The 56,344-nt window shown below is 74.2% G+C and carries 52 protein-coding genes and 1 riboswitch (2 of these 53 only partly in view); of the genes, 23 read left to right on the top strand and 29 right to left on the bottom strand.

The window, feature by feature from the left end:
* On the bottom strand, positions 1-255 hold the 5' portion of the coding sequence (locus tag IEY99_RS18480; RefSeq protein ID WP_189204746.1) for a response regulator. 111 nt of this gene lie to the left of the window's left edge; 255 of the gene's 366 nt are visible here — the first part of the coding sequence; the start codon lies at positions 253-255; its stop codon lies beyond the left edge, outside the window.
* Between the two features lie 137 nt (positions 256-392).
* Between IEY99_RS18480 and hrpA the strand changes: the two genes are divergently transcribed.
* The 3 genes from hrpA to IEY99_RS18465 all read left to right on the top strand — a co-directional run bounded on the left by hrpA (position 393) and on the right by IEY99_RS18465 (position 5,592).
* A complete protein-coding gene (gene hrpA / locus IEY99_RS18475; protein WP_189204744.1) occupies positions 393-4,307 on the top strand; it encodes an ATP-dependent RNA helicase HrpA in 3,915 nt (1,304 codons plus the stop codon).
* 93 nt (positions 4,308-4,400) lie between these two features.
* Positions 4,401-4,781: a DUF6401 family natural product biosynthesis protein gene (locus IEY99_RS18470; RefSeq protein WP_189204742.1), complete on the top strand. Its 381-nt coding sequence runs from the start codon at positions 4,401-4,403 to the stop codon at positions 4,779-4,781.
* A gap of 64 nt (positions 4,782-4,845) precedes the next feature.
* Complete coding sequence (locus IEY99_RS18465; RefSeq protein ID WP_189204740.1) at positions 4,846-5,592, top strand: LamG-like jellyroll fold domain-containing protein; 747 nt, start codon at positions 4,846-4,848, stop codon at positions 5,590-5,592.
* 127 nt (positions 5,593-5,719) lie between these two features.
* On the opposite strand, the gene IEY99_RS18460 is transcribed toward IEY99_RS18465, so the two are convergent.
* The 7 genes from IEY99_RS18460 to IEY99_RS18430 form a co-directional block, all read right to left on the bottom strand.
* Entirely contained in the window at positions 5,720-5,950 is a 231-nt protein-coding gene (locus IEY99_RS18460) for a hypothetical protein (RefSeq protein ID WP_189204738.1), read from the bottom strand.
* 194 nt (positions 5,951-6,144) lie between these two features.
* On the bottom strand, positions 6,145-7,188 hold the full coding sequence (locus tag IEY99_RS18455) for a cobalamin B12-binding domain-containing protein (RefSeq protein WP_189204736.1): 1,044 nt from the start codon (positions 7,186-7,188) through the stop codon (positions 6,145-6,147).
* Positions 7,188-8,921: a SpoIIE family protein phosphatase gene (locus IEY99_RS18450; protein ID WP_229798896.1), complete on the bottom strand. Its 1,734-nt coding sequence runs from the start codon at positions 8,919-8,921 to the stop codon at positions 7,188-7,190. Before IEY99_RS18450 ends, IEY99_RS18455 begins: the two co-directional genes overlap by 1 nt.
* Before the next feature lie 76 nt (positions 8,922-8,997).
* Positions 8,998-9,777 (bottom strand): exodeoxyribonuclease III, encoded by a 780-nt coding sequence (locus IEY99_RS18445; RefSeq protein ID WP_189204734.1) that lies wholly within the window; start codon positions 9,775-9,777, stop codon positions 8,998-9,000.
* A 37-nt stretch (positions 9,778-9,814) separates the two neighbouring features.
* Entirely contained in the window at positions 9,815-9,964 is a 150-nt protein-coding gene (locus tag IEY99_RS18440; protein ID WP_189204732.1) for a hypothetical protein, read from the bottom strand.
* Between the two features lie 132 nt (positions 9,965-10,096).
* Positions 10,097-12,385 (bottom strand): putative bifunctional diguanylate cyclase/phosphodiesterase, encoded by a 2,289-nt coding sequence (locus IEY99_RS18435; protein ID WP_229798894.1) that lies wholly within the window; start codon positions 12,383-12,385, stop codon positions 10,097-10,099.
* A gap of 23 nt (positions 12,386-12,408) precedes the next feature.
* A complete protein-coding gene (locus IEY99_RS18430; RefSeq protein ID WP_189204730.1) occupies positions 12,409-13,266 on the bottom strand; it encodes a universal stress protein in 858 nt (285 codons plus the stop codon).
* A 180-nt stretch (positions 13,267-13,446) separates the two neighbouring features.
* On the opposite strand from IEY99_RS18430, the gene IEY99_RS18425 reads away from it, so the two are divergent.
* The 6 genes from IEY99_RS18425 to IEY99_RS18400 all read left to right on the top strand — a co-directional run bounded on the left by IEY99_RS18425 (position 13,447) and on the right by IEY99_RS18400 (position 21,112).
* Positions 13,447-14,730 carry a citrate synthase gene (locus IEY99_RS18425; RefSeq protein ID WP_189204728.1) on the top strand — a complete coding sequence of 428 codons (1,284 nt, stop codon included), beginning with the start codon at positions 13,447-13,449 and terminating at the stop codon, positions 14,728-14,730.
* Between the two features lie 157 nt (positions 14,731-14,887).
* Positions 14,888-16,474, top strand: a complete 1,587-nt coding sequence (locus IEY99_RS18420) for a gluconokinase (protein WP_189204726.1) — start codon at positions 14,888-14,890, stop codon at positions 16,472-16,474.
* 76 nt (positions 16,475-16,550) lie between these two features.
* Positions 16,551-16,628, top strand: a riboswitch (cobalamin riboswitch).
* Positions 16,629-16,684: 56 nt separating this feature from the next.
* Entirely contained in the window at positions 16,685-18,778 is a 2,094-nt protein-coding gene (locus tag IEY99_RS18415; protein ID WP_189204724.1) for a VWA domain-containing protein, read from the top strand.
* Positions 18,778-19,380, top strand: coding sequence for a cob(I)yrinic acid a,c-diamide adenosyltransferase (gene cobO / locus IEY99_RS18410; RefSeq protein ID WP_189204722.1), 603 nt, complete (start codon positions 18,778-18,780; stop codon positions 19,378-19,380). Before IEY99_RS18415 ends, cobO begins: the two co-directional genes overlap by 1 nt.
* The gene (locus tag IEY99_RS18405) at positions 19,374-20,744 is read left to right on the top strand and encodes a cobyrinic acid a,c-diamide synthase CobB (protein ID WP_189204720.1); all 1,371 of its coding nucleotides are present in this window, start codon (positions 19,374-19,376) and stop codon (positions 20,742-20,744) included. The genes cobO and IEY99_RS18405 overlap by 7 nt, the downstream gene beginning before the upstream one ends.
* A 17-nt stretch (positions 20,745-20,761) precedes the next feature.
* Positions 20,762-21,112, top strand: a complete 351-nt coding sequence (locus IEY99_RS18400) for a cobalamin biosynthesis protein (protein ID WP_229798893.1) — start codon at positions 20,762-20,764, stop codon at positions 21,110-21,112.
* On the opposite strand, the gene IEY99_RS18395 is transcribed toward IEY99_RS18400, so the two are convergent.
* The gene (locus IEY99_RS18395; RefSeq protein WP_189204718.1) at positions 21,109-22,584 is read right to left on the bottom strand and encodes a glutamate-cysteine ligase family protein; all 1,476 of its coding nucleotides are present in this window, start codon (positions 22,582-22,584) and stop codon (positions 21,109-21,111) included. The genes IEY99_RS18400 and IEY99_RS18395 overlap by 4 nt on opposite strands.
* 96 nt (positions 22,585-22,680) lie before the next feature.
* Here IEY99_RS18395 and IEY99_RS18390 point away from each other — a divergent pair, with 96 nt between their 5' ends.
* Positions 22,681-23,034 (top strand): DUF3817 domain-containing protein, encoded by a 354-nt coding sequence (locus tag IEY99_RS18390; protein WP_229798891.1) that lies wholly within the window; start codon positions 22,681-22,683, stop codon positions 23,032-23,034.
* 48 nt (positions 23,035-23,082) lie between these two features.
* Here the strand turns inward: IEY99_RS18390 and IEY99_RS18385 are convergent, their stop codons facing one another.
* Positions 23,083-23,625 carry a hypothetical protein gene (locus IEY99_RS18385; protein WP_189204714.1) on the bottom strand — a complete coding sequence of 181 codons (543 nt, stop codon included), beginning with the start codon at positions 23,623-23,625 and terminating at the stop codon, positions 23,083-23,085.
* Positions 23,626-23,788: 163 nt separating this feature from the next.
* On the opposite strand from IEY99_RS18385, the gene IEY99_RS18380 reads away from it, so the two are divergent.
* The gene (locus tag IEY99_RS18380; RefSeq protein ID WP_189204712.1) at positions 23,789-24,742 is read left to right on the top strand and encodes an iron-containing redox enzyme family protein; all 954 of its coding nucleotides are present in this window, start codon (positions 23,789-23,791) and stop codon (positions 24,740-24,742) included.
* Between the two features lie 71 nt (positions 24,743-24,813).
* On the opposite strand, the gene IEY99_RS18375 is transcribed toward IEY99_RS18380, so the two are convergent.
* Positions 24,814-25,065, bottom strand: coding sequence for a CDGSH iron-sulfur domain-containing protein (locus tag IEY99_RS18375; protein WP_189204710.1), 252 nt, complete (start codon positions 25,063-25,065; stop codon positions 24,814-24,816).
* 1,059 nt (positions 25,066-26,124) lie between these two features.
* A complete protein-coding gene (locus IEY99_RS34940) occupies positions 26,125-26,427 on the bottom strand; it encodes a hypothetical protein (protein ID WP_189204708.1) in 303 nt (100 codons plus the stop codon).
* A 2,594-nt stretch (positions 26,428-29,021) separates the two neighbouring features.
* Between IEY99_RS34940 and IEY99_RS18365 the strand changes: the two genes are divergently transcribed.
* The gene (locus IEY99_RS18365) at positions 29,022-30,158 is read left to right on the top strand and encodes a SigB/SigF/SigG family RNA polymerase sigma factor (RefSeq protein ID WP_189204706.1); all 1,137 of its coding nucleotides are present in this window, start codon (positions 29,022-29,024) and stop codon (positions 30,156-30,158) included.
* On the opposite strand, the gene IEY99_RS18360 is transcribed toward IEY99_RS18365, so the two are convergent.
* The 4 genes from IEY99_RS18360 to IEY99_RS18345 are packed head-to-tail and all read right to left on the bottom strand — an operon-like array spanning position 30,159 to position 34,527.
* Positions 30,159-30,884, bottom strand: coding sequence for an ATP-binding protein (locus IEY99_RS18360; RefSeq protein ID WP_189204704.1), 726 nt, complete (start codon positions 30,882-30,884; stop codon positions 30,159-30,161).
* Positions 30,885-30,943: 59 nt separating this feature from the next.
* Positions 30,944-32,785 carry a CheR family methyltransferase gene (locus IEY99_RS18355; RefSeq protein WP_189204702.1) on the bottom strand — a complete coding sequence of 614 codons (1,842 nt, stop codon included), beginning with the start codon at positions 32,783-32,785 and terminating at the stop codon, positions 30,944-30,946.
* Positions 32,786-32,815: 30 nt separating this feature from the next.
* Positions 32,816-33,835: a chemotaxis protein CheB gene (locus tag IEY99_RS18350; protein ID WP_189204700.1), complete on the bottom strand. Its 1,020-nt coding sequence runs from the start codon at positions 33,833-33,835 to the stop codon at positions 32,816-32,818.
* On the bottom strand, positions 33,832-34,527 hold the full coding sequence (locus tag IEY99_RS18345) for an ATP-binding protein (protein WP_229798890.1): 696 nt from the start codon (positions 34,525-34,527) through the stop codon (positions 33,832-33,834). The genes IEY99_RS18350 and IEY99_RS18345 overlap by 4 nt, the downstream gene beginning before the upstream one ends.
* A 185-nt stretch (positions 34,528-34,712) precedes the next feature.
* On the opposite strand from IEY99_RS18345, the gene secA2 reads away from it, so the two are divergent.
* Positions 34,713-37,004: an accessory Sec system translocase SecA2 gene (gene secA2 / locus IEY99_RS18340; RefSeq protein ID WP_189204696.1), complete on the top strand. Its 2,292-nt coding sequence runs from the start codon at positions 34,713-34,715 to the stop codon at positions 37,002-37,004.
* Here secA2 and IEY99_RS18335 read toward each other — a convergent pair whose 3' ends face one another.
* Together IEY99_RS18335 and IEY99_RS18330 are read right to left on the bottom strand one after the other, a co-directional pair.
* Entirely contained in the window at positions 37,005-37,925 is a 921-nt protein-coding gene (locus tag IEY99_RS18335) for a DUF3500 domain-containing protein (protein ID WP_189204694.1), read from the bottom strand.
* Positions 37,926-37,969: 44 nt separating this feature from the next.
* Entirely contained in the window at positions 37,970-38,362 is a 393-nt protein-coding gene (locus IEY99_RS18330) for an ankyrin repeat domain-containing protein (RefSeq protein WP_189204692.1), read from the bottom strand.
* A 50-nt stretch (positions 38,363-38,412) separates the two neighbouring features.
* On the opposite strand from IEY99_RS18330, the gene IEY99_RS18325 reads away from it, so the two are divergent.
* The 5 genes from IEY99_RS18325 to IEY99_RS18305 all read left to right on the top strand — a co-directional run bounded on the left by IEY99_RS18325 (position 38,413) and on the right by IEY99_RS18305 (position 42,171).
* Positions 38,413-38,811 carry a signal peptidase I gene (locus tag IEY99_RS18325; protein ID WP_189204690.1) on the top strand — a complete coding sequence of 133 codons (399 nt, stop codon included), beginning with the start codon at positions 38,413-38,415 and terminating at the stop codon, positions 38,809-38,811.
* Between the two features lie 339 nt (positions 38,812-39,150).
* A complete protein-coding gene (locus IEY99_RS18320) occupies positions 39,151-39,624 on the top strand; it encodes a winged helix-turn-helix domain-containing protein (RefSeq protein WP_373293384.1) in 474 nt (157 codons plus the stop codon).
* Between the two features lie 337 nt (positions 39,625-39,961).
* Positions 39,962-40,594: a nucleoside/nucleotide kinase family protein gene (locus tag IEY99_RS18315; RefSeq protein ID WP_189204686.1), complete on the top strand. Its 633-nt coding sequence runs from the start codon at positions 39,962-39,964 to the stop codon at positions 40,592-40,594.
* Between the two features lie 215 nt (positions 40,595-40,809).
* Positions 40,810-41,232 (top strand): TraR/DksA family transcriptional regulator, encoded by a 423-nt coding sequence (locus tag IEY99_RS18310; RefSeq protein ID WP_189204684.1) that lies wholly within the window; start codon positions 40,810-40,812, stop codon positions 41,230-41,232.
* A gap of 72 nt (positions 41,233-41,304) precedes the next feature.
* Positions 41,305-42,171, top strand: a complete 867-nt coding sequence (locus IEY99_RS18305) for a DUF72 domain-containing protein (protein WP_189204682.1) — start codon at positions 41,305-41,307, stop codon at positions 42,169-42,171.
* 47 nt (positions 42,172-42,218) lie between these two features.
* Here IEY99_RS18305 and IEY99_RS18300 read toward each other — a convergent pair whose 3' ends face one another.
* Positions 42,219-42,671 carry a DUF6326 family protein gene (locus IEY99_RS18300; RefSeq protein ID WP_229798888.1) on the bottom strand — a complete coding sequence of 151 codons (453 nt, stop codon included), beginning with the start codon at positions 42,669-42,671 and terminating at the stop codon, positions 42,219-42,221.
* 94 nt (positions 42,672-42,765) lie between these two features.
* Here IEY99_RS18300 and IEY99_RS18295 point away from each other — a divergent pair, with 94 nt between their 5' ends.
* Entirely contained in the window at positions 42,766-43,497 is a 732-nt protein-coding gene (locus tag IEY99_RS18295; protein WP_189204895.1) for a TetR/AcrR family transcriptional regulator, read from the top strand.
* Positions 43,498-43,583: 86 nt separating this feature from the next.
* Here the strand turns inward: IEY99_RS18295 and IEY99_RS18290 are convergent, their stop codons facing one another.
* On the bottom strand, positions 43,584-44,339 hold the full coding sequence (locus IEY99_RS18290; RefSeq protein WP_189204681.1) for a DUF72 domain-containing protein: 756 nt from the start codon (positions 44,337-44,339) through the stop codon (positions 43,584-43,586).
* 82 nt (positions 44,340-44,421) lie between these two features.
* Between IEY99_RS18290 and IEY99_RS18285 the strand changes: the two genes are divergently transcribed.
* Positions 44,422-44,742 carry a BatC protein gene (locus IEY99_RS18285; RefSeq protein WP_189204679.1) on the top strand — a complete coding sequence of 107 codons (321 nt, stop codon included), beginning with the start codon at positions 44,422-44,424 and terminating at the stop codon, positions 44,740-44,742.
* Positions 44,743-44,753: 11 nt separating this feature from the next.
* On the top strand, positions 44,754-46,001 hold the full coding sequence (locus IEY99_RS18280) for a cupin domain-containing protein (RefSeq protein WP_189204677.1): 1,248 nt from the start codon (positions 44,754-44,756) through the stop codon (positions 45,999-46,001).
* Between the two features lie 13 nt (positions 46,002-46,014).
* On the opposite strand, the gene IEY99_RS18275 is transcribed toward IEY99_RS18280, so the two are convergent.
* From IEY99_RS18275 to IEY99_RS18245, 7 genes are all read right to left on the bottom strand, one after another.
* Positions 46,015-46,722, bottom strand: a complete 708-nt coding sequence (locus IEY99_RS18275; protein ID WP_189204675.1) for a hypothetical protein — start codon at positions 46,720-46,722, stop codon at positions 46,015-46,017.
* A complete protein-coding gene (locus IEY99_RS18270; RefSeq protein ID WP_189204673.1) occupies positions 46,719-49,361 on the bottom strand; it encodes an FtsK/SpoIIIE domain-containing protein in 2,643 nt (880 codons plus the stop codon). The genes IEY99_RS18275 and IEY99_RS18270 overlap by 4 nt, the downstream gene beginning before the upstream one ends.
* Positions 49,354-50,352: a hypothetical protein gene (locus IEY99_RS18265; RefSeq protein ID WP_189204671.1), complete on the bottom strand. Its 999-nt coding sequence runs from the start codon at positions 50,350-50,352 to the stop codon at positions 49,354-49,356. The genes IEY99_RS18270 and IEY99_RS18265 overlap by 8 nt, the downstream gene beginning before the upstream one ends.
* A gap of 4 nt (positions 50,353-50,356) precedes the next feature.
* Entirely contained in the window at positions 50,357-50,617 is a 261-nt protein-coding gene (locus tag IEY99_RS18260; RefSeq protein ID WP_189204669.1) for a hypothetical protein, read from the bottom strand.
* Between the two features lie 46 nt (positions 50,618-50,663).
* Positions 50,664-51,080: a PIN domain-containing protein gene (locus tag IEY99_RS18255; RefSeq protein ID WP_189204667.1), complete on the bottom strand. Its 417-nt coding sequence runs from the start codon at positions 51,078-51,080 to the stop codon at positions 50,664-50,666.
* Positions 51,081-51,284: 204 nt separating this feature from the next.
* A complete protein-coding gene (locus IEY99_RS18250) occupies positions 51,285-52,262 on the bottom strand; it encodes a LysR family transcriptional regulator (protein WP_189204665.1) in 978 nt (325 codons plus the stop codon).
* Between the two features lie 156 nt (positions 52,263-52,418).
* Entirely contained in the window at positions 52,419-53,024 is a 606-nt protein-coding gene (locus IEY99_RS18245; protein WP_189204663.1) for a hemerythrin domain-containing protein, read from the bottom strand.
* Positions 53,025-53,092: 68 nt separating this feature from the next.
* Between IEY99_RS18245 and IEY99_RS18240 the strand changes: the two genes are divergently transcribed.
* Together IEY99_RS18240 and IEY99_RS18235 are read left to right on the top strand one after the other, a co-directional pair.
* Entirely contained in the window at positions 53,093-54,403 is a 1,311-nt protein-coding gene (locus IEY99_RS18240) for a M20/M25/M40 family metallo-hydrolase (protein ID WP_189204662.1), read from the top strand.
* A gap of 46 nt (positions 54,404-54,449) precedes the next feature.
* On the top strand, positions 54,450-55,118 hold the full coding sequence (locus IEY99_RS18235; RefSeq protein WP_189204660.1) for a hypothetical protein: 669 nt from the start codon (positions 54,450-54,452) through the stop codon (positions 55,116-55,118).
* 210 nt (positions 55,119-55,328) lie between these two features.
* On the opposite strand, the gene IEY99_RS18230 is transcribed toward IEY99_RS18235, so the two are convergent.
* A complete protein-coding gene (locus IEY99_RS18230; protein WP_189204658.1) occupies positions 55,329-55,520 on the bottom strand; it encodes a DUF5703 family protein in 192 nt (63 codons plus the stop codon).
* A gap of 5 nt (positions 55,521-55,525) precedes the next feature.
* On the bottom strand, positions 55,526-56,344 hold the 3' portion of the coding sequence (locus tag IEY99_RS18225; RefSeq protein WP_189204656.1) for an aldo/keto reductase. 198 nt of this gene lie beyond the right edge of the window; 819 of the gene's 1,017 nt are visible here — the last part of the coding sequence; its start codon lies beyond the right edge, outside the window; its stop codon occupies positions 55,526-55,528.

Raw genomic sequence — 56,344 nt, 5'->3', positions numbered from 1 at the left:
GGGCAGCAGCGAGCCGCTGGCCAGCACCACCGGGATGTGCTCGAGGCCCGGGTCGGCGCGGATCGCCCGGCAGAGCTCGAGCCCGCTCATCCGGGGCATGTCCACGTCGGTGATCACGACGTCCGGTTTATGGCGGCGGACGGCCTCGAGGGCCTCCGCGCCGTCGGTGGCCGCGACGACCTCGTGGCCGGCCCGCTCCAGTGCCCGGCGGAGCACGAGCAGGATGTCCTCCTCGTCCTCTGCGACGACGATCATGACTCCCTGCCTCTCCCGTGCTCCGCCTGTCGCAGGCACAAAGAGCGACGCGGCGGGGCGGACACGGGCGGCGGCCGAATCGTTGCCGGATTAATCACCGGGCATTCCGCGCACGGAATGCCTATTGTTGACCCGCCATGTCTGTCACACCCCTGAGCGAGGACCTCGCCGAGCTCCGCCGCAGAGTCTCCGATCTCCTTCCCCGCGACGAGCGCCGGCTCCGGCGCCGGCTCGACGGCATCCGCAAGGTGCGTGACGAGGAAGCCCGCGCGGCCGTGCTCGCCGACATCTCCGGCGAGGTGTCCCGGGCGGAGTCGCGGCGCGAGGCCCGCCTGGCGAACGTCCCCGCCGTGTCGTACCCGGACGAGCTGCCGGTCAGCCAGCGCAAGGACGACATCCTCACCGCGATCCGCGACCACCAGGTCGTGGTGGTGGCCGGCGAGACCGGCTCGGGCAAGACCACCCAGATCCCCAAGATCTGCGTCGAGCTCGGCCGGGGCGTGCGGGGGCAGATCGGGCACACCCAGCCGCGGCGCATCGCCGCCCGCACGGTGGCCGAGCGCATCGCCGAGGAGCTGGGCACGCCGCTGGGCGCGACGGTCGGCTACAAGGTCCGCTTCACCGACCAGGTGTCCGACGAGACCATGATCAAGGTGATGACGGACGGCATCCTGCTGGCCGAGATCCAGAACGACCGCCTGCTGCGCCGCTACGACACCCTGATCATCGACGAGGCGCACGAGCGCAGTCTCAACATCGACTTCATCCTCGGTTACCTCAAGCAACTGCTGCCCCAGCGGCCTGACCTCAAGCTGATCATCACCTCGGCGACGATCGAGACCGGCCGCTTCGCCGAGCACTTCGCCGGTCCTCAGGGCCCGGCGCCGGTGATCGAGGTGTCGGGGCGCACCTATCCGGTCGAGGTGCGGTACCGGCCGCTGGTCGAGGAGACCGAGGAGAGCCGGGAGGAGCCGCTCGACCAGGTCGACGGGATCGCCGCCGCGGTCGACGAGCTGGGGCGCGAGGGCAACGGCGACATCCTGGTCTTCCTCAGCGGCGAGCGGGAGATCCGCGACACCGCCGACGCCCTGAACCGGCGGAACCTGCGCGACACCGAGATCGTCCCGCTGTACGGCCGGCTGTCCGCCGCCGAGCAGCACCGCGTCTTCGAACGCCACACCGGCCGGCGCGTCGTACTGGCGACCAACGTCGCGGAGACCTCGCTGACCGTGCCGGGCATCCGCTACGTCGTCGACCCGGGCACCGCGCGCATCTCCCGGTACAGCAACCGGCTCAAGGTCCAGCGGCTGCCGATCGAGCCGGTGTCGCAGGCCAGCGCCAACCAGCGCAAGGGCCGCTGCGGCCGGACCAGCGACGGCATCTGCATCCGGCTCTACTCCGAGGAGGACTTCGCGGCGCGGCCGGAGTTCACCGAGCCGGAGATCCTGCGCACCAACCTGGCCTCGGTCATCCTCCAGATGACCAACCTCGGCCTCGGCGACCTGGCCGCCTTCCCGTTCATCGACCCGCCGGACCGGCGTAACGTCACCGACGGCGTGAAGCTCCTGGAGGAGCTCGGCGCGCTCGACGCCCGCAAGCTCACCCCGCTCGGCCGCAAGCTGGCCCAGCTGCCGGTCGACCCGCGGCTGGCCCGCATGGTCGTCGAGGCCGGCGAGCAGGACTGTGTCGCCGAGGTGATGGTGGTCGCGGCGGCGCTGTCCATCCAGGACCCGCGCGAGCGGCCCGCCGACCGCCAGCAGCAGGCGGACGAGAAGCACGCCCGGTTCACCGACAAGGAATCGGACTTCTTCACCTACCTCAACCTCTGGCGTTACCTGCGGGAGAGGCAGCGCGAGCTGTCCGGCAACCAGTTCCGGCGCCTGTGCCGCACCGAGTTCCTCAACTACCTGCGCGTGCGGGAGTGGCAGGACATCTACTCGCAGCTCAAGCAGGTGGCCCGGAGCCTCGGCCTGACGATCGTCGAGGACGACGAGCGGGTTCCCGACGGCCGTCGCTTCCACACCGCGCTGCTCGCCGGCCTGCTGAGCCACATCGGGCTCAAGGACGTCGACAAGCGCGAGTACCTCGGTGCCCGCGGCGCCAAGTTCGCCGTCTTCCCCGGCTCGGCGCTGTTCAAGAAGCAGCCCCGGTGGGTCATGGCGGCCGAGCTGGTCGAGACGTCGCGGCTGTGGGGCCGGGTCAACGCCCGCATCGAGCCGGAGTGGGCCGAGGCCCTCGCGCCGCACCTGGTGAAACGCAGCTACAGCGAGCCGCACTGGGAGAAGAAGCAGGGCGCCGTCATGGCGTACGAGAAGGTGACGCTCTACGGTCTGCCGATCGTGCCCCGGCGCAAGGTCGGTTACGCCCGGGTGGACCCGGCGCTGTGCCGGGAGCTGTTCATCCGCCACGCGCTCGTCGAGGGCGACTGGGACACCCACCACGCGTTCTTCGCGGAGAACGCGGCCCTGCTCGCGCGGATCGAGGAGATCGAGAACCGCGCCCGGCGCCGCGACATCAAGGTGGACGACGAGACCGTCTTCGCCCTCTACGACGCGCGGATTCCCGCCGACGTGGTCTCCGCCCGGCACTTCGACGCCTGGTGGAAGAAGGCCCGGCGGGAGAACCCCCAGCTGCTCACCTTCACCCGCGAGCTGCTCGTCAACGCCGGGCGGGACGCGGTGGACCCGGCCGCCTACCCGGACGCCTGGCTCGCCGGCGAGGTACGCCTGCCGCTGAGCTACCAGTTCGAGCCCGGCGCCGCCGCCGACGGGGTGACCGTCCGCGTGCCGCTGCCGCTGCTCAACAAGCTCGACGCCGACGACTTCGGCTGGAACGTGCCGGGCCTGCGCCGGGACATCGTCGTGGCGCTGATCCGCGCCCTGCCGAAGCACCTGCGGACCAGCTTCGTCCCGGTGCCGGACTGGGCCGACGCGGTGCTCGCGCGCATCCCGGCCCGCCGTGGCGCGCTCAGCGACGCCGTCGGCGACGAGCTGCGCCGGCTCACCGGCACCGTCGTGCCGCGCGACGCCTGGCGGCCCGATGCGGTCCCGGACCATCTGCGGATGAACTTCCAGGTGGTCGCCGAGGACGGCGCCGTGGTGGGGGAGGGCCGGGACCTCGACGTGCTGCGCGCCGGCCTGGCCCCGAAGGTGCAGGCCACGATCTCCGCGGCCGCCGGCGACATCGAGCGGCGCGGCATCACCACCAACGACTTCGGTACGCTGCCCCGCTCGGTCCAGCAGGTCCGCGGCGGCTACCAGGTCACGGTGTACCCGGCCCTCGCCGACGAGCGGGACAGCGTGGCCGTCCGGGTGTTCGAGACCGAGGCCGAGCAGCGGGAGGCGATGCGGGCCGGCACCCGCCGCCTGCTCCTGCTGACCCTGCCGCCGGCCGCCCGCTACCTGCAGGGCCGCCTGGACAACCGCGCGAAGCTGGAGCTGTCCCGCGGCAACCCGTACCGCTCGATCGCCGACCTGCTCGACGACTGCGCGGGCGCGGCGGTCGACCGGCTCGTGCAGGACGCCGGGGGCCCGGCCTGGTCGTCGGAGGAGTTCACCGGGCTGCGCGACGAGGTCCGGGCCGAGCTCGTGGAGGCCACCGCCACGGTCGTCACCCAGGTCCGCGCGGTGCTGGCCACCTCGTACGAGATCGGCCAGCGCCTGGGCGCCACCCGCGACCCGGCGCTGGTGCCCGCCCTCACCGACATCCGCTCGCAGCTCGAGGGGCTGGTCCATCCGGGTTTCGTGACCGACACGGGCTGGCGGCAGCTGCACCATCTGCCCCGCTACCTCAAGGGCGTCGCGTACCGGCTGGACCGGCTGGGCGGCAACCTGGCCCGCGACCGGCAGTTGATGGCCCAGCTCCACCAGGTGGAGGGGGAGTACCGCGAGCTGCGCCAGGAGCTCGGCGGCGGGCCGGCCGACGAGGGCCTGCGGGAGATCCGGTGGATGATCGAGGAGCTGCGGATCAACCTGTTCGCCCAGTCCCTGGGGACGGCGTACCCGGTCTCCGACAAGCGGATCTACCGCGCGATGGACCAGCTTCCGGCCTGATCGCGGGCCCGGCGGGTGCGCTGTGGGGAGCGGTCGGGTGCCGTTCGGTTACCCGCCTGTCGCGGGGCGCCGCGAGGCCCTAGCGTCCTTGCCATGACGAACGAATTCCTCGCCTTCGCCCCGGTTTCCGCCGCTCCCGCCGCCGACCCGGCCCGCGCGCTGCTGGACGAGATGATGGCGCGGGTGGGCGTGGACGGCCTCGCCGCCGCGCTCGGTGACGCCGGCCTGCTCGCCCAGGTCGACCAGCACGCCGCCGCCGTCCGCGACGCGCTGCACCAGGCCGGCCGGGAGGTCGACGCCGAGGGGCTGGCCGCGTACGCGAAGTCGATCGCCGCGGCCGCCGAGCGGATGGGCCGGCCCGTGCCGCAGCCCGGCCAGGCGTACGTCTCCGGCACCGCCTGGCTCCGCGCCGAGTGGCACCTGATGCGCCTGGTGGCCGTCTGCATGATCGCCGAGTCGGCCGATCTGCTGTAGTTTATGCCCGAATCGCCGAGCCTATGAGCTTCGCGAGCTTTGGCGGTGAACGTACCGTTTCCGGATGCACCGCTCCGGCAGAATCCTCAGCGCAGTCCTGACCGTTCTCGTTCTTCCCGCACTTGTTCTTCCGGCCGCGAGCTCCGCGGCCCCCGCCGCCGCCGTCACGGTCGCGCGGTACACCTTCGACTCGGGCGCCGTCGCCGCCGGCCGGGTCGCCGACCGCTCCGGCCGGGGCGCCCCCCTCGTGGTGCGCAGCGCCGATCGGGGACGCGTCCACTTCAACGGCACGACCACCGACAAGTACGCCGCCTTCCCCGCGCCCTGCGCCGTGAAGGCCGCCGTCTGCCCCCGCGCCCTGCTGGAGGGCACCGACGATCCCGACCTCGACCCCGGCGCCCGGCTGTTCCGCTGGGGTGCCAGCGTCCGCGTGACGGCCGCCCAGGTCACCGACTCCTCGAACGTCATGCAGAAGGGTGTCGCCGACACCGACAGCCAGTGGAAGCTGCAGATCGGCGCCCGTCAGGCGAAGGCACACTGCGTCGTGGTCGGCCAGGGGGCCCAGCCGAGGATCCACCTCGTCCGCTCCAGCGTCGGCGTCGCCGACAACCGCTGGCACGACATCATGTGCCAGCGCTCCGGCAGCCGGCTGACCGTCTACGTCGACGGGCGCGACCGCGGCCACGTCACCATCCCGGCGTCGCTGTCCATCCGCAACGACCTGCCGCTGCGCATCGGCGGCCCGAACTTCCACACCCGCACCGACATGTACCACGGCCTGCTCGACGACGTGTGGGCGCGCCTCGGCTGACGCCGGCGCACCGGCACCAGGACCCGGACCCGCCGCCTGCACCACCGGCCCGGCACGGCGGGTCCGGACCGAAGGAAGGCCGGGACCCCGGCAAGGGTCCCGGCCTTCCGCCGTGCGCGGACGTTGCTCAGCTGCGGCGGAACGCGTACGACCGGGTGCCGCCGGCCGTGGCCGCGCGGCCGGAGCGAGCCCGGCCGGAGCGTTCCCGCGCGGCCTGGCGCTCGTCTTTGGCGCCGTGGTGAGCCGGGCTCTGCGTCCGGTGCTCGCCCGGGTTCACGCTCGGCACGTCCAGTGCCGCCGCGAGATCCTGGCGCGCGAGATCGTCCGGATCGACGGGTACGGAGAAATCTGCAGGCATGGGGGCCTCCTCGGAGTCGAGGGGGAAGCCGTGGCGAAGAAACGATCGTGATGAGCCCCGGGCACCGGATGCGGCGGACCCACGGCGGACGCGCCGCCGGCACTACCCGCTGGGCGAGGATGCGGCAGAAAGGCAGCGTCTCAGGAGATCATGCCCTTCACCGTAGTCCCGGCCGCGCGGGTGCGCCAAACGGTTTACCGGGCGAGCAGGGAGCGGCCCGTGCCCAGCATCGCCGTAGCGGCCGGGAAGTCGCGCAGCTGCTCGCCGACCAGGCGCAGGCCCACGTCCAGCGCCGCCGGCGGCACCTGCCGGGCCGCGAGGACCACGGCCGTCCACTCCACGAAGTCGGTGAAGACCTGCGCGTCGTCGACGTAGAGCGCCGCGGCCAGGAAGTCCACGATGTGGCCCAGATCCTCCACCGTGGCGTCGTGCTGGCGCTGGTCGTACGCGGCCATCGGCGGATAGGTGGCGGCCAGCCGGTCCAGGGCCGTACGCACGAGATCGCCGCGGCGGCGCACCACGTAGGTGTACTCCTCGTCGCCCAGGAACGCGGTCTCGTACGGGTCGCCCACCACCGGCGGCCAGTTCCGGGCGAGCCGCGTCACGGCCTCCGGGGCACCCGCCGCCCACGCGTCGGCGCCGAGCCGCTGGGCCCAGCGCCCGTCCGGGCCGAAGCCACGGCCGCCGGCGATCACCGGCACGCCGGCCGAGCGGCACGCCGTGATCGCGGCGTGCGCCCGGGGCAGCCGGGTCGCGATCATGCAGCTCAGCGCGACGGCGTCCGGACCGGTCTGGTGCAGATGGGTGACCAGGTGCGGCCCGGGCACGTTCGCGCCGAGGAAGTCGACCCGCCAGCCGTCGAGGCGCAGCATCTCGCCGAGGATGCGTACGGGCAGCGCATGCCACTCGCCGTCGACGCAGGCCATGGTGATCCGGCCGCGGGAGGGCCGGGCCGGGGAGCGGGCCGCGACCGCGGCGAGGGCACGCTCGCTGATCGCCGTCGCCGCGTGCTCGCGGGCGATGGACCACTCGTTGGCCGCCCACAGGTCGCCGACGCGGCCCTGCGCCGGCGCGATCAGGTCCAGCATGATCCGTTGCGGCGCGACGCCGTCGTCCAGGAGACCGGTGACGACCTCGACGGCGCCGTACTCGTCGCCGTCGCCGACCATGCGGAGATAGTGCTCGTGGAGTGCGGGGTCGTCGAGCGAGCGGGCGCTTGTTCCGGGGGACGTGGTCATCAGCGGGTGCGGTTCCTCCGATCACCTCGGCGGGCGTCGATGGCGAAGGGTGACCCGGCCGGGGCGCCGGCACCCATGAGGCTGAGCGGGGTGCGCGTGGGGGCGCGCACGGCCAGCATGGCGATGTCGTCGCGGACGCCGCCGTGCACCCAGTCGGAGACGAGCTGGCGGATGCGCTCCACGGCGGCGTCGCCGGGCATGCCGTGGCAGCTCGCCAGCGCGTCGCGCAGCCGGGCCTCGCCGTACTGCTCCTGGCCGGTCGCGCCGCCGCGGGCCTCGGTGAGGCCGTCGCTGTAGAGCAGGCACATCTCGCCCGGCGCGAGGTCGACCGTGCCCGGCCGTACGGTGATCGTCGGAACGACCCCGATCAGCGTGCCCCGCACCGGCGCCGCCTCGACGGTGCCGTCGGCGCGCAGCACGAGCGGCACCGGATGACCGCCGGTGGCCAGGCTGAGCCGCACCCGGCCGTGGTCGGCGCGGCCGATCGCGCCGACGACCAGGGTCACGAACCGGTGCTGACGGTTGCTGCCCAGCAGCGCCTGGTTGAGCACCTTCAGCATGGCGGCCGGGTCCTCCTCCACCAGGCACAGCGCGCGCAGCGTCTGCCGGATCTTGCCGGTGAGCACCGCGGCCTCGGGCCCCTTGCCGCAGACGTCGCCGAGCACCACCACCGTGTCGCCGCCCGGCTCGTCCGGCTCGAAGACGTCGTAGAAGTCCCCGCCGATCCGCAGCGAGTCGCGGGCGGCCTGGTATGAGCCGATGAGCTCGACCCCGTCCGGGCGGGGCAGCTCGGGCGGCAGCAGGTCGGCCTGGAGGATGGCGGTCGTGTCGACCTGGTCGCGGTAGAGCGCGGCGGCGGAGATCGCGGCACCCGCGCGGGCGGCGAAGATCCGCGCGAGCATCTCGTCCTCGGGCGAGAACGCGGCGGCGGCGCCGCGCCGGGCCAGGATGAGCGCGCCGGCCGGCTCCGCGTTGCCGGGCAGCGGGGTCACGAGCAGCGCGCCGACCGTGCCGAAGTCCTCGGGCAGCAGCCAGAGCGGCATCTGCGACGCGTCCAGCCACCGGCTGGGGATGGGCGGGAAGCCGGCGAGCGCCTCCTCCAGCCCGGGGACCTCGGCGAGCAGCCGCTCGCGCAGCATCCCCTCGGCCACGGAACCGCCGGTCACCAGGCGCATCCACTCGCTCTGCCGGCGGCGTGGCGGCAGCACCACCACCGCGGCGTCCGCCAGGTGCGAGGAGGCCAGCTCGACCGTCGTCCGCAGGCAGCGCCGGTGGTGCAGCGACGCGGAGAGCCGGCGACCCGCCTCGGCGAGGAACAGGGTGCGGGCCCGTTCGGCGCGGTGCTCCTCGGCCCGGCGCATCTCGTCGGTGCAGTCGCGCAGATACCAGGCGTAGTGATCGTCGTCGAGCGGCCGGCGTCGGCCGTGGACCTGGCGGCCGGCGTACTCGTCGGTGAAGGTCTCGGCGCCTTCGGCGATGGCGCGGGCGAGGCCCGACGGGGGCCCGGCGGCGGCGGTGGCGCCCGGTTGCAGATCCGGCAGAAGCTCGGCCGCGGCCGCGTTGACCAGCAGAATCGTGTCGTTCTCGGCGGTGCACAGGATGATCGCCTCGGTCGAGGCGTCGAGCGCCGCCCGCACCAGCGCGGGCGCCGCAGTGGCGGAGGCGGCCGGCGGACCGGTCGCGTGACCGTCACTGCGGTGCCCCTCCGCCTGCAGCGGGAGCTGAGCGGTCACCACGGTCCTCCTCTCTGTCGCCTGTCCGATATGGCACCGCACCCACCCTACGCGCCGCCCGGCCGGGCGGCGCGGCTCAGAAGGCGTAACCCGGATCGGTGTCGACCACGACGGGCGCGTGGTCCGACGGCCCCTTGCCCTTGCGGGCCTCCCGGTCCACCACCGCGTCGCGGACCGCGGCCGCCACGTCGGCGCTCGCGTACACCAGGTCGATGCGCATCCCTTTGTCCTGGTGGAACATCCCGGCCCGGTAGTCCCAGTAGGTGAACGGCCGGTCGCCCTTCATGGGACGCGGTACGACGTCGGTGAGCCCCAGGTCACGCAGCGCGGCCAGGGCGTCGCGCTCCGGCGGGGTCACGTGGGTCGCGCCGGCGAAGACCCGCGGGTCCCACACGTCGTCGTCGGTCGGCGCCACGTTGAAGTCGCCCGCCACCACCGCCGGGCCGGGGATCTGCGCCAGCGCGGAGCGCAGGGCCGCGAGCCAGGCCAGCTTGTAGGCGTAGTGCGGGTCCTCGGGGGTCCTGCCGTTCGGGACGTAGATCGAGGTGAACCGGATGCCGCCGCAGGTGGCGGAGATCGCGCGGGCCTCGGGGTCGGGGAAGCCGGGCTCGCCGTCGAAGCCGCGCCGCACGTCCGAGAGCCCGATCCGGGACAGCAGGGCGACGCCGTTCCAGCGGCCCTGCCCGTGCGCGGCGCTCTCGTAGCCCAGCTCGGCGACCTCGGCGGTGGGGAACGCGTCCGCGCCCACCTTGGTCTCCTGCAGGCACAGGACGTCAGGCCGCGCCGCCGCCAGCCACTCGAGCAGGCGGGGAAGACGGGCCTTGACCGAATTCACGTTCCAGGTGGCGAAGCGCATGCCTCCAGCCTGCCCCATGCGCCCCCGGTGGGTGCGCTCAGCGCTCCGGCGAGCGGCGCGGCGCGCGGATCGGGGCGGTGCCGCCGCGGGTGGCCGCGAGCAGGGCGCCGGTCAGCCCCGACGCCAGGAGCACGAGCACGGTCACGAGCCAGACCACCGAGCCGTCGGATCCGATCAAAGTCGCCATGCGTCGCCCCCTCGTCCCCATGTGATCGGCAGCGCGGGTGCCCAGGCAAGGACCCGGGCCGAGGGAATAATGCCGGACTTGCCGGACGTGCGCCAGGGGCGCACGAGACGATTGTCGCCTGGCGGGGAACGGTCAGGAATTGCCGGCACCCAGCGGCGCCGGTCCCGGCACGTGCCGGTCCGCGGCCCAGTGCAGGGCGAAGTCGCCGGCGCCGACGCCCGGCCCCCACAGCCAGCCCTGGCCCTGGGTGACCCCCACCGCGGCGAGCGCGTCGCGCTGCGCACGGGTCTCCACGCCCTCCGCGACGATGCTGAGCCCGAGTGCCCGGCTCATCGCCACGACGGCCCGGACGATCTCCTCGTCCTCGCCGCTCTCGCCCAGGCCGGAGACGAACGACCGGTCGATCTTCACCCCGGTGACCGGGAACCTGCGCAGGTAGCCCAGCGCCGAGAAGCCGGTGCCGAAGTCGTCGACGAGCAGGCGCAGGCCCAGCTGGCGCAGCTCGAACAGCACCCGGGCCGCGACGCCCCCGCCGTCGGCCATCACCGACTCGGTCATCTCCAGCGCCACCGCCGACGCGGGCACCCCGTAGTGCCGCAGTTCCCGCGCGAGGACCGCGGGCAGCTGCGGATCCTCCAGCTGGCGGGGCGAGACGTTGATCGAGAGGTAGAAGTCCCCGGTGACGGTGCCGTCCGCGCGCCACCGCGCGAGCTGGCCCAGCGCCTCGTTGCGCACCCAGGTGCCCAGCGCGTCGATCAGGCCCGCCTCCTCCGCCACCGGGATGAAGGTCATCGGCGGGATCGGGCCGCGCTCGGGATGGTTCCAGCGCACCAGCGCCTCGGCGCCGGTGGGGCGCCCGGTGTCGAGGCGCACGATGGGCTGGTAGACCACGGTGAGCCCGCCCTCGGCCAGCGCCGCGCGCAGCGCGCCCTCGAGCTCGATGCGCTCGCGGACCCGGTCGTGCATGGAGACGTCGAAGATGGTCGCGTGGCCGGGGCCCTCGGCCTTGGAGCGGTACATCGCCGTGTCCGCGTCGCGCAGCAGCGCCTCCGCGGTCAGCGCCGGGTCCCCACCGCCCGGCGCGTGGGCCAGCCCGAGCGAGGCGCTGATGACCACCTCCGTGTCGTGCAGCGGCAGCGGCGTGGCGAAGCAACTCTGGATCCGGTCCACCAGCCGCAGCGCCCCGATCTCCTCGCCGACGTGCGCGACCACGAACTCGTCGCCGCCGACCCGGGCCAGCGTGGTGCCGGCCGGCAGCGCCGCGCGCAGCCGGGTGGCCACCTCGATGACGAGCTGGTCGCCGGTGTCGTGGCCCCAGGAGTCGTTGACCCACTTGAAGCCGTCGAGGTCGAGCACGCAGACCCAGACCCGCTCGTGCGCGTCGGCGCTCAGCGCCGCGACCAGCCGCTCGACCTCGGCGGTGGCCATCCGCCGGTTGGGCAGCCCGGTGAGCGGGTCGTGCATCGACTGGTACTCCGAGTGCAGCTGGGCCGCGACCTGTGCCTGCACGGCGGACACCGCCCGCAGCATGAGCAGCGCGACGATCGCCAGGCCGCCGGTGGCGAGCAGCACCCGGGACCCGCCCGAGCGGCCGCCCACCGCCACCAGCAGCACGAACGGGGTGGCGAGCGCGGGCATCAGCAGCGACATGCGCCGCCAGGACCAGGCCTGGACCGGTTGCCGGTCGGCGCGGACCAGCTCCACCACCGAGGGGTGCAGCGCGCTGATCGCCATCAGGGTGTACGAGAGCAGGAACGGCGCGTCGAGCAGCGGGGACGCGTACGTGCGCCCGGAGACCCCGATGATCGCGTACGCGAGGTCGCCGGCGACCATCAGCGCGATGCCGCACACCAGGGCGACCAGCGACGGCGGCCAGGTCCGCGCGGTGAACGTCAGGTTGATGCCCAGCGCGAGCAGGACCACGTCGAAGAGCGGATAGAGGCCGGCGAGGAAGGACACGAGCGCCGGCCGGTCCGGGATCTCCGCGGCCGGCGCGGCGAGCAGCAGGGCGCTGGCCAGCCCGCCGGCGAGGCACACGATGAGCCCGTCGAGCACGGCGTGGCGCGTGCCGCCGCCCCGGGCCCGCAGCAGCAGCCCCAGGAAGGCGGCGAGCAGCGCGTACCCGGGCACGGTCGCCGCGTCGGCCAGCAGCGGCCGGTCGGTGACCAGGGGGCGCAGGAGGACGCCGACCAGGAAGCACAGCGCGGCCGCGCCCATGAGCGGCCAGGCGGCGCGCGGCCGTACCGGGCTGCGCAGCGGGACCGTGGCGCACGCCAGCGCGGTGCCGAGGCCGACGAGGACGAAGGCGGCGCCGTTGACGGCGGGGGACAGGTCGAGCACGTAGCAGCCGGTCGCCACCAGGCCGACCAGGCCGAACATCCACCACCGGCGCCCGGCACGCGACGCTGCAGCGGTTCGCACGCGGCATCGCCCCCTGGCACCGGTCAGCTCATCAGCGCCCCCGCCGGCAGCGCGCCGTCCGCCGGGCCGTCGCCGGCGGGGTCGCCGTGGACGAACAGCGTCGGGCACGCGCAGTGACGCAGGAGCTCGCCCGCCACGGCGCCGAGCAGACCGCCGCCGGTGCCGCGCGGGCCCACGATCATCATGCGGGCTCGGCGCGACGCGCGTACGAGAGTTGGCGCAGGATCTCCGACGAGAAGGGTGGTCCGGACCCCGGTGAGCCCGCCGGGACACGCGGCGGCGGCGCGCTCCAGCAGCCGCCGGCCGGCCGGTGCGCCGGCGTCCGACGCGACCACGTGCGCGATCTCCAGGGCCACGCCGCGCCGCCGGGCCTCGGCGGCGGCCAGCCGCAGCGCCGGCCCCGAGCTGGGGGAGCCGTCGACCGCCGCGAGCAGCGGGCCGGCCAGCGGGCGCAGGCCGCGGGCCACCACCACCGGGCAGCGGGCCCGGGACACCACCTGCACCAGGACCGGGTCGAGCGGCAGCCGGGGTCCCGCCGCCGGACTGTCGGCGCCGAGCACCAGCAGGCCCGCCGTGCGGCTGCGGCGCAGCAGCTCGGGCACCGGCCGGCCGTCGGCGACCAGGCCCTCGATCCGGACACCCGGCACGCTGCGGGCGGCCGTCGTCACAGCTTCTTCCACTATTCGCCCGGCTTCGTGTCGCGCCGAGGCGTAATCCGAGGGATCATCGGTGTATCGCATGCCCGGCCAGGCGAACACGTGCAGGATCCGCAGCGGTTGCCCGCGCGTCACCGCCTCCCGGGCGCCCAGCCGCGCCGCGGCCAGCCCCGCGGCCGTCCCGTTCACGCCCACGACGACAGGAGCAGGGCCCGGAATCTGCATCGTTCACCACCTTCCGAGCACCACCCCGACGCGGTCCACCGACCATTATCTATGGTTCACCGGGAAGGCCGGTCGTGATCAATACCTCAGCGGTCGACCGTCTGATGATTCGTTCAGCTCGAGGGTCTACGGTGAACGGCAGGTTATTGGCGACATCTGCCGGTGAAGTGAGGGAAATACATGACGGATGTCAAGCTCGACCACCCCGGTGGCCAGTTGTCCCTGCCGGTGCGCCCGGCGGTCGAGGGCCCGGGCGGTATCGAGATCAGCGCCCTCCTCAAGGAGACCGGTTACGTCACCCTGGACCAGGGCTTCGTCAACACGGCATCGTGCGCGTCGGCGATCACCTACATCGACGGTGACGCCGGCATCCTGCGCTACCGGGGCTTCCCGATCGAGCAGCTGGCGGGCAAGGCCTCCTTCCTCGAGGTCTCCTACCTGCTGATCCACGACGCGCTGCCGACGCCGGCGCAGCTCGCGGAGTTCGCGGACAAGATCCGCGTGCACACGCTGCTGCAGGAGGAGATGCGCGCCTTCTTCTCGGGCTTCCCCCGCGACGCCCACCCGATGGCGGTGCTCTCGTCGGCGGTGACCGCGCTGTCGACCTTCTACCAGGACGCGCTGGACCCGACCGACCCCGAGCAGGTCGAGATCTCCGCGATCCGGCTCATGGCGAAACTGCCGACCATCGCGGCGTACGCCTACAAGAAGTCGATCGGCCACCCGCTGCCGTACCCGGACAACTCGCTCGACTACGTCGAGAACTTCCTGCGGATGACCTTCGGGCTGCCCACGGTCGAGTACCCGGTCGACCCGAAGATCGCCAAGATCCTCGACATGCTCTTCGTGCTGCACGCCGACCACGAGCAGAACTGCTCCACCTCCACGGTGCGCCTGGTCGGTTCCGCGCAGGCCAACCTCTTCGCCTCGGTCGCCGCGGGCATCAACGCGCTGTCCGGCCCGCTGCACGGCGGCGCCAACTCGGCGGTGCTGGAGATGCTCGAGCAGATCCGCAACGACGGTGGCGACGTCCAGTCCTTCGTCCGCCGGGTCAAGGCGAAGGAGAAGGGCGTCAAGCTGATGGGCTTCGGCCACCGGGTCTACAAGAACTACGACCCGCGGGCCGCGATCGTCAAGAAGGCGGCGCAGGACGTGCTCGCCACGCTGGACCGGCCGGACCCGCTGCTGGAGATCGCGTTCCAGCTCGAGGAGATCGCGCTCGCCGACGACTACTTCGTCTCGCGCAAGCTCTACCCCAACGTGGACTTCTACACCGGCCTGATCTACAAGGCCCTGGGCTTCCCCACGAAGATGTTCACCGTGCTGTTCGCGCTCGGCCGGCTCCCCGGCTGGATCGCGCAGTGGGGCGAGATGATGGCCGACCCGAGCACGAAGATCGGCCGCCCGCGCCAGCTCTACACCGGCGAGGCGGAGCGGCAGTTCGTGCCGATCACCGAGCGCTGAGCTCCCGCCTGCTCCTCGGCCGTCCCGGTTCCGCCGGGGCGGCCGAGTGCGTTCCCGGGCCGAGCGCCGACCTGCCATTGTGGACGGCTGCGGCCCGGGCATGAGCCGGCGCGCGACCGGGCATGTTCCTCCCGCTGGGCGACCCAGGGGAGGATGCATGGACGTCGTCATCGGGATCGACACCGGGACCACCGCCACCAAGGCGATCGCGGCCGGCCTCGACGGCGAGGCGCACGCCGTGACGAGCGTGCACTATCCGCTGTCGGTGCCGGGCCCCGGACGCGCCGAGCTGGACCCCGGCCGGCTGCGCGACGCCGCGGTCCAGGCCCTGGTGGCCGTGGCGGCGTCGTGCCGGGAGCGCGGCGACCGGGTGCTCGCGGTGAGCCTCAGCACCTTCCTGCACGGGCTCGCGCCGCTGGACGCCGGCGGTGAGCCGACCGGACCGCTGATCACCTGGGCGGACAACCGGTCGTCGCGGCAGAGCGAGGAGATCGTCGCGTCCGGGCGCGCCCGGGCGTTGCAGGCCCGCACCGGTACGCCCGTGCACCCGATGGCCCCGCTCGCGAAACTGGCCTGGTGGCGCGCCCACGACCCGGCGACGCTGCGAAACACCCCGCGCTGGGGCGGCGGCAAGGAGATCGTGCTCGGCGGCCTCGCCCGCGAGGGCTTCCTCGTCGACCTCTCCGTCGCCTCCGGCACCGGCCTGTACGACATCCACGAGCGCCGCTGGGACCCCGAGGCCCTGGACATCGCCGGCATCGAGGCCGGCCGGCTGGCCGAGGTGGTGCCGACCACCACCGCGCTCACCCTGCGCCCCGAGGTCGCCGCCGCCGCCGGGCTGCCGCCGGACACCCCGCTGATCATCGGCGCCGCCGACGGGCCCCTGGCGAACCTCGGCGTCGGCGCCACCCCGGCCGGGGTGGCCGCGGTCTCGCTGGGCACCAGCGGGGCGCTGCGCACCGTGGTGGGCGCGCCCGCGGCCGACGCGGCGGGGCGGCTGTTCTGCTACGCGCTCACCGAGGACCGGTGGGTGCTCGGCGGCGCGGTCAACAACGCCGGGTCGGTCGTGCGCTGGGCCGGCCAGACGATGGCCGACGGCCTCGACCGGGCGGCGGCCGAGGGGGAGGACGCCGACGTCCGCGACGCCGCGCTGCTGGTCGAGGCGGCCGCGGTGCCGCCGGGCAGCGACGGGCTGCTCTGCCTGCCGTACCTGCTCGGCGAGCGCGCGCCGTGGTGGCGCGGCGGGATGCGCGGGGCGTACCTCGGGCTGCGCCGCGAGCACGGTCGCGCCCATCTGGTCCGCGCCGCCGTCGAGGGGGTCTGCCAGCAGCTGGCCCTGGTCCGTGACACCTTCGCCGCCGAGGGCGTCGCCGTGCGCGAGGTCCGGGCGACCGGCGGCGCGGTCGCCTCCGACCTGTGGGTCGGCGTGCTGGCGGCGGCGCTGGACCTGCCCGTGGCGATCGCCGACACCCCGGAGGGCACCGCCCTGGGCGCATGCCTGCTGGGCCTGCACGCGATCGGCGGCCTGCCGGACCTCGACCGGGCCGCCTCCCTCGTGGACATCGCCGGGCGCACCCGGCCGGATCCGGCGCAGGCCGCGCTCTACCGGCGGCTGCGACCGCTGGTGGAGCGGTCCGCGCTCGCGGTCGCCGACGTGCTGACCGAGCTGGACAGCCTGGCTCCCAGCCCGCTGCCGGACACCGAGAAGGCGGTCGGCGCGCCGGGGACCGGCACCTCCCGGTGAAGGTGAGCTTGGCCACGACGGCGCGCGTTTGACGGGGCGGGCGGCGGTGCGACAGAGTGACCGGCGAGCGGTAGCGGAGGAACCCGGTGCGAGTCCGGGACGGTCCCGCCACTGTGACCGGGCCGCCGCGGTGTGCCCGGGAGTCAGGAGACTCCGGCCGCTCTCACCCTTGCCCACGCGGGCGTGGACACCCGCGGAAAGGACCCTGGCGTGACGCCGTACCCGTTCTCCGCCGTCGTCGGCCTCGACGATCTGCGCCTCGCCCTGCTGCTCACGGCGGTGTCACCGGCCGTCGGCGGGGTGCTCGTCCGCGGCGAGAAGGGCACCGCCAAGAGCACCGTCGTGCGCGCGCTCGCCGCGTTGCTGCCCGAGGTCGACGTGGTGCGCGGCTGCCGCTTCGCCTGCGACCCGGCCGCGCCCGACCCCGGCTGCCCCGACGGTCCGCACGAGGCCGGCGCGCCGCGCGGGCACCGGCCCGCCACGTTGGTCGAGCTCCCCGTGGGCGCGACCGAGGACCGCGTGGTGGGCACCCTCGACATCCAGCGCGCGCTGGCCGACGGCGTGAAGGCGTACGAGCCGGGCCTGCTCGCCGCGGCGCACCGGGGCGCCCTCTACGTCGACGAGGTCAACCTCCTGCCCGACCACCTGGTGGACCTGCTGCTGGACGCGGCGGCGATGGGCCGCGCCCACGTCGAGCGCGACGGCGTGTCCGTCAAGCACGCGGCCCGCTTCCTGCTGGTCGGCACCATGAACCCCGAGGAGGGCGAGCCGCGCCCCCAGCTCGTCGACCGGTTCGGCCTGGTCGTCACCGTGGCCGCGCCCCGGGACGCGGGGCAGCGCGCCGAGGTGGTCCGGCGGCGCCTCGCCTACGAGGCGGACCCGGACGGGTTCGCCGCCCGCTTCACCGCCGACGAGAGCGCCCTCGCGGCCCGCATCGTGGCGGCGCGGACGGCCGTGCCCTCGGTGGCGCTGCCGGACGCCGAGCTGGACCGCATCGCCCGGGTGTGCCTGGCCTACGGGGTGGACGGCATGCGCGCCGACATCGTGGTGGCCCGCTGCGCGGTGGCCCTGGCGGCGTGGCACGGCCGGAACCGCGTCACGGCCGGCGACGTCCGCGACGCCGCCCGCCTCGCGCTGCCGCATCGCCGCCGCAAGGACCCCCTCGACCCGCCCGGCACCGACGAGCAGCGCCTCGAGGAGGCCCTCGAACAGGCCGGCGCGGACGACGACCCCGGCGACCCGCCACCCCCGCCCGAACCGGACGGCGGCCCGGACAACGGCGGCCCGGACAACGGCGGCTCGGAGGGCGGCGGCCCCGACGGCGGCGGGCCGGACAACGGCGGCCCCGGTCGTGGCCCGGAAGGCGGCGGCCCCGGCGGTGGCCCGGACGCCGACCTGGAGCACATAGTGGACAATGCGGACGACGGGGCTGCGCCGGACGGTGGCACCGAGCCGCGCCGCGCGCCCGAGTCCGGCAGCCTGGCGCAGGCGGGCGCGGCGTACCGGCCGCGGACGCTGCGGATCGGCGCGCGCGGGGAGGGCGGCCACGCCGGTCGCCGGTCGCCCGCCTTCGCCCGCCGCGGCCGGGTGGTCGGTTCCCGCGTGCCGCAGGGCAAGCTCGCGGGCGCCCCGCACCTGCCGGCCACCCTGCGTGCCGCGCTGCACCGCGGCGGTTTCGCCGCGGCCACCCGGCAGCCGGGCGGCGTCCGCGGGCTCGGGCCGCACCGCGCCGCCGCCGGGGTGCGCCCGTGTGACCTGCGCGAGTCCGTGCACGTGGGACGCGAGGCCAACCTCGTGCTGTTCGTCGTCGACGCCTCCGGATCGATGGCGGCCCGCAAGCGGATGACCGTGGTCAAGACCGCCGTCCTGTCGCTGCTGCGCGACGCGTACCACCGGCGCGACCGGATCGGGATGATCACTTTCCGGGGCTCCGGGGCGGAGCAGGTGCTGCCGCCCACCTCCAGCCACGAGGTGGGGGTGCTGCGCCTGGCGAGCCTGCGGACCGGGGGACGCACCCCGCTGGCCGCGGGCCTGCGGACCGCCGCGGCGACCATCGCCACCGAGCGCCGCCGCGACCCCCGCCGCCGGCCGCTGCTCGTCGTGGTCACCGACGGGCGGGCCACCAGCGGGGGCGACCCCGTACGGCTTGCGCCGGCACTGGCCGGCGTGGCGACCGTCGTGGTCGACTGCGAGTCCGGACCCGTCCGTCTCGGCCTGGCCCGCCGGCTGGCCGCCGCCCTGAACGCCGACGTCATGCCGCTCGAGGCCCTGGCCGCGAGCGGATTCTCGAGGAGCGCCGCCTGATGCCGCAGGGACAGGTCACCACGGTTCCGAACGACGGGCTCACCACCCGCCAGCGCCGCCGCCAGGCCGTGCTCGCCGTCCACACCGGACACGGCAAGGGCAAGTCCACCGCCGCGTTCGGGATGGCGCTGCGGGCCTGGAGCGCCGGATGGCCGGTCGGCGTCTTCCAGTTCGTCAAGAGCGAGAAGTGGCGGGTCGGCGAGGAGGCCGCGCTCAAGGCCCTCGGCCAGGTGAGCGGCGGCGCGCCGGTGGCCTGGCACAAGATGGGCGAGGGCTGGTCCTGGATCCAGCGGGCCGGCACCGAGCGCGATCACGCCGCCGAGGCGGCCGAGGGCTGGGCCCAGATCAAGCGGGACCTCGCCGCCGAAACGCACACCTTCTACGTGCTCGACGAGTTCACCTACCCGATGAAGTGGGGCTGGGTCGACGTCGCCGACGTGGTGGAGACGCTGCGGAGCCGCCCCGGCACCCAGCACGTCGTCATCACCGGCCGCGACGCACACCCGGACCTGCTCGCGGCCGCCGACCTGGTCACCGAGATGACCAAGGTCAAGCATCCGATGGACGCGGGCCGCAAGGGCCAGCGGGGCATCGAGTGGTGACCGTCCCCCGGATCGTCGTCGCCGCGCCCGCCTCCGGCCACGGCAAGACGACGGTGGCCACCGGCCTGCTGGCGGCGTACGCGCGCCGGGGTCTGGCGGTGTCGCCCTTCAAGGTGGGGCCGGACTACATCGATCCGGGCTACCACGCGCTCGCCGCCGGGCGGCCGGGACGCAACCTCGACCCGGTCATGGTGGGCGAGGAGCTGATCGGGCCGCTCTTCGCGCACGGCTCGGCCGGCACGGAACTGGCCGTGGTCGAGGGCGTCATGGGGCTCTACGACGGGCGCACCGGCGCCGGCGACACCGGGTCCACCGCGCACGTGGCGGGCCTGCTCGACGCCCCGGTCGTGCTGGTCGTCAACGCCGCCGCGCAGGGCCGGTCGGTGGCCGCGCTGGTGCACGGCTTCCGCAGCTTCGGCACCGTGCGCCTGGGCGGCGTGATCCTCAACCAGGTCGGCTCGGACCGGCACGAGGCGCTGCTGCGCGAGGCCTGCGAGGAGGTCGGCACCCCGGTGCTGGGCGCCCTGCGCCGGGCCGCCGCCGTCGAGGCCCCGTCGCGGCACCTCGGCCTGGTGCCCGCCGCCGAACGCCGCGCCGAGGCGCTCGCCTCGGTGGACGCCCTGGCCTCGCTCGTGGAGTCGTCGGTGGACGTGGAAGCGGTGCTGGCGCTCGCACGCTCGGCGCCGCCGCTGCCCGCCGCCGCGTGGACCCCCGCGGCCGCGGCCCCGGTGCCCGGCCGCCCGGTGGTCGCCCTCGCCGGTGGCCCGGCATTCACCTTCGCGTACGCCGAGACGGCCGAACTGCTCGCCGGCGCGGGCGCCGAGGTCGTGGTGGTGGACCCGCTGCGCGACGAGGCCCTGCCGGCGGGCACCCGCGCGCTGGTCGTCGGCGGCGGCTTCCCCGAGGTGTACGCCGCGGAGCTCTCCGCCAACGAGCCGCTGCGCCGGGAGGTCGCGGCGCTCGCGGCGGGCGGCCGGCCGATCGTCGCCGAGTGCGCCGGCCTGCTGTGGCTGTGCCGCAGCCTGGACGGCGCCCCGATGTGCGGCGTCCTGGCCGCCGAGGCCGCGATGACCCGGACCCTGACGCTGGGCTACCGGGACGCGGTGGCCCTCACCGACAGCCCGCTGCTGGCGGCGGGCGCCCGGATCACCGGCCACGAGTTCCACCGCACCACCGTCCACCCGCGCTCGGGCCTGCTGCTGGAGCCGGCCGGGGGAGCGGCGTGGGCCTGGCGGGACGCGGACCCGGAGGGCTTCGCCGCCCCCGCCCTGCACGCCTCCTACCTGCACCTGCACTGGGCCGCCGACAAGGCGCTCGCCCACCGGCTGGTCACGGCCGCGGCCGCCGTCCCGGCGCCGGCGTGACGGCGGTGGTGGTCGGTGTGGGAGCCCGCTGCGACGTCCCGGCGGCCGTGGTGGACGAGGCGGTCGACGGCGCACTGGCACGGGCGGGGCTGACCACGGCCGCCGTCGCCGCGCTCGCCACCCTCGATCGCCGGACTGCGGTGCTCGGCCCCGTGGCCGCGCGCCGCGGGTGGCCGCTGATGGCGTTTCCGCCGGAGGTGCTCGCGGAGGTGGTGGTGCCGCATCCGTCGGCCCGGGTCGCCGCACTCGCCGGCGTGCCCGGCGTCGCCGAGGCGGCCGCTCTCGCGGGGGCCGGACCGGGTGCCGTGCTGGTGCTGCCCAAGCAGCTGTGCGGGCCCGTCACCGTCGCCATCGCGCGATGCCCCTAGGGCAGCGGCCACTCGTGCACCGGCACGTTCTCGTGCATCGGGGGCAGGTAGCGGCGCAGCATCTCGTGCAGGGCGCCCTGCCGGTCGAGGCCGTCGCCCTCCAGCGCGTGCAGTGTTTCGACCTGCCAGGTGGCGCCGTTGCGGCCGGTGAGGCAGCGCTGCTCGATGATGCCCAGCAGCCGCTCGCGCTCCGGCCCGGACACTCCCCATTTCTCCAGGCCCTCGTGGGCGAGTGGCAGCAACCGGCGCAGCACCAGCTCCGACACCGGCACGTAGCCCAGCCCGGGCCAGAAGACCGAGGCGGCGATGCCGTGCCGGGCGCACGAGTGGAAGTTCTCCTCCGCCGCGCTGAACGACATCTGGGTCCAGACGGGACGATCCGCCTCGGCCAGCATCCGTACCAGGCCGTAGTAGAAGGCGCCGTTGGCGACGGTGTCCACGACGGTCGGCCCGGCCGGTAGCACCCGGTTCTCCACGCGCAGGTGCGGCCGGTCCTTCACCACCGCGTAGATCGGCCGGTTCCAGCGGTAGACCGTGCCGTTGTGCAGCCGCAGCTCGCTGAGCTGCGGGATGTCGCCGCTCTCCAGGACCTGCTCCGGGTCCTCCTCGTCGCAGATCGGCAGCAGCGCCGGGAAGTAGCGCACGTTCTCCTCGAACAGGTCGAAGACCGAGGTGATCCAGCGCTCGCCGAACCACACCCGGGGGCGTACGCCCTGGGCGCGGATCTCCTCCGAGCGGGTGTCGGTCGCCTGCTCGAACAGCGGGATGCGGGTCTCGCGCCACAGCTCCCGCCCGAACAGCAGCGGCGAGTTCGCGCCGAGGGCGACCTGCACCCCCGCGATGACCTGGGCCGCGTTCCAGTACGAGGCGAACTGGTGCGGACTCACCTGCAGGTGGAACTGGGTGCTGGTGCACGCCGCCTCGGGCGCGATGCTGTCGGTGGTGACGGCGAGCCGGTCGATGCCGTCGATGCGGATGTCGAGGTCCTCGCCGCGGGCGGCGAAGATCTGCTCGTTGAGCAGCGCATAGCGGGGGTTGGCCGACAGCGTGTCGCCGGTCAGGTGCTCGCGGCGCAGGGTGGGCAGGATGCCGATCATCACCATGTGCGCGCCGACGCCGCGGGCGTGCTGCTCGGCGTTGTTGAGGCTGGCCCGCAGCTCCCGCTCGAGATCGGTGTTCTCGTCGCCGGAGAGCCGCCGCGGCGCCACGTTGATCTCGATGTTGAACTGGCCGAGCTCGGTCTGGAAGTCGGGGTCGGCGAGCGCGGCCAGCACCTGCGCGTTGCGCATCGCCGGATCGGCGTTGTCGTCGACCAGGTTGAGCTCGATCTCCATGCCGGTCAGCGGCCGCTCGAACTCGAAGCGCGACTCGCGCAGCATCGAGGCGAACACGTCGAGACTGCGGCGGATCTTGTGCCGGTACCTGGTCCGGTCCTCGCGGGAGAACTCCCGACGCTCGACCTCTTCGCCCACCGCGCACCGCCCTTTCGCGAGCCCACGACTATGATCTGCCAGTTCGCCCCTCGGCGCCCGCCGGCACGCGCCGACCCGTCACCAGGAGGTTTCTGCGTGCGCCGCATACCTGCCCTCTTCGCGACCGTCGCAATCGCCGAGGCGGTGAGCTGGGCGCTGCTGCTCACCGGAATGTTCTTCAAGTACGTGGTCGTGCACGACGAGATCGGGGTGAAGATCGCCGGTCCGGTCCACGGTGCCCTGTTCATGGCGTACCTCGGCGTGACGGTGGTGCAGGCCCGGGCCGGTGGCTGGCGATGGTGGGTGACGCTGGTCGCGCTGGCGAGCTCCGTACCGCCGTTCGCGACCGTGGTCTTCGAGCGCTGGGCGCGCGCGAAGGGCCTGGTCCGGACGGCGGAGGCGGATCCCGTAACCGGTACTTTACAGAAAGTCACCCAGCATCGACACTGATCGCTCCAGCAGGAGGCCAGGCGGGCGCGACCGCGGCCGGCGCGGGCCTCAGCTCATCCAGGCGGCGGCCAGGACGGCGGTCGCGATCAGGCCGAGCGCGGCCTGGAGCAGCAGCCCGGGGCCGAGGTGCGACCACAGCGTGGGGATCCGCGGCGTGTACGGCTGCAGCGTCTCCAGGTTGAGCACCTGCTGCAGCCGCGCGGGCAGGTCGGGGTCCTTCTGCGCCACCGTGCGCACCTGGACGAGATCGCCGCGGTGCAGCGCCGACTGGGGCAGCTGGCCGTGCATCTCCACCTCGTAGGTCTGTCCGAGGTCGTCGCGCAGCCGTACCGGGGTGACGAGGTACTCGGGGCCCTTCTTCAGGTCCTTGAAGGTCCGGCGGGCGGCGCCGCGACCCCCGCCGCGCAGGGCGGCCACCAGCGGCGAGCCGAGGGCCCGGGCGACGGACGCGGTCAGGAAGACGGTGATCACGAGTGGCTTGCCGACCTTGACCTCGCGGGTGTACGAGGCCTGGAAACCGAGGAACCGTCCGGTGATCACGGGCCCGGCGTGCCGCAGGACGCGCTCGCGGAACAGGTCGGAGTCATCCACGGGGACCACCTCCTGGGGGATGTCCTCATGGTACGAAGAGCGATGATTCGACCACAGTGAGTGAAGTGTCCCCTCACGTTCACGCATGGTGCCCGATCGTTTGGCGGCCTGCGGACCGGGAAACCCTGCGGTCCGTACCCCCCCTTTGATCAGGAAGTGGCGCATGAAGCTTCCCTCGCCCAGAGGCCCCGTATCGGACGCCGTCATCAGCGCGCTCGCCCAGGCGCCGCACCCCTTCAGCGCCGGCGACGCCGCCTCGGACGACGATCTGCACCTGAGCCTGTTCGTCCTCTACGAACTGCACTACCGCGGCTGGGACGGCGTCGACGACACCTGGGAATGGCACCCGGACCTGCTCGCCCTGCGCGCCCGCCTCGAGGCCTCCTTCGAGGCGGAGCTGCGCCGCCTGCCCGTACCCGAGACCGTCGGCGACGTGCCGCACACCCTGGTCGCCATGGCGAGCGAGACCGGCGGGCCGTCGCTCTCCGGCTACGTGCGCGGCCGCGCCACCTACGAGCAGTTCCGCGAGTTCGCCACCCACCGGTCGGTCTACCACCTGCGCGAGGCGGACCCGCACACCTTCGCGATACCCCGGCTCGGCGGCGCGGCCAAGGCCGCCCTCATCGAGGTCCAGATCGACGAGTACGGCGGAGGCGTCACCCGCCGCATGCACCAGGAGATGTTCAAGGACACCATGAGCGCGCTCGGCCTCGACACCACCTACGGGGCGTACGTGGACGTGGTGCCCTGGCAGACGCTGGCGAACAACAACCTGATGTCGCTGTTCGGTCTGCACCGCCGCTGGCGCGGGGCGCTGCTCGGGCACCTGGCCGCGTACGAGATGACCTCGACCGGCCCGAACCGTGCGTACGCCAACGGCCTGCGCCGCCTCGGCGGCGACGAGAAGGCGACCCGCTTCTACGACGAGCACGTCGAGGCGGACGCGGTCCACGAGCAGATCGCCGCCTTCGACATGTGCGGCTCCTTCTGCCGGGCCGAGCCCGCCCTGGCCGGCGACGTCCTCTTCGGCGCCCGGTGCGTACTCACGCTCGAGGACCGCTGGGCCGAGTACGTCCTGTCCCGCTGGGAGGCGGGGGAGTCGTCATTGCGCGACTGACCGGCCCGGGGCGCTGCGGGGTCCCGGCTTTCCCGGCCTCGGCCCTCGGGTGGCGCGGTGCCGGCCCTGCGCTACCGGTCGCGGGGCGCGGGCTCCTCGCGGCCGGTTCCGGCGCGGAAGCCGACGGCCTTGTGCGTACCGTCGCAGAAGGGCTTGATGGCCGACCTGCCGCACCGGCAGAGCGCCACCGTGGCCCGTCCCGGGTCGATGACCTGCCCGTCCGGGGTCCGCAGAGTGAAGGTGCCGCGGATCAGCAACGGACCGTCCTCGTACGGGACGACGACCGCACCGTGCTCCTCATCCGCCTCGCGGGCAACGCTCATGCCGCAGCGGTTGCCCGCAACCCGGCCCGGGGAAACCGCCGCCGTGCCGGTCACGCTCGGACCGCACCGGTTGCCCGCAACGCGGCCCGGAAAGCCACCGGAGGCTCCCCCGGGGCGGTGCGGCCGACCCCGTCCGTCTACCGATTGGGCGAAAGCGGCCCGGAGCTGCCCCGTTCACGGTGAACTTGAGCCTGAACGCCTGTCGCAGGCGAGCTACGGGGGTGGGAACGGCATGGCCTTGGTCGGCACGAAGTACGTTAATCCGGACAGCGTGCTCGCGCGTACGGCGTGGGAGATGGTCCAGGCGCACGCGGGTGGCCTGGGCCCGCACGACGGCATCACCATCTGCCCGGTCTGCGGAGAGCCCCTGCCGTGCACCGCGGGCCGCGCCGCGGCCGAGGTCGTCGCCGCGGCAGGCCTCGCCGAGAGCTCCGGCCTGATCGCGGCCACCCGAGGCGGCCCCGGCGCGTCACCCCTCGGCCTGCCGGCGACGGCGGTCCAGCAGGCCACGGTCGCCATGCCCCCGAACCCTGCCCCGCCGGCCTCGGCCTCCGCTTCGACCACCCTGCCGCCGCTGCCCACGGCCACGCCGGCCGCGCCCCCGCCCGCCTCGTCGTTCTCCCCGTACGCGTCGGCGCCCGCCTTCCCGCCGGCCGACGCCCGGGCCGGCGACGCGCCGTCGTTCCCGCCCCCGTCGGAGGCGCTGCCGGCCCCGGCGTACGCGCCTGCCGCCGAACCCACCCCGCCCCCGTTCGAACCGGCCATCTACCCCCGCGCGACAACCACCCACCCGACTCCGTCGCCGGCCGCGGCAGCGCCGGACCCGCTGACAACCCGCGGCCCGCTCACCGCGCCAGACCCGCTTGCCGCAAGAGACCCGCTGACCGCGCGTGATCCGCTGACCGCGCGTGATCCGCTGACCGCGCGTGATCCGCTGAGCGCCTCCGCCCCGGCCGAACCGCTGACGCCGCCTACCTACGACCGCGGCCCGTACCCGGCGGAGCCCGGGCCGGCGCCGACCGGCCTGTCCTTCTCGGCGCCGGTGTCCTCGCCGCCGGCTCAGGGACCGGTCCCCGACCCGCAGAAGACCCCGCCCTCAGGCCTGCGCCCGCCACCGCCCGACCTCCCCGCACCGAGCGCCATGCCGTCCGCCCGGGCGTCCGCGCCGACGGCCTTCCCGCCCGCGTCGTCGGGTCCGCCGCCCGTGCCGCCGAACCGGCCGCCGTCGGTCCAGCCACCGCCGCTCCAGCCACCCACGCTCCAGCCCTCGCCGCGCCAGCCCTCGCCGCTCGAGCCACCGTCGCTCCCACCGACGACCCGGCCGCCGGCGATGCCGGCCGGTGAGCCTTCGGCTATCGGCACCGCTCCTTCGGGGCTCCGGCCTGCCCCCTCCGGCCTCCCAGCCACCCCGCCCGGCCCGCCGCCGGGCGCCGCGCCGGCCACCGCGTCGTGGCGTGGCCCGCAGGCCGCGCCGCCGCACCCGGCCACCCCCATCCCATCCACCACGCCACCGGCACCGGCACATCCCGGTTCCGCCCAGCCGACCACGGTTCCGCCTGCCGCCCGTCCGGGTCCGGCGCAGTCGGCCGCGGTTCCGCCTGCCGCCCGTCCGGGTCCGGCGCAGCCGGCCGCGGTTCCGCCTGCCGCCCGTCCGGGTCCGGCGCAGCCGGCCGCGGTCCCGCCTGCCGCCCGTCCGGGTCCGGCGCAGTCGACCGCGGTCCCGTCCGCGGCCCGGCCGGGTCCGGCGCACCCCGGCATGGCTCAGCCGGGTGCCATCCCGCCCACCGCGCAGTCGGCCGCGGTCCCGCCCACCGCACCGCCGCGGGGCGCGGGTTCGCCAGCCGCCCAGCCGGGCGCCGTGCTCGCGGGCCCGGCCCAGCCGGCAGGTGCGATGGCGCCTACCGCACCGCCGGGTCCCGCCCAGCCGCCCCTGCCGGGAGCGCAACCCGCGGTGCCCGGCGCACGGCCGTCGCCCGGCCTGGGACAGATGCCGTCCGCGCCGGCGCAGGACGTGGACCCGCTGCTGCTCGGACCGCCGGTGTTCACCCGGCAGAACCGTCCCCTGGACGCGCCCCGCTTCACCCCGTCGGCCCGGCCGCCGGAAGAGCCCGCTCCGCCGGCCCGGCCCGGCCCCGCGAGGCCGCCCGCGGCGACCGTCGCCACGCCGCCGGCCGCCGAAGCGGCCTCCCATCCGGCCGCGTCGGCCCCGAACTCACCCCTCGCCGGAACCGACTCGCACCCCGCCCCGGCCGCCGCCGATTCGCCATCCGGTCTGACCGGGCCCGGTTCCCCGTCCGGTCTGACCGGGCCCGGTTCCCCGTCCGGTCTGGCGGGGGCTGGTTCCCCGCCCGGTCTGGCGGGCGCCGCGCCGGCTTCCGGCCTGCCTGGAGCCGCGCCGGCTTCCGGCCTGCCTGCGGCCGCGCCGGCTTCGGGTCTGCCTGGTTCGGGTCCGTCTGGGGTCGCACCGGCCTCCGGTCCGCCTGGGGCCGCATCGGCTTCCGGCTTGCCTGGGGCCGCATCGGCTTCCGGCCTGGCCGGGGCGGCGCCGGCTTCCGGCCTGCCTGGGGCCGCGCCGGCCTCCGGCCTGGCCGCAGCCGGAGCCGCCACGCCGCCGACCGCGGCCGGCCCTGCCCCGTCGGGACTCAGGCCGCCGCAGGAGCCGGCGCAGGGAACCGGAACGCCCTCGCCGTCGAGCGCGGACAGCGCGTTCCGCAACGCGGATCCGGCCGCCCGGCTGGCATCCGCCCGGTCCGGCCTCGACCAGCCGGGCACTGGTCAGTCAGGGACGAGCCAGTCAGGGCTGGCTCAGTCAGGGCTGGCTCAGTCGGGGGTAGGCCAGTCAGGGCTGGGCCAGTCAGGGCTGGGCCAGTCAGAGGTGGGCCACTCAGGGTCGGGTCAGTCGGGGCTGGGCCAGTCAGAGGTGGGCCACTCAGGGTCGGGTCAGTCGGGGCTTGGGCAGAGCGCCGGACAGGCCACCGGGCAGACCCCGGGACAGAGCGCTCCCGGGCAGGCTGCTTCCGGGCCCGGCGCGACCCCGCCCCCGGCCGCGACGGACCGGCCGGTCTCCGGCCTGGACCTGTCGTCCGCCTTCCAGCGACCTCCGGCCCGCAGCGATTCCCCGTCCGGCCTGAAGCGCGCGGCATCGGGCCAGGCCGCGCAGGGTCCGGGGCGCGAGACCCCTGGCCGGTCCGGAGCATCGTCCGGGCTGAACCGGTCTCAGCCCGCCGCTGCGCGCCCCCACCGCCCGCCGCTCGAACCGCCCCAGATGGGCCAGCTCAACCGCCCCCTGCACCCGGGCGGGGAGGACGCCGCCCCGTCGGCGAGCGCGCCGCAGCCGGCACCCTCCGGCCTGGGCGGCCAAGGCGCGCCGTCGGGCCTGAGCGCCGCGGCGGCGCAAGGCACGCCGTCGGGCCTAGGCACGCCGGGAGCGCAAGGCGCGCTATCGGGCCTGGGCACCCCGGGGGCGCAAGGCGCGCCGTCCGGTCTGGGCGCCCGCGGGGCGCAGGCTGCGCCGTCGGGCCTGGGTGTCCCCGGAGCGCAGGGTGGGCCGGGCGTGCAGGGTGCGGAACCGGACCAAACCGGGCGTGGGGCCCCGTCGGGGCTGCCCGGCAGGGCACCGGCCGCGACGAGCGAGCCGGCCGCGGCGCCGTGGTCCGCGGCGGGCGGGGAGGACGAGGCACCGAGCGGGCTGCCCCGGCGCCCGCAGCAGTAGTCACCCGGCGGCGCGACACGATGTCGCTCCCTGGTGGCAACCAGCCAGCGAGATCAGTAGCGAGTCGTACACTGAACGTTACCATCGCGGTCGATGTGTTTCGGTGCCGGCCGGACGGGGCAACAGCGTCGTCGGAGCCGGCCCCGGGCCGGCCTCCGCCGGATTGCCGCATCGGGATGTGGCCCGGTACGGCCGATGGCGTTTCGGCGCACGGGCACACCGTGCCGGTCGAGGGGAAGCGAGCATGCCCACACAGGAGGACTCGTCCTCTCGCGTCCTCGAGGACCTGGACGCCGCGGCGGTCGACTATGCCACGCGGGTGGCGACGGCCTCGGCCGCCGAACGCGCCGTTCTGCGTGACCAGCTCACGCGCGTCTGCCTGCCCTTCGCCGGCCGGATGGCCCGCCGCTACCGGGGCCGCGGCGAGGCGCTGGAGGACCTCGAGCAGGTCGCGCGCCTCGGGCTGATCAAGGCGATCGACCGGTACGACCCCGAGCGCGGGTCCTTCACGGCGTACGCGGTCATCACGATCTCCGGCGAGATCAAGCGGCACTTCCGGGACCGGACCTGGGGGGTGCACGTGCCGCGGCGGATCCAGGATCTCAGCCTGGAGGTCGGGCACGCCTCCATGGTGCTGACCACGGAGTTGTCGCGGACGCCGACCTCGGCGGAGCTCGCCGAGCGGCTCGGGGTGAGCGAGCCGGCCGTGCGGGAGGCGCTGGAGTCGGCGGCCGGCTACTCGCCGTCGTCGCTGAACGCCCCGGCCGGCGGGGAGGGCACCGCCGAGTTCGGCGATCTGATCGGCGGCACGGACAGCGACCTGGAGCTGGTCGACGACCGGCTCACCGTCGCCGGGCTGCTGCTGCGACTGCCGCCGCGGGAGCGGCGGATGCTGGCGATGCGGTTCTACGGCAACCGCACTCAGGCCGAGATCGCCACCGAGCTCGGCATCTCGCAGATGCATGTGTCCCGCCTGCTCAGCCGCTCCCTGGCGTGGCTGCGGGAGGCGATGCTCAGCGACGGGCCGCCGCGCTGGGAGGGTGCCAACGGTCCCGCGGAGTCGCACGGCATGCGGATCACGGTGGACCGCGCGCCCGGCGTCGTCACCGTCCGGGTGCACGGCGAGGTCGACCGGGACACCGCCGAGCGCCTGCGGATGGCGCTGCGACACGCCGTCGCGGCCGCCGCCGCCGGTGAGCGGATGGTGATCGACCTGGCCGCCGTGCCGCTGGTGGACGCCGCCGGGGTCGCGGTGCTGCTCGACACCGCGTCGGCCGCCGCCGTCGCGGAGGTGGAGCTGAGCCTGACCGGCACGCAGCCGTACGTCGCGCGCATCCTCGGGGTCTCCGGCCTGCAGCGGGTGATGGACACCCGGTCCTGATCAGGTGCTCAGCGAGGCCCAGACGACCTTGCCTCCGGAGCAGGGCAGCCAGTCCCAGGCGTGCGCGGTCGCGTTCACCAGCATCAGCCCGCGCCCGCCCGGGCGCTCCGGCGACAGTTCCATCGTCGCCCGCGGTGGTTCGGCCGAGCCGTCGCGGACGGCGATGTGCAGGTACCGCTCGCGCAGCGTCAGGCGCAAGGTCATCATCGTGTGCGCGTGGTCGACCACGTTGCTGACCAGCTCGCTGGCGATCAGGCTCGCCGGCGCCACCAGGTGCGGCAGGTCCCACCGTAGGCAGGCGTCGGTGGCCACGTTGCGGGCCTGCCGGGCGGCGCCCGGGACCGGCAGCAGCTCGTCGCTCAGCCGGGGCTGCACCCGGCGGTCGTCGTCGAGCGCGGCGCGCGCCGCCCCCAGCGAGGGGAAGACGAGCAGCCCCCGGTACGCCGCGAGCCGCAGGGCCCGGCGCGCGCCGGGGCGGGGGCCGCAGAGCAGCACCGGGATGCCGGGCCAGCGCTCGGCCTGCCGGGCGACGGTGGCGAACACCGCGAGGGCCAGCGGCTCGGGGACGTCGAGTGCGCAGAGGTCGAGCAGGAGCGCATCGGGCTGCTCGGCCAGGCACTTCATCAGCTGCGTGCGCACGCGGGCGACGTCGAGCAGCTCGAGGTGGCCGGAGAACACGACGACCAGCCGCCCTTCCTCCGGACGTACCACCGTCTCGATGCTCACGGCTGGTCCCTCCTGCCCACTGGAGCCCCCGGGGTACCCACCGCCCCGCCGGCGAAACGTCAGGCGTCGTCGGCTTCCATGACGATGATGGCTCCCTCGGTGTCACGGGTGACGTCGAGCCCCCGCAGCGGGGCGCACGCCACCCGGACGACGACCGCGCGCCCGCGCCGGTTGATCGCGTCGACGGTCACCTCGCCGGACGTGCCCGCCTCGCCGAGCGCGCCGCGCAGGACGGGCCTGATCTGCTCGAACGGCAGGCCGATGTCCAGGTTGAGGAAGTGCTGACCGACCACCTCGGTGGAGCGCAGCCCCCACAGGTCCTCGGCGCGCCGGTTCCACATGCGGATGCTCAGGTCGAGGGTGACCACGGCGACGCCGGCGCGCAGGCTGGTCAGCACGGTCTCCAGGAAGGAGTTGGCCTCGTCGAGCTGGGTGCTGCTGATCCTGAGCTGGTCGTTGATGCTCTGGAGCTCGTCGTTGGTGGACTGGAGCTCCTCGTTCATCGTCTCCAGTTCCTCGTTGGTGGACTGCAGTTCCTCGTTGGTGGTCTCCAGCTCCTCGACGGTCGACTGGAGCTCCTCGTTGGTCGTCTCGAGCTCCTCGTTGGTGGACTGCAGTTCCTCGTACGCGGCTTCGAGCTGCTGGTTGGCGTGCTCCAGGTCCTCCTGCAGCCGCCGCGCGGCGGTGACGTCGTGGAAGATCAGGTTGACCCCGAGCAGGCTGCCGTCGTTGCCGGTGAGCGGGCTGACCTGCACCTCGAGGTGGGTGGTCTCGCCGTTGCGGCCGTACTCCACGTCGGAGACGCGCAGGGTCCGCCGCTCCAGCTGGGCCTGCTCGATGTAGCGGCGCAGCTCGACCGGGCGGTACGACACCTCCAGGTCGCGGAAGGGCCGTCCGATGTCACGCGACGACACCCCGAACATCTTTTCGAGCCGCCGGTTGGTGAGCGCCACCAGCCCGTCGGAGGTGAGCCCGAGCTGTGCGACCGGGCTGGCGGCGAAGGCCTCGTTGCGCAGCTCGTCCAGGCCGACCACCGCGCCGTCGCCGCCCGGCAGCGGCTCGACGAAGACGGCGCCGGTCATCGGCATGACGCGGGGGACCCGGCGGAACACCCGGCGCTTGAGGTCGATGGGTGTGAACAGGTTGCCGTGGCTGAGCAGCATCTCGGCCTTGCCGAGGAAGAGCACGCCGCCGTCGGCGAGGGCGAAGTGGAACCGGGAGAGGATCTTCGCCTGCGTCTCCGCGTTGAAGTACATCAGCGTGTTGCGGCAGGTCAGCAGGTCGATGCGGGAGATGGGCGCGTCCTGCACCAGGTCGTTGCGGCCGAAGATGATCGAGCGCCGCAGGTCCTTGCGGAACGTGAAGCGGTTGCCGACCGGCTCGAAGTACTCGGCCGCGAGCTTGGGCGGCACGGCCTGCATCTCGCGCTCGCCGTAGCTCGCCTGCCGGGCCTCGGCAAGCTGTTCCTCGTCCACGTCGGTGGCGTATATCTTCACCCGTTCCCGGAAGGCGTCCACGCCGAGCGTCTCGGCGAGCGCCATGGCCAGCGTGTACGCCTCCTCGCCGGAGGCGCATCCCGCGGACCAGATCCGGATCGGCGAGTCGGCGGGCTTGGTGGAGACCAGCGGCTCGAGCACCTCGGCGCGCAGGTAGTCCCACGAATCGCTGTCCCGGAAGAACCCCGTGACGTTGATCAGAATGGTGTTGAACAGCGTGGTGAACTCGTCCGGGTGGACCTGGAGGAAGTCCAGGTACTCCAGGTAGGCGTGGATGTCGACCTGGGCCATGCGGCGGCCGACCCGGCGCATCAGGCTGGATCGCTTGTAGCCGGTGAAGTCGAAGCCTCGCGACTCCTTGAGATAGACCAGGAGGGCTTCGAAGTCGGGGTCGGTCGCGTTCACGGGCAGACCGTATCCTAAGCGCGGGTCAGGTCAGGACGACGGCGCCGGATCGTCCACCGACCCGTTCGAGCCGAGCTGGGCGATCAGCCGGCGGATCGCCTCGCCGGCGGCCTCGGCGTCGTGCGCCATGTCGTGGAACCGGGCGGTCATCATCGGGTGCCGGCGCGAGCCGGAGCCCGCCATGCGCCGGCTCAGCGCGGACTTCTCCTCCAGCGCGCGCAGGGCCATCCACAGCGCTCCTTCCAGGGCGATCGCCTGCTCGTCCAGCAGGCTCTCCGGTGACCAGGCATGACCGACCCGGCATCGGTAGCGGGGCAGCGGCTTGTCCCCGATCTCGAAGAGGCTGCCGCCACAGGAGGGACAGCCGAAGCCGGCCGGTGCGGCGTCGAGCTCGTCGGAGGTCACCTGGCTCAGCTCGGAGAAGGCGACCTCGGTCTCGAGCAGATCGTCGGGGCGGCGCGGGCGGCGCTCGGGCAGGTCCATGGCGGTGATCCCGGCGATCAGGCCGCCCATCTTGGCGGCGGGCACGACGTGGTCCGGTGTGACGTGCGACATCGCGGCGCGGGGCATGGACGGATGCAGCGCGTCCTGGGGATCCTGCACGATCGTCGTCCCGCCCCGGGCGGCGATGCTGGCGAGTCCGGCGGCGCCGTCGTCGCGGGAGCCGGAGAGGACGACCCCGATCACGCGATCGGCGTACGCCCGCGCCGCGGAGCGGAACAGCGGGTCCACCGCGGGGCGGTGCCCGTTCTCCGCCGGCCCCCGGGTGAGCCGGATCCGGCCGTCCAGGATCAGCAGGTGGTGGTCGTTGGGCGCGACGTAGACGTGGCCGTGCCCCAGCTCCTCGCCGTCGACGGCCGCCGTGACGGGAAGGGGGCCGCTGCGCGACAGGATCGCCGGCAGCGCGCTGGGCGAGTCCCGGGGCACGTGGAGGACCACCAGGACGGTACCCGGAAAGTTCGCGGGAAGGCCGCCGACGAAGGCGCGCAGTGCCTCGACGCCGCCGGCGGAGGCGCCGACGACGACCACGTCGCGGTGTTCGCGCGTCACGCCACTCCCGCCGTCAGTTTCGTCCAGACCACCTTACCGTCGGAGACGGGAAGCACACCCCACGCGTCGGTGAGTTCCCGAACGAGGTGCAGGCCGCGTCCGCCCGCCTCGGAGACGCCGGGGTCCTTGGGCCGCGGCAGCAGCCGGCTGCCGTCGCGCACGGTCAGGCAGACGCGCCCGTCGCGCAGCCCGAGGGTGAACTCCATCGTGGTGTGCGCGTGCCGGACGACGTTCGCCACGAGCTCGGTCGCGACGAGGCTGATCGTGGCGGCGAGCTCGCGCACCTGCCACGCCGCGCAGGCCTGGGTGACGAGCTGGCGGACCTGGCGGCAGGCGTCGGGGACCGGCCGCAGCCGTACCCGGATCCGCGGCGGTGCCGGCTCGTGCAGCTGCTCCGCGAGCGCCTTCTCGCAGCTCTCCTCCGTGGCCACGGTGTGGCATCCGGGCCAGTCGCGCAGGGCCTGGGCGGTGTCGGTCTCCGCCCCGCACAGCACGACCGGTACGGCGGGCCACTCGGCGGTGCGGCAGACGACGGAGCTCAGCACGTCCAAGGCGGAGGGTTCGGCGACCTCCAGGGCGCTGACGTCGACGAGCAGAGACTGCGGCTGGGCCGACAGGCACCGGGCGACGGCCCGTTCCAGGGCGTCGCCGGTGATCGAGTCCAGCACTCCGCTGACCCGCAGAACCGCCACCGGAAGGTCCTGTTCAGGCCGGCAGACAAGCTGACTCGACATCGGCCCCCTTCCGCCGTCGCGCCGCACCCGTCACCTCGTCCGCTCCCTGTGCCCGGCGCCGGGCGGCGGCAAACGCCTCGCGGAAGGAAAGCGCGCGGGAGTCGGCAACCCGCGCGGGCGAAAGTGAAGTACCGTAACGCGCCATGGGTGTGTCTCAGCGGCTGAAGAGCCGGTTCCGCAAGTTTCTGCAGCGTCCGGGCACCACGGTCGATCTCGCGCCGTTGGAGCGGCGGCTGCCGGCGATCGAGGCCCGCGAACCGGCCCTGCGGGAGCTCGGCGACGACGCGCTGACCGCCGCGGCGGGCGAGGCCACCACCTACGAGGAGATCTGCGCGATCGGGCGCGAGGCCGCCCGGCGCGCCCTGGACCAGCGCCCGTACGACGTCCAGCTCGTCGGCGCGATGGCGCTGCTGTCCGGCAAGGTCGCCGAGATGGCCACCGGTGAGGGCAAGACGCTCACCGCCACCATCGCCGCCTACGGCCACGTGCGTCTCGGCAACGGCCCGGTGCACGTGCTCACGGTCAACGACTACCTGGCCCGCCGCGACGCCACCTGGATGGAGCCCGTCTACCGGCTCCTGGGCCTGACCGTCGGCTGGGTCACCGAGGCGTCCACGCCCGAGGAGCGCCGGGAGGCGTACGCCGCGGACGTCACGTACGTGTCGGTGAGCGAGGGCGGCTTCGACTACCTGCGCGACCAGCTCGTCACCTCGGTCGAGGACCGGGTGCAGCGCGAGCGGGCCACCGCGATCGTCGACGAGGCCGACTCCATCCTGATCGACGAGGCCCGCGTCCCCATGGTGCTGGCCGGCAGCGTCGCCGGCGAGAGCGACCCGGTGCACGACGCCGCCGAGCTGGTCCGCGAGCTGCGCGCGGGCAAGCACTACGAGGTGGCCGAGGACGGGCGCAGCGTCGCCTTCACCGACGCGGGCCTCAGGGCCCTCGAGGAGAAGATGGGCCTCGACCTGTACGCCGACGAGAACGTCGCCCAGCTCTCCGCGGTGAACGTGGCCCTGCACGCCCGGGCCCTGCTGCGCCGCGACGTCGACTACATCGTGCGCGACGGCACGGTGGAGCTGATCGACGAGATGCGCGGCCGGGTCGCCCAGCGCCGCCGGTGGCCCGACGGCCTGCAGGCGGCCGTGGAGGCGAAGGAGGGGCTGCACGCCACCGCCGAGGGCGAGGTCCTCGACACGATCACCGTGCAGGCCTACATCGCCCTCTACCGGACGGTCTGCGGCATGACGGCGACCGCGGTGCACGTCGGCGAGCAGCTGCGGGAGTATTTCAAGCTCGAGGTCGCGGTGGTCCCGCCGAACACCCCGAACATCCGCGAGGACGAGCCCGACCGGATCTACTCGGCGCACGACATGCGCGACGAGGCGCTCGTCGAGGAGATCAAGCTCGCCCACGAGAAGGGCCGGCCGGTGCTGATCGGCACCCTCGACGTGAAGGCCTCGGAGCTGCTGGCCAAGCAGCTCGCCGCGGCGGGCGTCCCGTCGGTGGTGCTGAACGCCAAGAACGACGACGAGGAGGCCGCGATCATCGCGGAGGCGGGCGCGCTCGGCGCCGTCACCGTCTCCACCCAGATGGCCGGGCGCGGCGTCGACATCCGCCTCGGCGGCAGCGACGAGAAGGACCGGGACAAGGTCGTCGAGCTGGGCGGGCTCTACGTGATCGGCAGCGGCCGGCACGACAGCCGGCGCGTCGACGACCAGCTCCGCGGCCGCGCCGGCCGCCAGGGCGACCCGGGCGGCTCGGTCTTCTTCGTCAGCCTCGAGGACGACCTGGTCACCCGGCACGCCGGTGACATCCTGCCGTCCTCGCCGCGGATGGACATGGACGGCGTGGTGCACGACGACCAGGTCGAGTACGCCGTCGAGCACGCCCAGCGCGTGGCCGAGGGCGTCAACCACGAGATCCACCGCAACACCTGGCGTTACAGCGTGGTGATCGAGCAGCAGCGCCTGGCCCTCGCCGAGCGCCGGGAGCGGCTGCTGACCTCCGAGGTCGCCGCGATCATGCTGCTGGAGAAGTCGCCGGACAAGGCGAAGGAGCTCGACGAGGACGTGCTCTCCGAGGCGGCCCGCGCCATCGCGCTGTACCACCTGGACCGCCTCTGGGCCGAGCACCTGGCCGAGCTCTCCGAGGTGCGCGAGGGCGTGCACCTGCGCGCGCTGGGCAAGCTCGACCCGCTGGACGAGTTCCACCGCGCGGCGGTGCCCGCGTTCCAGAAGCTCTTCACCGAGATCGAGCGCCGCACCATCGAGACGTTCGAGGAGACCGACTTCTCCGAGGGCTGGCAGCCGGACCGGGCCGAGCTGGTGCGGCCGAGCGCGACGTGGACCTACCTCGTGCACGACAACCCGTTCGGCTCGGAGCTCGACCGGCTCATCGCGGCGGTCGGCCGCCGCCTCACCTCGGGCGGCAGCTAGTCAGCGCGGGTGCGGCTCGCCCGCGTGGTGGGCGGCGAGGATGTCGCCGCCGAACTCGCCGCGCGGGCGCCGCAGCACCGTGTGCGCATGGTTGCCGTCGTCGGTGGTGTTGTCGTACTCGATGAGTAGATCGTCGGCCTGAATCCGGTAATAGTGCCGGGTCCCGGGCTGCGGAGGGCCCTCCCAGGCGAAGTGGATCTCGCCGCCGGCCGGGTCCAGCGCGGCGGCCAGCTCGTCCGGCAGCCGGCCCAGGTAGAGGGCCACGAGCTGGTCGAGCAGCGCACGCTCCCCGGGCCGCAGGTCCGCCCGGGCGACCCCGGGCGGTGCGATGGGCGCGCTGTGCGGTCGGGTCCCCGTCCTGATGTCGTACGGCGCCACGTCCGCCACCACCGCAGCACGGCGCGCCCGCGCCGACAGCGAGAGCAGCAGCTCGCGCCCGAGATCCTCCTCGGCGCCCAGCGGCCGCAGCACGGGCCGTCCCAGCGCGTCCACCCGGGCCGGGTTGGCGCCCAGGAACACCGGTGCGGGCGAGACCCGGCCGCCGGAGACGGTCATGCTGACCGACAGGTGATGGCCCTCGAAACGCCACGCCCACTCGTCGTCCCCGGGCGTGCCGTAGACGGCGACCCGGTAGTCCTCGCTGTGCCGCCTGCGCCGGCCGCCCTCCCGGCGGTCGAGCACCTCCTCGAGCGCGCACACGGCCATGGCCTGCGCGAACGCGGCAGGGCTGAGGCCGGTGGCGAGGAGCCGGTGGGCGTCCTTGCGCGGTCCGGGGGCGAGGTCGGCCAGCGCAAGGCCGGGCCGGGGCTCGGGACGGTACTCGATCCAGCGCCGCTGCGGGTCGCCGAAGGCGGCGCCCGCCTCGGGACGGGCCCGCAGCAGGGCGGCCGCGGCGGCGGCCATGTCGCCCGCCAGCGTCATCTCACTCACCCCGCTGTGCGGCGGCCGGGTCCACGAGGGTCATGTCACTCGCCACGCAGCAGGTCGCTCATCTCGGACAGGCCGTAGAAGGCGGCGGTCTCCCGCGCGCTGGGGGTGCCGGCGTCGGGATCCGCTCCCGCTCCGAGCAGCGTCCGGACCGTCGCGGCGTTCTTGCGGAAGACCGCGGCGGCGAGCGCGGTCTGCCCGCGGTCGTTGACCCGGCCCGGGTCGGCGCCGTGCGCCAGCAGTGCCGCGACCGTCGGCGGATGGTTGTGGTACGCGGCGAGGATCAGCAGCGTGTCGCCTTGATCATTGGTCAGGTTCGCGGGCAGGCCCTGCGCGAGGTGACCGGCGAGTTCCTCGGTGCCGCCGGAGCGGGCGAGGTCGAACATCCGGTGCGCGTACGCGATCGTTTCGGCATCCATTTCCTGGGCCATGCCGGCAGCCTACGATGTTAATCTCCCCTGCATTCCGCGAGGGGGGCAGGGTGAGCGACGGGGTGTACGTCGGCCGCGCCGGCGAGGACGGCGCGCGCAACCAGGGCTGGCTGCTCGGCCATTTCATGCCGGCCGGGGAGCTGCGGCACAGCGACGACGTCGAGGTGAAGTGGGGGGTGCACCAGCCGGGCGAGCGCCGCGCGGCCTGGGCCACGCGGGAGACGCGGACGGCTTTGCTCGTGCTGATCCGCGGCGCCTTCAACATCGAGTTGCGGGACCGGACGGTGGTGCTGCGCGAGCCGGGGGACTACGTGGTCTGGGGTCCCGGTCACGATCATTCCTGGCAGGCCGGCGACGAGGAGACGGTGGTGCTGACCGTGCGCTGGCCCTCGGTGCCCGGCTGGCGCTTACCCCCCGCCCGGCCTCGGGAAACCAGCGTTTATTCATAACTGCAGGAAACGGATGCCCACCGTTAACCGGCGTGACGGTAATCGCATTGTCGGTGCGGCAAATCTCGATGCATCCGTTGGTTATGGAACGAGTTTCCCACAGTGTGGTTGCCTCCTTGACCGCTCGGCCGCGGCCCCGGAAATATCGACCGCGGTTTAAGCGTGCATTAATTGGATCGTCGTTGTGAACGGCGCCGCACTCATTCTTTCGACGCAGGAGGCTTCATGCCGGTCACCGCCCTGCCGGGGCGCACGGGACGACACGCGATGGGGCCCGGCCGCCTGGCCACGATCCGGCGCGCCGCGGTCACTCCGCCGCCGGCCGCCGCCGCCCTGACCGTGACGCTCAACATCCCGCTCTCCGGCGACACGCTGCCACCGCAGGCCCACCGGCTGATCGAGGCGGTCCGGGAGCTGGTCGAGGCCGGCCAGGGCTCGGTCGCGCTCGAGCAGCCCCGCCCCGAGCAGCCGCCACCGCCCACGGTCCCCGAGCCCGTCCGCGACGGTGGTGTCGAGGTCCGCCTCCTCACCGCTTCGCGGCAGGTACTGCTCGACGGCGTACTGCTGCCGCTCACCCGGCTCGAGTTCGACCTGCTGCTGTTCCTGGCCGAGCATCCACGCCGGGTGTTCAGCCGGACCCAGCTGCTCAACGCCGTCTGGGGATACGAGCACACCGGCGAGCGTACGGTCGACGTCCACGTGCGCCGGCTGCGCGTCAAGATGGGCTCGCACCTGCCGCTGATCACGACCGTCTACGGGGTGGGCTACCGCCTCTCCGACGAGGCCAGGATCGTGGTGCTACCGCACGAGTGACCGGTCCACGGGCCGGCGTGCCGCACGGGGGACCGGTCTGCGACCGGTGTGCCGCACGGGGGACCGGCCCATGGCTGGATGCCGCACGGGGGAGCGGTTTCTCGCTGGATGCCGCACGGGGGGCGGCCTCTCGCCGGATACCGCACGGGGGAGCGGCTTCTCGCCGGGCACGGCACAGACGAGCGGCTCAGGGCCGGGCGTCGCACGGGCGAGCGGCTCAGGGCCGGGCGTCGCACGGGCGAGCGGCTTGAGGCCGGGCGTCGCACGGGGGCGGGTGTCGCGCCGGAAACCGGTTCGTGGCCGGGCCGCGCGGCCGGGCCTGTCCTAAGCTTGCGCGGTGCGTGTGCGTCCCGTGTCGACCGAGGTCCTCGTCGAGGAACTGGCCGACCGGCTCGCCGCGTGGCAGCCGGGAGAGCGGTTGCGGGTGGCCGTCGACGGCCCGGCCGCGGCCGATCCCGGCGCGCTGGCCGGCGCCCTCATCGCCCCGCTGCGGGTGCGGGGCCGCCCGGCGGTGCACGTCTCCACGGCCGACTTCCTGCGCCCGGCCTCGCTGCGGCTGGAGTTCGGGCGGACCAACCCCGACTCCTTCTACGCCGGCTGGACCGACGAGGCGGGGCTGCGCCGCGAGGTGCTCGACCCGGCCGGCCCGCAGGGCAGCGGCCGGATCCTGACCCGGCTGTGGAACGCGGCCACCGACCGGGCCGCCCGGGAGCCGTACGCGGAGCTCGCGCCGGAGGCCGTGGTGCTCGTCAGCGGCCCGCTGCTGCTCGGCGCCGGACTGCCGTTCGACGTGACGGTCCATCTCGCACTCTCGCCGGCGGCCCTGGCCCGCCGTACCGACCCCGCGGAGCACTGGACGCTGCCCGCCTTCGCGCGCTACGCCGCCGAGGTGGAACCCGCCGGATTCGCCGATGTCGTGGTCCGCGTGGACGATCCCCGGAGGCCCGCCGTGGTGCTGACGCGTGAGTGAATCACCGGTGACACCCCCTGTGACCTGCGACGCGAAAGCAGGTTCGCGCAGTCCGTGGCGGTAACGAGCACTGACAGTTATGCTGCGGTTACTTTTTTGCGGGGATCGAGTTTCCGATCTTCGGCGGTGGGTATGAGCGGACCCCACGGTGCGACACCGACGGGCCGGCACGGGGAGTCCACCGGCAGGGGCAGAGGGAAGGGCAGGGGGAGCACATGCTCGTCAACAGCGCGGTCATCACGGGTAAAGGTGCCGACACCGCCAAGGGGCGCTCGACGGACGAGATCGAGCAGATCCGGGCATTGCTGCAGTCCCGGTTCGACGATCTGAACGCCGAGTACGAGGAGGCCGTGGCCGAGAACCAGCGCCTGCGGCTGGTCGAGATCGGCGACGCCGCCGGCGACGACCAGGCCGACAGCGGCTCCAAGACCGCCGAGCGCGACGCGGCCACGTCGCTGCTGCGCACTCTGCTCGACCGGCGCACGCAGGCGGAGATCGCCATGCAGCGCCTCGACGAGGGCACCTACGGCAACTGCGAGAGCTGCGCCAACCCGATCCCGGTCGAGCGGCTCGAGGTGTTCCCGTCGGCCACCACGTGCGTGCACTGCAAGGCCAACCGCGAGCGTCGCGCGGGCTGATCCTTCCGACTCGCACCGGTCCGCCGCCCGCTCGGACGGCGGACCGGTCGCATCGGGACTAACTTGGGGCGCATGGGTGAGATCCAGGTCGGCACGGCGTCGTGGACCGACAAGACGTTGCTCGAGTCGGGCTGGTATCCGCCGTCGGCGGACACCGCGGAGAAGCGCCTCGCCTACTACGCGAGGCAGTTCCCCGTGGTCGAGGTGGACGCGACGTACTACGGCCCGCCGGCCGAGCAGACCACCCGGCTGTGGGCCGAGCGCACGCCGGACGGGTTCACCTTCAACATCAAGGCCTTCAGCCTGCTGACCGGCCATCCGACCAAGGTCTCGGCGATCTACAAGGACCTGCGGCCCGACACGGACAAGAAGACGGTCTATCCGGACGACCTGCCGCCGCAGGCGTACGAGGAGGTCTGGACGCGCTTCCTGTCCGCATTGGACCCGCTGGTGTCGGCCGGCAAGCTCGGCGCGCTGCTGTTCCAGTTCCCGCCGTGGTGGGGCATCCGGCGCTCGCACAAGGACTACCTGCGTGAGGTCGCGGCCCGGTGCAAGCCGCTGCGGCCGGTCTTCGAGTTCCGCAACGCGTCGTGGTTCGCCGGCGACAACGCCGCGGAGACCCTGGCGTTCCTGCGCGAGCACGAGCTGCCCCTGGTCTGCGTCGACATGCCGCAGGGCCACAAGTCGTCGGTGCCACCTCTGGTGGCGGCCACGGCGGACCTGGCCGTGGTCCGTTTTCACGGCCACAGCGACAAGTGGACCAGCAAGGACATCCACGAGAAGTTCGGCTACGACTATCCGCGCGCGGAGCTGCAGGAGTGGGTGCCGAAGCTGCGCGCCCTGGCCGACGAGGCCGCCACGACCCAGGTCTTCATGAACAACTGCTGCCGGGATTTCGCGCAGCGCAACGCCGCGACCCTGATCGAGCTGCTCGGCTAGGTTCCGTCTCGCAGATCATGGGTGGTCCGTCCTTCCGCCTGGGTCGGTCAGGTGTCGCGGCGCCAGCGGGTGGCGGCGTACCAGGCGATGGTGGCGGTGGTCGTGATCTCGATGATCGAGAAGTAGATGTAGTGCAGCGTGGGCTCTGAGCCGACCGTGAGCGAGGCTGCCTGCACCAGGGTCATGACGATTCCGGCGGCGAGCGAGGACCAGCGGGCGACACGGTGTGGCGCGATCCTGCTGACCAGTACCGCTCCGATCGGAATGGTCATGAGGATGGCCGCGCCGAGCAGGAATCCCTGGGTGAAGCGGATTCCGTGGATCTCTCCGGTGAGCAGGGCGGCGAGGTCTTCCGACCAGTACAGGCCGAGAATGTCGCAGTACGCGTAGTTGAGGATGGCGAACAGCCACAGCGACGATACGACGGTCCGCGGGCCGATACGGCGCGCTGGCGGGCCGGGCATGGGATCGGCGATCTCGTACGTCGACGGTGAGGTCATGTCTGTCCTCCTGGAGCAACGAGCGGGAGTGTGTCTTACAACGTAAGAAGCATCTTACAGCGTAAGATCAACCGCAAGAAGCGTGGAGGTGACGATGCCCGCTCGTCCCGAGGACAAGGCGCCCTTGAGCCGGCAGAACGTGCTGGCCGCGGCGCTCGCGGTCGCCGACGCCGACGGTCTCGCCCGCCTCACGATGCGCCGGGTTGCGGAGGCGCTCGACTGCGAGGCGATGTCGCTCTACTACTACGTGGCGGACAAGAAGGCGCTGCTGGCAGGACTGGCGGAGAGGGTGGTCGACGAGGTCATCGCGGTCACCCTGACATCGGCAGTCGGCGAAGGAGCGCAGGACTGGCGCGACGTCATCCGCGCTCGCTGCCTCGGCGCACGCGAGGTCATGCTGCGCCATCCCTGGGCGCCGAGCCTGCTGGCATCACAATCGCAGGTCCCACCCAACGTCTACGGGATCTTCGAAGCCCTCGTCGCCACGATGGTGGATGCCGGACTCGGTTACCAGCTGGCACACCGAGCCATTCATTCCCTGGGCTCGCTCGTGCTGGGCTTCACCCAGGAGCTCTTCGAACCCGCGGCCGACGACGAGGGCACCTCCGCGGAGGAAATGGCGGCGATGGCAGCGGCCCTGCCCCATCTCTCGCGGCTCGCGGACATCGCCACCCATGACTCCGAGGGCGCGCTGAGCATCTGCGACACCCGGGCGGAGTTCGAGTTCACCCTGGCCCTGATCCTCGACGGACTCGAGGCCCACCGCCCGTCCGATGGCGACAACGCACCTTCGCCGGGCGCACCGGGTGCCTCCGCGCGACGGTGACCGACGCGGAGATCGGTGACCCGGTCCGCTTCACCCGAAGTGACCGCCGGCACGTGGTCACACCACCATGATCTGCGAGACAGACCCTAGCCGGGCGTACGGGTCACCTGCAGGCCGCGGCGGCGGGCCAGCGCGGCCATCGCGGCCGCGTCGACGACCGCCGCGCCGCCGGGATCGTTGTTGAAGTAGACGTACGTCGTCATGTCCGGCAGCCGGTCCAGCCAGGCCGACAGAGACGCCCGCCCGTAGCGCGGCCACGGCTGCGCCCGCCCCTCGTGCATCCGCAGATAGGCGAAGTCGGCGGTGAGCCACAGCGGGGTCGTCGGGCGCCCCTTGCGGTCCGCCCAGGACAGCGCGGCGTTGTGGCGGGTCAGCACCTCCCGCACCGCGTCGGTCCACCAGCTGTCGTGCCGCGGCTCGACCGCGACCCGCACGCCGCGGGGGAACAGCCCGAGGGTCTCGTCCAGTGCCGCCACGTCGGCCTTCAGCGTCGGGGGCAGCTGGATCAGCACCGGCCCGAGCTTGTCGCCGAGGGCGTCGGCACGGCTCAGGAAGCGGGCGACCGGTTCGGCCGGCTCCTTCAGCCGCTTGATGTGGGTGAGGTAGCGGCTCATCTTCACCGCGAAGCAGAAGTCGTCCGGCGTCCGCGCGCGCCACTGGGCGAACGTGTCGCGCTCGGGCAGCCGGTAGAAGGCGTTGTTGATCTCGACCGTGGCGAAGGACTCCGTGAACGTCTCCAGCCAGAGCCGCTGCGGCAGGCCCTCCGGATAGAGGTACGGCCGGGTGTCGTCGCCGCCCTTCGGGGGACGCCAGTCCTTGTACTGCCACCCTGAGGTGCCCATCACCAGCACCGTCCTGGTGTCCCCGATTAGTGGTGATCGAAACCGGGTATCGCCGGGGTCTCCACGGACGAAGGGAACGATCATGCGGCTCAGCGACGACGACATCACCGGCGGCAGCGACGTCTCGGGCGAGGGCGTGGCCGACGGCGGCGCCAACGCGAACGGCCAGGACGGCGGCGCGGACGGCGGCGCGGGCGAGGGCCCGGCGGACGGCGGCGCGCACCCCGCCGGTCACGACGGCGGTGCCGACGGCGCGGCGTCGCTCGAGGGCCCGGCCGACGGCGGCGCGAACCCGGGTGGCGTCGACGGCGGCGCGGACGGCGGCGCCGCGGGCGAGGGCCCGGCCGACGGCGGCGCGAACCCCGGTGGCGTCGACGGTGGCGCCGACGGCGGCGCCGTCTAGGAGCCGCGGCGATGACCAACCCGTCGCCGGACGGCACCGAGGATCGTCCGGCCCTCGGCCGGGTCGTCGCCGTCGACCCGGACAAGTTCGCCGAGGCCCACTGGGGGCGCCAGCCGCTGCTCACCCGCGCCGACGAGCTCGCCGGGCCGGAGGGCTTCCGTGACCTGCTCTCCCCGGAGGCGGTCGACGAACTACTCAGCGAGCGCGGGCTGCGTACCCCGTTCCTGCGGGTGGCCGACCGCGGCACGGTGCTGCCCAGCTCGGCCTTCACCGGCTCCGGCGGCGCCGGCGCCGAGATCGCCGACCAGGTCGCCGACGACAAGGTCATGCGCCTGTACGCCGACGGCGCCACGCTCGTGCTGCAGGGCCTGCACCGCCTGTGGCCGCCGCTGATCCGCTTCGCCGGCCGCCTCGGCGAGGAACTGCGCCAGCCGCTGCAGGTCAACGCCTACCTGACGCCGGCCGGCAACAAGGGCTTCGCGACCCACTACGACACCCACGACGTCTTCGTCCTGCAGGTCGACGGGGCCAAGCGCTGGCGCATCCACGAGCCGGTGCTGCCGGAGCCGCTGGAACGCCAGGCCTGGGGCGGCCGGGCCGACGAGGTCGGTGCCGTCGCCGAGGGGCCCGCCGCGCTGGACGTCGTCCTGGCCCCGGGCGACGCGCTCTACCTGCCACGCGGCTGGCTGCACTCGGCGCAGGCCCAGGGGGAGCGGTCGCTGCACCTGACCTTCGGCGTCCGGGCGCTCACCCGCTACGCGATCGTCGAGGAACTGCTCGGCCTCGCGGCCCAGGACCAGCGGCTGCGCGCGACGCTGCCGTACAGGATGGACGTGGCGGACCCCGGCGAGCTCGCCCCCGAGCTCACCGAGACGGTCGCCGTGCTGCGGGAGTGGCTGCTCACCGCCGACCCGGCCGAGATCGCCGAGCGGCTGCGCCGGCGGGCGTGGCCCGCGAAGCGCCCGGCGCCGGTGCGACCGCTGGCCCAGCTGGCCTACGCCGAGGGCCTCGGCCCCGGCGACCGGGTCACGGCCCGCGAGGGGCTGCGCTGGGACCTGGGCGAGGACGGCCCGGAACATGTGGTGCTGCGGCTGGCCGGGCGGACGCTGCGCCTTCCGGCGTACTGTGCCCCGGCCGTACGGACGGCGCTCGACGGCCGGACCCACCGGGTGGGTGACCTGCCCGGCCTCGACGACGACGCCGACCGCCTGGTCCTGGCCCGCCGCCTGCTGCGCGAGGCCGTCCTGGTCCCGGCCTGATCGCGGGCGGCGGTCAGCCGCCGCCCGCGTTGGCGCGCACGGCCGCGAGGATGACGCCGGCCGTGACCAGGGCGGCGATCAGGACCGTCGTCACGGCCGAGGCGTCGAGCGGGGTGGCGCCGCGGTCCGCGACCCGCTTGGCCGCGACGACCGCCAGGATCGGGCCGAGCAGCGCCACGATCAACGCCACCACCGGCAGCCCCACGGCCAGGTCGCCGCCGCCCTCGCGGCCCGCCCAGCGCAGCAGCGACCACGCCGCGAGCCCGACCGCCCCGCCCAGGGCGCCGAGCCCCGCGTACAGGAAGGTGGCGCCCTTCAGCGGCTTGGCCGGCGGTGTCCACGCCGCGGCCGTCGCCGCCTCCCGCAGGTAGTCCTCGGCGTCGCGGTCCCGCTGCCGGGGGATCGCCGGCTGCGGCGCCCGGGCGAAGCGCTCCGCCACGCGGCCGGCCCGGTGCGAGAACTCGGCCCACAGGACGGCGGCCCGGGCGTCCACCTCCTCGAGGCCGCGCTGCGCCGCCCGGACGGCCGCCTGTGCCTGAAGGACCCGCCGGTCGGCCTGGCGCACCGCCTCGTCGGCCTCCTGCGCGCGGGTGTCGTGCCAGGTCCGCGCCTCGGCGCGGTGCGCCGCCGCCTCCTCGTCGAGGTTGGTCAGCTTGCGGATCACGCTGCGATAGTCGGGCGTGCGGCGCTCGAGCACGCCGTCGTGGTCGGGAGCGGTCATGAGGGTCCATAGGGGATGATGACCTCGGCGCCACGGTGCACCGAGCGGTCGAAGTGCAGCGCCCGCCACGGTCTCGGGTACCAGACCGGCGAGCCGTGCCCGGGGTAGTACGGCGCCAGTTCGCTGCCGTGCACGTCCAGCGCCACCCAGGTGCCGATCACGTCCGTACGGGATGCCTGCCCGCCCAGCGTGTCACGCAGCAGCGACGCCCCGCGCCACCAGCCGAGCACGTGCACGCGCCGCTCCGGCCCCTGGCGCAGGATCCGGCGCAGCAGCTCCTGGGCGGCCGGCGGCGCGGCGTCGACCGCGTAGAGCAGCAGGTGCAGCGGGCGGTCGCCGGCGGTGCCCTCGGCGGCGCGCGACGCCGCGTCCTCGAGCAGGAATCCCACCGTGTCGCCGTCGTAGTAGCCGGTGTCGGCCGGCAGGACGCCGCGCAGCGCCTCGACCGCGGCGTGCGCGTCGGCGTCCAGGCAGGCCACCGCGAACTGGGCCGCTCCCGGCGCGAACTGCGCGGCCAGCGAGCGTGCCGCGGTGTGCAGGATCGCGCAGGCCTCGTCCACCCGGGTACCCATGATCGCGATGTTGCGGCCCGGCGCGCGGCGCAGCACCGTCCGCGCGGAACGCGCCTCGACGTCGATGGTCTCGCCGAGCAGCACCACCGGCGCGGCGTGCGGCCCCGCCGCGAAGGCGCGGAAGTCCGGGCTGTCGTCGAGGCGCGGGATCGCGTCGCCGTCGAAGAGCCGGGGCGGGGGCAGCTCCTGCGGGCGCCGCCGCCACAACCGGTGCTGCAGGTCGCTCCAGCGCTCCCGGTCGCCGGCGTCCGGCACCCGGACCACCCGGTTGGCCTCCGTCGCGCCGGAGTCGGCGTTCACCACCGCGTGGTAGCGCGGCAGGACGTCCGCGGCGGTGTTCTGTTCGGCCAGCACCCGGCGCGCCCGGGGCAGGGCGATCCGCAGGGAGAACTGCGCCACCAGCGCGGGGCGGCCCCACAGCGCCTCGATGCCCGACACGTCCTGGCTGGCCAGCACCAGGTGGATGCCCTGGGAACGGCCCCGGCGCGCGAGGTCCTCGAGCAGCTCCACGGCCTCGGCGGCGACCGCGTCCCGGCCGGCCAGCAGCACCTGGAACTCGTCGACGACCGCCACGATGCGTGGCCACGCCCCCGCGGGGTCCTCGGCGCGCAGCTCCGCCAGGTTGGTGACCTCGTGGCGCTTGGCGGCGTCGGCCCGGCTGCGCAGCTCGGCGCCGAGAAAGCGCAGCAGGGCCAGGCCGAACTCGCGGTCGGTGTTGACGTTGACGCCGACCAGGCGGACGTGCGGCAGCCAGCTCGGGTCGCGCCGGCCCGGCGCGAACCGGGCGAAGGACACGCCCTCCTTGAAGTCCAGCAGATAGAACGCCAGCTCGGCGGGGGAGTAGCGGGCCGCGAGAGCACCCATCCACGCGTAGATCAGGTTGGTCTTGCCGGTGCCCGAGGGTCCGGCGATCAGCGCGTGCGGCGGATAGTCGGAGAGCGTCACGTGCACCGGGGCGCCCTGGGGACTGTCGCCGAGCGGCGCGGTCAGCGCCCGCGCCGAGCTCTCCTGCCACTCGCGCTCGGGCAGCAGGCTGTCCAGGGCGACCGGCGCGGGTCCGGCCGCGACCGCGTCGGCGATCTGCCGGCAGGTGCGGGTGACCACCGCCGGGGGCGGCCCGGGGTCGAGCCGGACGCTCAGGTCCCCGGTGCCGCTCAGGCGCGCCTCGTCGCCGGGCACCGCGTCGATGGTCTCGATGCCCGGGCCGTCGGTGACGGGCAGGTCGCGCACGATCAGGTGGACGCCGCACGCCGCGCCGGTGCGCAGGATCCGGTCCAGCTGGCCGCGCTCGTGCCGGGACAGCTCGTCCGGCCGGCCGCCGCCGAGCAGGATGGCGACCCGCCACGGCTCGGGCCGGCGACCCGTCGCGGCCGCCAGTTCGCGCAGCGAGGAGTGCTCGCCGGCCAGCACCGTCTCGTTGATCCGGCGTACGTGGTCGACCAGCTCGTCGAGCAGCGCGCCGAGCCCGCCGGGCCCGACGAAGCGCAGCACGCCGGCCGGGGCCAGCGGGGCGAAGCCGGCCAGCCCGCCGCCGAGCTGCTCGGGGTCGTACCCGGTGAGGGTGATCCGGCCCGGCTCGGCGCCACCGAGCGCGCGCAGCAGCAGCCCGGCCACCACGTCGTCGCCGGTGGCGTCGTGGCCGCGGACCACGACGTGGCCGTGGTCCAGCAGCGGCACCAGGGCGGGCACCTCGTCGTCGTACGGCAGCAGCAGGCGCCCCACCCGCAGCTGCGGTGCGGGCGCGGGCGAGCCGGCCGGGGTGGCCCGCCAGCGCGGCCACGGCAGCCCCGCCGCGCCGGGCGCGGCGAGCCGCGCGGTCTCGGCGGCCGCGCCGGCCAGCTCGGCCAGCTCGCGCTCGCGCTGCTCGTCGATCTCCCGCAGCCGCTTGTCCCGCTCGTGGGCGAGGCGCTTGCGGCGCTCGCGGGCCGCGTCGGCGATCCGGGCCCGCCGGGTGACCGCCGCGTCGTGCTCCTTGCGCGCCGCCTCCCACGCCGCCTCGGCGACACCCAGCGCGTGCGACAGCGCGGCACGGACCTCGACGACCTGCTGGGCGGCCGAGTCAGGCATCGGCGCCACGGGTCCGCAGCGGCTCGGGCGCGTCCGGGTCCAGAGTGGCCGGATCGCGGCCCAGGCGGGCCAGCAGGACGCCGGTCAGCACGCCCGCGGTGACCGCCGAGTCGGCGGGGTGGGCGGGCGCGTCCGCGGTGGCCGGCGCCCGGCAGATGCGGGCGAGCAGCGTGTCGAGGACGGCCGGTGGGGTGCCCGGCAGCAGGGACCTGACCCGGCCCCCGGCGGCCGTCCGCAGCCGCGGCAGGTCCTCCGGGCGCGGCTCGTGGCCGAGCAGGTCGCCGGCGAGGCGGTGCAGCACCGGGCTGCTGGCCGCGGAGAGACCCAGGCCGGTGGCGGCGTCGACCCGGTGCAGGTCCCGGCCGAGCCGGGCGCGGTCGCCGGAGCGGACCCCGGCGGCGACCCGGCGCAGCAGCTCGGCGGTGCTGGCGGCCCGCCCGCCCGCGCCGCCGGTGCTCTGCCCGCGCGCGCCGCCGGTGCTCTGCCCGCCCGCGCCGCCGGTGCTCTGCCCGCCCGCGCCGCCGGCCACCTGGCCTCCCGCGGCGCCGGCGTTCTCTCCGCCCGAAGCGCCGGCGTTCTGGGGTGGGGGCGGCGCCTCGCCGGTGAGCGCGGCGACCCGCTCCTGCCACCATGGCCCGAGCCGCTCGGCCGGCGGCTCGTGCTGCTCGGGGCGGTACGGGGCCGGCGCGTCCTCCTTCAGCCCCGCCCGGTAGTCGTCGCCCGGCGCCGGTGCGGTGCCGGACAGACCGAGCACGGCCAGATAGGACGCGATCGCGTCCTGGGTGACGCGCAACGCGGCGGCGGCGTGCTCGGCGTGCTCGGTGGCGTTGCCCAGCTGCGGCACGCCCATCGGGTCGACGGACGTCTGACGCACCCAGTTCAGCAGCTCGGAGGCGCTGCGCAACCGTTCCATGGCCACCGACACGAGGCCGGTCGGTAGCTCGTCCGAGGTGGACCGGAGCTGGGCGCCGAGTTCCTGCAGGAGTGACATCGGGTCAGAGGGTCGCCGTGTAGGTCTGTGCCTGTTCCACCGCGAGCAGCGTCGCGCCGAGGCACTCCTCGAGCTGCTGGTCCGCCTGGGCGAGGGAGGCGTGCGCGGCGCCGACGTGGTCGTTGGCCGAGCCGTCGAGCGCGGCGGCCAGGCTCTGCTGGGCCTCGCCGAGCTTCTCCCGGGCCGCCTGGATGGCCGCCTGTCCCTCGGTGACCTGGTGGAGGGCGGCGTCCACGGCCGCTCTGACCTCGGCGACGCTGGCCACTCGTGCAGCCTCCCGGTGAAATCGTCACGGTGTTACGCGCCCCAGCTTAGTCGTCCCGGATGGGTGGGTCGTGCCCCCGTGCGGAGTTTCCGCGCGGAACGCTGGTGGGGCCGCGTACCTCGGCGCCGAGGGCTGTCACCCGTTCGCGTAGACCGCGGTCGGCGGTGACCACGACGACCCGCCGGCCGGCACCCTCGGCGGCCACGAGCGCCACGATCGCGTCGTCTCCGGAGCCGCCGGCGCGCTCCACGCGGACGCCCGGGGCGGCGGCGACGTCGCGGGCCCGGCCCTCCACGACCAGGACGAGCTCGACCGGGCCGGGAAGGTCCGGCAGCCCCGCGGCGTGCAGCGGCCGCAGTGCGTCGCGCAGCCGGGCGGTGGCCCCGGCGCGGTCTCTCCACCAGCCGTCCGGTTTCGAGCCGACGACGTTGGCGGCGTCCACGACCAGCAGCGGCACCGACATGTCAGCAGCGTCTCACACCCACCCCGGGCGCCGTCCGCCCGCCGCGCGTCGTGACCGGGCGTCGCGGTCCGGCTGTCACGCCGGGCGTCGCGGTCCGGCTGTCACGCCGGGCGTCGCGGCCTGCTGTCACGCCGCGCGTCGCGGCCGGCTCTCGCGCCGCGCCTCGGTGCCGGGTCTTGCGGGGCGGTTCCCGGGTGGAGGGTCTCAGGCGGCGGTGAGGTGCTGGGCGCCGAGGTGGGGGTGGTCGGCGAGCCAGGCGAGATAGCCGGGGTTGCGGGCCGAGGCCTCCAGGTACGCGTCGCGGGCCATGACCATCAGGCGCGGGGCGGCCTGCGCCGCCGGGCTGTCCGGGTGCCAGCCCAGCACCTGCCGCCAGCGCAGCGGCGCACCCTTGATCGGCAGGTGCACCAGCCCGGCCGGCGGGCGGAAGGTGGGCTGGCACAGCGCCAGCGCCACGCCGGACTCGGCCATGTCGACGCAGCCGCGGATGTCGGTCTCCAGGATCCGCCGGGGGGTGAAGCCGGCCCGGGCGCAGGCCGCGGCGAAGCAGTCGCCGAAGCAGCCGCCGCCGGGTCCACCCGCCCACTGCTCCTCGGCGAGCTCGGCGAGGTCGACCTCGACGCCCTTGGCCTGCGGGTGGTCCTCCTGCATCAGCACGCAGACGCCGTCCACCGCGATGGTCTGCCAGACCAGCCCGTAGTCGGCCGAGGGGATGGCGTCGCCGCAGACCCCGACCTGGGCGTAGTCCAGCTTGCCGGCCAGCACCATGGTGGCCAGTTCGTCCACGTAGTACGACGCGTGGGTGGAGATCTGCGCCTCGGGCTGGGCCTCGGACAGCCGGTGCACCATGCCGCCGATGACCGGGCCGCCGATCGAGCCGATCCGGTAGCGGCTCATGGCGTTGTCCGAGCCGGCCCCGGCCAGCCGGGCCGCCTCGTCCTGCAGGCCCTTCATGGCGGGCAGCAGGACCCGGGCGCGGGAGAGCACGAGCTCGCCCAGCGCGGTGGGCCTCGCGCCCCGCCGGTCGCGTTCGAACAGCGGTCCGCCCAGCGTTCGCTCGATGCGTTGCAGCTGCGCGGTCAGGGCCGGCTGGGCGAGCCCGAGCAGCGACGCCGCCTTCGTCACGCTGCCCGTCTCGGCGATGGCACAGACCACCTTGAGATGCCGCAGCTCCAGGTTCATAGCGTGACGGTAGGACGTCCGCGGGATAACGGCTAGACCTTCAGCCGATCGAAGATCCTCCACTTGTGACAAACGGGTTAACCAAAAGGACAGAAGCAGCTAACCGGTACGTTCGTACGGAAACATTATGTACGCCATTTATCACTATCAGTAAAGTTAAAGATCTTGGGGGTACGTGGTCCGCCGGCCGGCCAGGTCCCGGATCTTGTCCACGATGGCCACCGCGGGATCCACGATCTTGTTCCACGGCGGCGTCGCCGGGGTGCCCGGATGCGGCCGGGTCGGCGCCGCCTCCTCCGCCAGCTCCACCCGGTTGCCGAGCCGGACCAGCTCCTCGGCCGACGCCATCCGCCCCAGCAGCGGCAGCAGCTCGCCGTCCGCGGCGTCCGCGTGCCGGCGCAGCCGCCGGTGCACGTCCCGGGCCCGCTCGCGCCGGTCGGCGTCCCCGGCCGCCTCCAGCAGCCGCAGCGACTCCAGCAGCGCCCGGTCCTCGGCGAGCTCCCGGGTGACGAGTTGCTCACCGTCCGGCACGACGGCGCGTACGGCCGGATAGAGGTACTGCTCCTCGGCGGACAGGTGCCGCGACAGCGCGGCGCTCACCACCTGGGCCAGCGGGCGTCGCCGGCCCGCGCCGGTGCCGTCGGCGGTCAGCTCGGCGCAGAGCGCCAGCAGCTCCCGATGCGCACGGGACACGACGTCGGCCACGCTCGGGCCGGTGGACTCGCCGCCGACCGGCGGCAGCGGAGGCAGATGTACGGACACGCCCCGCCTGGTACCCGTACCCGATCTCCGGCCAAACGCGGCTCGCGGCGAGCTGGTAAGAAGAGCGGATGGAACCAGTCAGCGCCGCCGACGAGGTCGTGCGCATCTGCCGCGACCTGCTCCGGATAGACACCAGCAACACGGGCGACCCGCGGACCACCGCCGGCGAGCGAGCCGCCGCCGAATACGTCGCCGAGCAGCTCACCGAGGCCGGCATCGACGTCGCCCTGCACGAGTCGGCTCCCCGGCGGGCCAACCTCGTCGCCCGGATCCCCGGCCGCGACCCGTCGCGCGGCGCCCTGCTCGTGCACGGCCACCTCGACGTCGTCCCCGCCGACGCGAGCGAATGGTCGGTGCACCCGTTCTCCGGCGAGGAGAAGGACGGCTACCTCTGGGGCCGCGGCGCGATCGACATGAAGGACTTCGACGCGATGATGCTCGCCGTCGTCCGCGACTGGAAGCGCCGGGGCGTCGTCCCGCCCCGCGACATCGTCCTCGCCTTCACCGCGGACGAGGAGGCGGGCATGGAGTACGGCTCCCAGTACCTCGTCCGCGAGCACGCCGGCCTCTTCGACGGCTGCACCGAGGCGATCGGCGAGGTGGGCGGGTTCTCGTACACGGTCAACGACGACCTGCGCCTCTACCTGGTCGAGACCGCCGAGAAGGGCATCGACTGGCTGCGCCTGCACGCCAAGGGCCGCCCTGGGCACGGCTCGTTCGTGCACGACGACAACGCCGTCACCGCCCTCGCCGAGGCCGTGGCCGCCGTGGGCCGGCACAAGTTTCCGATGGTCGTCACGCCGACCGTCCGGTCCTTCCTGGAACAGGTCTCCGAGGCCCTCGGCATCGAGCTCGACCCCGACGAGCCCGAGCTCGCCATCGCCAAGCTCGGCCCGATCGCCAACCTCATCGGCGCCACCGTGCGCAACACGGCCAACCCCACCCGGCTCGAGGCCGGCTACAAGGACAACGTCATCCCCGGCCGGGCGTCGGCCACCATCGACTGCCGTACCCTGCCCGGCCAGGCCGAGCTCTTCCTCGAACAGCTGCGCGACGTGATCGGCCCGGACATCGAGATCGAGCACCTGCAGCGGCAGGCCGCCCTGGAGACCGGCTTCGACGGCGCCCTCGTCGACGCCATGGGCGCCGCGCTGCGCGCGGAGGACCCGGGGGCGCGCGCCGTGCCGTACATGCTCTCCGGCGGCACCGACGCCAAGGCATTCACCACCCTGGGCATCCGCTGCTTCGGCTTCGCGCCCCTCAAACTCCCCGCCGACCTGAACTTCTCCGCTTTGTTCCATGGCGTCGACGAGCGCGTCCCGGTCGAAGGACTACAGTTCGGCGTGCGTGTGCTCGACCGCCTGCTCCAGGCGAGCTGAGCCGACCGCCTGCTGCAGGCGAGCTGATGAGAGGACTTTACTGACCATGACCGACCAGTACGCGGAGCTCGACGCCGCCCTCGACCGTGTCGTGGAGGCCGCCAGGGCGCACCTGGCGGCGGTCAAGGCCGCCCAGGGCCGGGTCGACGACGACGACGTGTGGCAGGCCTACGTCGCCCTGAACAACACCTCCTTCGCCTACGACGAGCAGCTGCTCGACGCGTTCGGCGAGGTCACGCCCTGGGACGTCGAATCCATCGACCCCGACGAGGCGGACGCCCGCTTCGGCGCGGCCGCCGGCCCCGACGGCGGCACCCCCGCCGACCCGTACGGCCAGGTCATCTCGGTACGCCAGCGCCGCGACTACCGGGTGCCGAGCGTGTCGGCGCTGCTGCGGGTCGCGGACGCCGCCCGCCGCAACCTGGTCCCCGAGGACGAGGAGCCCGGCGCGGTCGAGTCGGTCGGCGAGGCCGTCCTCGAGCTGCTGCAGGCCGGCGACGGGTCACTGGCGTCGCTCGACGTGCCCGAGCTGGAGCCGCTCGACGGGCTGCTGACGGTGTCCGAGGTGAAGGAGCCGCTCGACCTGGAGGCGTTCCCGGACGAGGACGGCGCGGGTCCGTTCACCCCCGGGGCCGACGATCAGCTGGTGGGACGGCTCGACGAGCACCCGTTCCTGCCCGACGAGGAGGACGAGCACGCGGGTCACCAGCACTGAGCTGCTGGCCTGCGCTGCGCTGCGGCGGCACTGCGCCCCGGGGCAGGTCGGTGTCGAGGACACCAAAACAGACCACGGCAAAGAGCGCCTGGTCTGTTTTGGCGCCTTCGACACCGACGGGCGCAGTGCGACCTTGGTTGCGGGCAGACCAGGCGGGGTCGGGGCCGTTGGCAGGGGAGTGACCCTGTGGGGGCGCCGGGAGGGTGGGCCTTACAGAGAGAGGCCCGGCTGGAGAGTGCTTCCCGCCTTGCGGCGGAGCATCACCTGCCGGGTTCCGTCGCGGAAGAGCTGGACTCGGGCCAGCTCCCATCCGGAGAACTCCGCTTGGATGGCTAGCTGCGCCGCGGCGGTCAGACGATCGACATTCGATGGCAACCGCAGCGGCGCGTATTCGTAGTCCATGGGTCCTAATATGCGTCAGCGGCGGGTGTGCCACCAGCCCCCGGGCCGGTCAGGCCCTCGCGTTCCGGGTAGCCGATCGGCACCGCCGAGACGTCGTCGAGGGCTCGGGCGATCTCGGCCGGCAGGGTGAGCTGCTCGCTGAGCAGGGCGCCCTGGAGCTGGCCGGCGGTGCGGGCGCCGAGGATGGGCGCCGCCACGCCCGGGCGGTCACGGATCCAGGCCAGGGCCACCTCCAGCGGTTCCACGCCGAGGCCGGCGGCGGCCGTCACCACCGCCTCGACGATGCTGGAGCTGCGGGGCTCGAGGTAGGTCCGGACGAACGGGGCCAGATGGTCCGTCGCGGCGCGGGAGTCCAGCGGGCGGCCGTTGCGGTACTTGCCCGTCAGGACACCCCGGCCCAGGGGTGACCAGGGCAGCACGCCGATGCCGAGGGCGGCGGCGGCCGGCAGGACCTCGCGTTCGATGCCGCGTTCGAGCAGCGAGTATTCGACCTGGGTCGCCACGATGGGCGTCCGGCCCGGGAACGCCCGCTGCCAGGTGGCGACCTGGGCGGTCTGCCAGCCGGCGAGGTTGGACACGCCCACGTAGCGGACCCGGCCGGTGTGCACGGCGTGGTCCAGCGCGGCGAGGGTCTCCTCCAGCGGGGTGTGCGGGTCGTAGCCGTGCAGCTGCCACAGGTCCACGTAGTCGGTGCCGAGCCGGCGCAGAGACGCGTCGAGGGTGCGCAGCAGATGCCCCCGGGAGCTGTCGCGGCGCCGGTGCGGCGTGTGGCCCAGGCCGGCCTTGGTGGCGATCAGCACCTCGTCGCGGGGCACCAGCGGGCC

This window comes from Couchioplanes azureus (assembly GCF_014648355.1).
Classification (GTDB): domain Bacteria; phylum Actinomycetota; class Actinomycetes; order Mycobacteriales; family Micromonosporaceae; genus Actinoplanes; species Actinoplanes azureus.
The sequence above is the reverse complement of the archived record's forward strand: the minus strand, read 5'-3'. Positions and strand labels throughout refer to the sequence as shown.

Excerpts from the sequence above, each read along its gene's own strand:
- hrpA (WP_189204744.1), top strand. The coding sequence starts at position 393 with ATGTCTGTCACACCCCTGAGCGAGGACCTCGCCGAGCTCCGCCGCAGA.
- IEY99_RS18470 (WP_189204742.1), top strand. The coding sequence starts at position 4,401 with ATGACGAACGAATTCCTCGCCTTCGCCCCGGTTTCCGCCGCTCCCGCC.
- IEY99_RS18465 (WP_189204740.1), top strand. The coding sequence starts at position 4,846 with ATGCACCGCTCCGGCAGAATCCTCAGCGCAGTCCTGACCGTTCTCGTT.
- IEY99_RS18460 (WP_189204738.1), bottom strand. The coding sequence starts at position 5,950 with ATGCCTGCAGATTTCTCCGTACCCGTCGATCCGGACGATCTCGCGCGC.
- IEY99_RS18455 (WP_189204736.1), bottom strand. The coding sequence starts at position 7,188 with ATGACCACGTCCCCCGGAACAAGCGCCCGCTCGCTCGACGACCCCGCA.
- IEY99_RS18445 (WP_189204734.1), bottom strand. The coding sequence starts at position 9,777 with ATGCGCTTCGCCACCTGGAACGTGAATTCGGTCAAGGCCCGTCTTCCC.
- IEY99_RS18440 (WP_189204732.1), bottom strand. The coding sequence starts at position 9,964 with ATGGCGACTTTGATCGGATCCGACGGCTCGGTGGTCTGGCTCGTGACC.
- IEY99_RS18430 (WP_189204730.1), bottom strand. The coding sequence starts at position 13,266 with ATGCAGATTCCGGGCCCTGCTCCTGTCGTCGTGGGCGTGAACGGGACG.
- IEY99_RS18425 (WP_189204728.1), top strand. The coding sequence starts at position 13,447 with ATGACGGATGTCAAGCTCGACCACCCCGGTGGCCAGTTGTCCCTGCCG.
- IEY99_RS18420 (WP_189204726.1), top strand. The coding sequence starts at position 14,888 with ATGGACGTCGTCATCGGGATCGACACCGGGACCACCGCCACCAAGGCG.
- cobO (WP_189204722.1), top strand. The coding sequence starts at position 18,778 with ATGCCGCAGGGACAGGTCACCACGGTTCCGAACGACGGGCTCACCACC.
- IEY99_RS18380 (WP_189204712.1), top strand. The coding sequence starts at position 23,789 with ATGAAGCTTCCCTCGCCCAGAGGCCCCGTATCGGACGCCGTCATCAGC.
- IEY99_RS18375 (WP_189204710.1), bottom strand. The coding sequence starts at position 25,065 with ATGAGCGTTGCCCGCGAGGCGGATGAGGAGCACGGTGCGGTCGTCGTC.
- IEY99_RS18365 (WP_189204706.1), top strand. The coding sequence starts at position 29,022 with ATGCCCACACAGGAGGACTCGTCCTCTCGCGTCCTCGAGGACCTGGAC.
- secA2 (WP_189204696.1), top strand. The coding sequence starts at position 34,713 with ATGGGTGTGTCTCAGCGGCTGAAGAGCCGGTTCCGCAAGTTTCTGCAG.
- IEY99_RS18335 (WP_189204694.1), bottom strand. The coding sequence starts at position 37,925 with ATGACGCTGGCGGGCGACATGGCCGCCGCCGCGGCCGCCCTGCTGCGG.
- IEY99_RS18330 (WP_189204692.1), bottom strand. The coding sequence starts at position 38,362 with ATGGCCCAGGAAATGGATGCCGAAACGATCGCGTACGCGCACCGGATG.
- IEY99_RS18310 (WP_189204684.1), top strand. The coding sequence starts at position 40,810 with ATGCTCGTCAACAGCGCGGTCATCACGGGTAAAGGTGCCGACACCGCC.
- IEY99_RS18305 (WP_189204682.1), top strand. The coding sequence starts at position 41,305 with ATGGGTGAGATCCAGGTCGGCACGGCGTCGTGGACCGACAAGACGTTG.
- IEY99_RS18300 (WP_229798888.1), bottom strand. The coding sequence starts at position 42,671 with ATGACCTCACCGTCGACGTACGAGATCGCCGATCCCATGCCCGGCCCG.
- IEY99_RS18295 (WP_189204895.1), top strand. The coding sequence starts at position 42,766 with ATGCCCGCTCGTCCCGAGGACAAGGCGCCCTTGAGCCGGCAGAACGTG.
- IEY99_RS18290 (WP_189204681.1), bottom strand. The coding sequence starts at position 44,339 with ATGGGCACCTCAGGGTGGCAGTACAAGGACTGGCGTCCCCCGAAGGGC.
- IEY99_RS18285 (WP_189204679.1), top strand. The coding sequence starts at position 44,422 with ATGCGGCTCAGCGACGACGACATCACCGGCGGCAGCGACGTCTCGGGC.
- IEY99_RS18280 (WP_189204677.1), top strand. The coding sequence starts at position 44,754 with ATGACCAACCCGTCGCCGGACGGCACCGAGGATCGTCCGGCCCTCGGC.
- IEY99_RS18275 (WP_189204675.1), bottom strand. The coding sequence starts at position 46,722 with ATGACCGCTCCCGACCACGACGGCGTGCTCGAGCGCCGCACGCCCGAC.
- IEY99_RS18270 (WP_189204673.1), bottom strand. The coding sequence starts at position 49,361 with ATGCCTGACTCGGCCGCCCAGCAGGTCGTCGAGGTCCGTGCCGCGCTG.
- IEY99_RS18265 (WP_189204671.1), bottom strand. The coding sequence starts at position 50,352 with ATGTCACTCCTGCAGGAACTCGGCGCCCAGCTCCGGTCCACCTCGGAC.
- IEY99_RS18255 (WP_189204667.1), bottom strand. The coding sequence starts at position 51,080 with ATGTCGGTGCCGCTGCTGGTCGTGGACGCCGCCAACGTCGTCGGCTCG.
- IEY99_RS18250 (WP_189204665.1), bottom strand. The coding sequence starts at position 52,262 with ATGAACCTGGAGCTGCGGCATCTCAAGGTGGTCTGTGCCATCGCCGAG.
- IEY99_RS18240 (WP_189204662.1), top strand. The coding sequence starts at position 53,093 with ATGGAACCAGTCAGCGCCGCCGACGAGGTCGTGCGCATCTGCCGCGAC.
- IEY99_RS18235 (WP_189204660.1), top strand. The coding sequence starts at position 54,450 with ATGACCGACCAGTACGCGGAGCTCGACGCCGCCCTCGACCGTGTCGTG.
- IEY99_RS18230 (WP_189204658.1), bottom strand. The coding sequence starts at position 55,520 with ATGGACTACGAATACGCGCCGCTGCGGTTGCCATCGAATGTCGATCGT.